The organism is Amycolatopsis sp. NPDC004625, assembly GCF_040609695.1.
GTDB lineage: Bacteria > Actinomycetota > Actinomycetes > Mycobacteriales > Pseudonocardiaceae > Amycolatopsis.
In genome coordinates this window covers 1-55,620 of sequence record NZ_JBEXKX010000040.1, presented here as the reverse complement: position 1 = coordinate 55,620, position 55,620 = coordinate 1, and the positions used below count along the sequence as shown (strand labels likewise).

Annotated in this window: 53 protein-coding genes; 30 read left to right on the top strand and 23 right to left on the bottom strand. The window is 72.0% G+C overall.

Annotated elements, in window-relative coordinates; genetic code table 11:
* Window positions 1–37: 37 nt before the first annotated feature.
* Complete coding sequence (locus ABZW17_RS34765) at window positions 38–655, bottom strand: TetR/AcrR family transcriptional regulator (RefSeq protein ID WP_354823608.1); 618 nt, start codon at window positions 653–655, stop codon at window positions 38–40.
* Window positions 656–749: 94 nt separating this feature from the next.
* On the opposite strand from ABZW17_RS34765, the gene ABZW17_RS34760 reads away from it, so the two are divergent.
* Together ABZW17_RS34760 and ABZW17_RS34755 are read left to right on the top strand one after the other, a co-directional pair.
* Window positions 750–1,901 carry an acyl-CoA dehydrogenase family protein gene (locus ABZW17_RS34760; RefSeq protein ID WP_354823606.1) on the top strand — a complete coding sequence of 384 codons (1,152 nt, stop codon included), beginning with the start codon at window positions 750–752 and terminating at the stop codon, window positions 1,899–1,901.
* A gap of 11 nt (window positions 1,902–1,912) precedes the next feature.
* Entirely contained in the window at window positions 1,913–3,049 is a 1,137-nt protein-coding gene (locus ABZW17_RS34755; RefSeq protein ID WP_354823604.1) for a CaiB/BaiF CoA-transferase family protein, read from the top strand.
* Here ABZW17_RS34755 and ABZW17_RS34750 read toward each other — a convergent pair.
* On the bottom strand, window positions 3,046–3,576 hold the full coding sequence (locus tag ABZW17_RS34750) for a GNAT family protein (RefSeq protein ID WP_354823602.1): 531 nt from the start codon (window positions 3,574–3,576) through the stop codon (window positions 3,046–3,048). The genes ABZW17_RS34755 and ABZW17_RS34750 overlap by 4 nt on opposite strands.
* Window positions 3,577–3,776: 200 nt before the next feature.
* On the opposite strand from ABZW17_RS34750, the gene ABZW17_RS34745 reads away from it, so the two are divergent.
* The 5 genes from ABZW17_RS34745 to ABZW17_RS34725 all read left to right on the top strand — a co-directional run bounded on the left by ABZW17_RS34745 (window position 3,777) and on the right by ABZW17_RS34725 (window position 6,658).
* A complete protein-coding gene (locus ABZW17_RS34745; protein ID WP_004558947.1) occupies window positions 3,777–3,944 on the top strand; it encodes a hypothetical protein in 168 nt (55 codons plus the stop codon).
* Between the two features lie 361 nt (window positions 3,945–4,305).
* A complete protein-coding gene (locus tag ABZW17_RS34740; RefSeq protein ID WP_354823600.1) occupies window positions 4,306–4,788 on the top strand; it encodes a helix-turn-helix transcriptional regulator in 483 nt (160 codons plus the stop codon).
* A 125-nt stretch (window positions 4,789–4,913) separates the two neighbouring features.
* On the top strand, window positions 4,914–5,840 hold the full coding sequence (locus ABZW17_RS34735) for a lytic murein transglycosylase (protein ID WP_354823598.1): 927 nt from the start codon (window positions 4,914–4,916) through the stop codon (window positions 5,838–5,840).
* Window positions 5,841–5,949: 109 nt separating this feature from the next.
* On the top strand, window positions 5,950–6,303 hold the full coding sequence (locus ABZW17_RS34730; protein ID WP_354823677.1) for a hypothetical protein: 354 nt from the start codon (window positions 5,950–5,952) through the stop codon (window positions 6,301–6,303).
* A gap of 13 nt (window positions 6,304–6,316) precedes the next feature.
* Window positions 6,317–6,658, top strand: a complete 342-nt coding sequence (locus tag ABZW17_RS34725; RefSeq protein WP_086857625.1) for a DUF3817 domain-containing protein — start codon at window positions 6,317–6,319, stop codon at window positions 6,656–6,658.
* Here ABZW17_RS34725 and ABZW17_RS34720 read toward each other — a convergent pair.
* The gene (locus ABZW17_RS34720) at window positions 6,636–8,069 is read right to left on the bottom strand and encodes an MFS transporter (protein WP_354823596.1); all 1,434 of its coding nucleotides are present in this window, start codon (window positions 8,067–8,069) and stop codon (window positions 6,636–6,638) included. The two genes, ABZW17_RS34725 and ABZW17_RS34720, sit on opposite strands and share 23 nt — an antisense overlap.
* A gap of 135 nt (window positions 8,070–8,204) precedes the next feature.
* On the opposite strand from ABZW17_RS34720, the gene ABZW17_RS34715 reads away from it, so the two are divergent.
* A complete protein-coding gene (locus ABZW17_RS34715; RefSeq protein ID WP_354823594.1) occupies window positions 8,205–8,759 on the top strand; it encodes a TetR/AcrR family transcriptional regulator in 555 nt (184 codons plus the stop codon).
* A gap of 19 nt (window positions 8,760–8,778) precedes the next feature.
* Here ABZW17_RS34715 and ABZW17_RS34710 read toward each other — a convergent pair whose 3' ends face one another.
* Window positions 8,779–10,371, bottom strand: coding sequence for a cation acetate symporter (locus ABZW17_RS34710; protein ID WP_354823592.1), 1,593 nt, complete (start codon window positions 10,369–10,371; stop codon window positions 8,779–8,781).
* Window positions 10,368–10,805: a DUF485 domain-containing protein gene (locus ABZW17_RS34705; protein WP_354823590.1), complete on the bottom strand. Its 438-nt coding sequence runs from the start codon at window positions 10,803–10,805 to the stop codon at window positions 10,368–10,370. The genes ABZW17_RS34710 and ABZW17_RS34705 overlap by 4 nt, the downstream gene beginning before the upstream one ends.
* 1,017 nt (window positions 10,806–11,822) lie before the next feature.
* Between ABZW17_RS34705 and ABZW17_RS34700 the strand changes: the two genes are divergently transcribed.
* Genes ABZW17_RS34700 through ABZW17_RS34685 form a run of 4 tightly spaced genes read left to right on the top strand, consistent with a single transcriptional unit; the run spans window position 11,823 to window position 17,493 of the window.
* Window positions 11,823–15,728 (top strand): nitrate- and nitrite sensing domain-containing protein, encoded by a 3,906-nt coding sequence (locus tag ABZW17_RS34700; RefSeq protein ID WP_354823675.1) that lies wholly within the window; start codon window positions 11,823–11,825, stop codon window positions 15,726–15,728.
* Window positions 15,725–16,177, top strand: a complete 453-nt coding sequence (locus ABZW17_RS34695; protein ID WP_004561253.1) for a roadblock/LC7 domain-containing protein — start codon at window positions 15,725–15,727, stop codon at window positions 16,175–16,177. Before ABZW17_RS34700 ends, ABZW17_RS34695 begins: the two co-directional genes overlap by 4 nt.
* A gap of 7 nt (window positions 16,178–16,184) precedes the next feature.
* On the top strand, window positions 16,185–16,901 hold the full coding sequence (locus tag ABZW17_RS34690) for a DUF742 domain-containing protein (RefSeq protein ID WP_354823588.1): 717 nt from the start codon (window positions 16,185–16,187) through the stop codon (window positions 16,899–16,901).
* A 28-nt stretch (window positions 16,902–16,929) separates the two neighbouring features.
* Complete coding sequence (locus ABZW17_RS34685) at window positions 16,930–17,493, top strand: ATP/GTP-binding protein (RefSeq protein ID WP_004561255.1); 564 nt, start codon at window positions 16,930–16,932, stop codon at window positions 17,491–17,493.
* 49 nt (window positions 17,494–17,542) lie between these two features.
* Here the strand turns inward: ABZW17_RS34685 and ABZW17_RS34680 are convergent, their stop codons facing one another.
* The 4 genes from ABZW17_RS34680 to ABZW17_RS34665 all read right to left on the bottom strand — a co-directional run bounded on the left by ABZW17_RS34680 (window position 17,543) and on the right by ABZW17_RS34665 (window position 19,590).
* Entirely contained in the window at window positions 17,543–18,103 is a 561-nt protein-coding gene (locus tag ABZW17_RS34680) for a dihydrofolate reductase family protein (protein ID WP_354823586.1), read from the bottom strand.
* A gap of 80 nt (window positions 18,104–18,183) precedes the next feature.
* Window positions 18,184–18,834, bottom strand: coding sequence for a DUF899 domain-containing protein (locus tag ABZW17_RS34675; RefSeq protein ID WP_354823584.1), 651 nt, complete (start codon window positions 18,832–18,834; stop codon window positions 18,184–18,186).
* Window positions 18,831–19,271 (bottom strand): SRPBCC domain-containing protein, encoded by a 441-nt coding sequence (locus ABZW17_RS34670; protein ID WP_354823582.1) that lies wholly within the window; start codon window positions 19,269–19,271, stop codon window positions 18,831–18,833. Before ABZW17_RS34670 ends, ABZW17_RS34675 begins: the two co-directional genes overlap by 4 nt.
* Complete coding sequence (locus ABZW17_RS34665) at window positions 19,264–19,590, bottom strand: metalloregulator ArsR/SmtB family transcription factor (protein WP_354823580.1); 327 nt, start codon at window positions 19,588–19,590, stop codon at window positions 19,264–19,266. The genes ABZW17_RS34670 and ABZW17_RS34665 overlap by 8 nt, the downstream gene beginning before the upstream one ends.
* Before the next feature lie 138 nt (window positions 19,591–19,728).
* On the opposite strand from ABZW17_RS34665, the gene icmF reads away from it, so the two are divergent.
* The gene (icmF, locus tag ABZW17_RS34660; protein WP_354823578.1) at window positions 19,729–22,962 is read left to right on the top strand and encodes a fused isobutyryl-CoA mutase/GTPase IcmF; all 3,234 of its coding nucleotides are present in this window, start codon (window positions 19,729–19,731) and stop codon (window positions 22,960–22,962) included.
* 135 nt (window positions 22,963–23,097) lie between these two features.
* On the opposite strand, the gene ABZW17_RS34655 is transcribed toward icmF, so the two are convergent.
* On the bottom strand, window positions 23,098–23,799 hold the full coding sequence (locus ABZW17_RS34655) for a class I SAM-dependent methyltransferase (protein ID WP_354823576.1): 702 nt from the start codon (window positions 23,797–23,799) through the stop codon (window positions 23,098–23,100).
* A 77-nt stretch (window positions 23,800–23,876) separates the two neighbouring features.
* Between ABZW17_RS34655 and ABZW17_RS34650 the strand changes: the two genes are divergently transcribed.
* On the top strand, window positions 23,877–24,707 hold the full coding sequence (locus tag ABZW17_RS34650; protein WP_354823574.1) for an LLM class F420-dependent oxidoreductase: 831 nt from the start codon (window positions 23,877–23,879) through the stop codon (window positions 24,705–24,707).
* Window positions 24,708–24,787: 80 nt separating this feature from the next.
* Here ABZW17_RS34650 and kstR read toward each other — a convergent pair whose 3' ends face one another.
* Entirely contained in the window at window positions 24,788–25,408 is a 621-nt protein-coding gene (kstR, locus tag ABZW17_RS34645) for a cholesterol catabolism transcriptional regulator KstR (protein ID WP_004561263.1), read from the bottom strand.
* A 146-nt stretch (window positions 25,409–25,554) separates the two neighbouring features.
* Between kstR and ABZW17_RS34640 the strand changes: the two genes are divergently transcribed.
* The 3 genes from ABZW17_RS34640 to ABZW17_RS34630 all read left to right on the top strand — a co-directional run bounded on the left by ABZW17_RS34640 (window position 25,555) and on the right by ABZW17_RS34630 (window position 32,036).
* Window positions 25,555–27,609 carry an acyl-CoA dehydrogenase family protein gene (locus tag ABZW17_RS34640; protein WP_354823571.1) on the top strand — a complete coding sequence of 685 codons (2,055 nt, stop codon included), beginning with the start codon at window positions 25,555–25,557 and terminating at the stop codon, window positions 27,607–27,609.
* A gap of 144 nt (window positions 27,610–27,753) precedes the next feature.
* Window positions 27,754–30,876, top strand: coding sequence for an SNF2-related protein (locus ABZW17_RS34635; RefSeq protein ID WP_354823569.1), 3,123 nt, complete (start codon window positions 27,754–27,756; stop codon window positions 30,874–30,876).
* Complete coding sequence (locus ABZW17_RS34630) at window positions 30,876–32,036, top strand: SWIM zinc finger family protein (RefSeq protein ID WP_354823567.1); 1,161 nt, start codon at window positions 30,876–30,878, stop codon at window positions 32,034–32,036. The genes ABZW17_RS34635 and ABZW17_RS34630 overlap by 1 nt, the downstream gene beginning before the upstream one ends.
* Here ABZW17_RS34630 and ABZW17_RS34625 read toward each other — a convergent pair.
* A complete protein-coding gene (locus tag ABZW17_RS34625; RefSeq protein WP_354823565.1) occupies window positions 32,030–33,268 on the bottom strand; it encodes an alpha/beta hydrolase in 1,239 nt (412 codons plus the stop codon). The genes ABZW17_RS34630 and ABZW17_RS34625 overlap by 7 nt on opposite strands.
* A gap of 64 nt (window positions 33,269–33,332) precedes the next feature.
* On the opposite strand from ABZW17_RS34625, the gene ABZW17_RS34620 reads away from it, so the two are divergent.
* Window positions 33,333–34,718 (top strand): wax ester/triacylglycerol synthase family O-acyltransferase, encoded by a 1,386-nt coding sequence (locus ABZW17_RS34620; protein ID WP_354823563.1) that lies wholly within the window; start codon window positions 33,333–33,335, stop codon window positions 34,716–34,718.
* Here ABZW17_RS34620 and ABZW17_RS34615 read toward each other — a convergent pair.
* A complete protein-coding gene (locus ABZW17_RS34615) occupies window positions 34,702–35,199 on the bottom strand; it encodes a nitroreductase family deazaflavin-dependent oxidoreductase (protein ID WP_354823561.1) in 498 nt (165 codons plus the stop codon). The two genes, ABZW17_RS34620 and ABZW17_RS34615, sit on opposite strands and share 17 nt — an antisense overlap.
* Window positions 35,199–36,035 carry an alpha/beta fold hydrolase gene (locus ABZW17_RS34610; RefSeq protein WP_354823559.1) on the bottom strand — a complete coding sequence of 279 codons (837 nt, stop codon included), beginning with the start codon at window positions 36,033–36,035 and terminating at the stop codon, window positions 35,199–35,201. The genes ABZW17_RS34615 and ABZW17_RS34610 overlap by 1 nt, the downstream gene beginning before the upstream one ends.
* An 86-nt stretch (window positions 36,036–36,121) precedes the next feature.
* Here ABZW17_RS34610 and ABZW17_RS34605 point away from each other — a divergent pair, with 86 nt between their 5' ends.
* The 6 genes from ABZW17_RS34605 (at window position 36,122) to ABZW17_RS34580 (ending at window position 41,429) form a co-directional block, all read left to right on the top strand.
* A complete protein-coding gene (locus ABZW17_RS34605) occupies window positions 36,122–37,192 on the top strand; it encodes an acyl-CoA dehydrogenase family protein (protein WP_354823557.1) in 1,071 nt (356 codons plus the stop codon).
* A complete protein-coding gene (locus tag ABZW17_RS34600) occupies window positions 37,177–38,331 on the top strand; it encodes an acyl-CoA dehydrogenase family protein (RefSeq protein ID WP_354823555.1) in 1,155 nt (384 codons plus the stop codon). Before ABZW17_RS34605 ends, ABZW17_RS34600 begins: the two co-directional genes overlap by 16 nt.
* Entirely contained in the window at window positions 38,328–39,236 is a 909-nt protein-coding gene (locus ABZW17_RS34595) for an OB-fold domain-containing protein (protein ID WP_354823553.1), read from the top strand. Before ABZW17_RS34600 ends, ABZW17_RS34595 begins: the two co-directional genes overlap by 4 nt.
* Window positions 39,233–39,622, top strand: coding sequence for a MaoC family dehydratase (locus tag ABZW17_RS34590; RefSeq protein WP_354823551.1), 390 nt, complete (start codon window positions 39,233–39,235; stop codon window positions 39,620–39,622). Before ABZW17_RS34595 ends, ABZW17_RS34590 begins: the two co-directional genes overlap by 4 nt.
* Window positions 39,619–40,788 carry a lipid-transfer protein gene (locus ABZW17_RS34585; RefSeq protein ID WP_354823549.1) on the top strand — a complete coding sequence of 390 codons (1,170 nt, stop codon included), beginning with the start codon at window positions 39,619–39,621 and terminating at the stop codon, window positions 40,786–40,788. Before ABZW17_RS34590 ends, ABZW17_RS34585 begins: the two co-directional genes overlap by 4 nt.
* Window positions 40,789–40,868: 80 nt before the next feature.
* Window positions 40,869–41,429, top strand: a complete 561-nt coding sequence (locus ABZW17_RS34580) for a DUF5134 domain-containing protein (RefSeq protein WP_354823547.1) — start codon at window positions 40,869–40,871, stop codon at window positions 41,427–41,429.
* A gap of 262 nt (window positions 41,430–41,691) precedes the next feature.
* Here ABZW17_RS34580 and ABZW17_RS34575 read toward each other — a convergent pair whose 3' ends face one another.
* Genes ABZW17_RS34575 through kstD form a run of 6 tightly spaced genes read right to left on the bottom strand, consistent with a single transcriptional unit; the run spans window position 41,692 to window position 47,128 of the window.
* Window positions 41,692–42,144, bottom strand: coding sequence for a riboflavin kinase (locus ABZW17_RS34575; RefSeq protein ID WP_354823545.1), 453 nt, complete (start codon window positions 42,142–42,144; stop codon window positions 41,692–41,694).
* Between the two features lie 49 nt (window positions 42,145–42,193).
* Complete coding sequence (locus ABZW17_RS34570; RefSeq protein ID WP_354823543.1) at window positions 42,194–43,042, bottom strand: MaoC/PaaZ C-terminal domain-containing protein; 849 nt, start codon at window positions 43,040–43,042, stop codon at window positions 42,194–42,196.
* Window positions 43,043–43,052: 10 nt separating this feature from the next.
* Window positions 43,053–44,084: a ferredoxin--NADP reductase gene (locus ABZW17_RS34565; RefSeq protein ID WP_354823541.1), complete on the bottom strand. Its 1,032-nt coding sequence runs from the start codon at window positions 44,082–44,084 to the stop codon at window positions 43,053–43,055.
* Window positions 44,077–44,334, bottom strand: a complete 258-nt coding sequence (locus ABZW17_RS34560) for a hypothetical protein (RefSeq protein ID WP_354823539.1) — start codon at window positions 44,332–44,334, stop codon at window positions 44,077–44,079. Before ABZW17_RS34560 ends, ABZW17_RS34565 begins: the two co-directional genes overlap by 8 nt.
* Window positions 44,331–45,467, bottom strand: coding sequence for a Rieske 2Fe-2S domain-containing protein (locus tag ABZW17_RS34555; protein WP_354823537.1), 1,137 nt, complete (start codon window positions 45,465–45,467; stop codon window positions 44,331–44,333). The genes ABZW17_RS34560 and ABZW17_RS34555 overlap by 4 nt, the downstream gene beginning before the upstream one ends.
* Window positions 45,464–47,128: a 3-oxosteroid 1-dehydrogenase gene (gene kstD, locus ABZW17_RS34550; RefSeq protein WP_354823535.1), complete on the bottom strand. Its 1,665-nt coding sequence runs from the start codon at window positions 47,126–47,128 to the stop codon at window positions 45,464–45,466. The genes ABZW17_RS34555 and kstD overlap by 4 nt, the downstream gene beginning before the upstream one ends.
* A 100-nt stretch (window positions 47,129–47,228) precedes the next feature.
* On the opposite strand from kstD, the gene ABZW17_RS34545 reads away from it, so the two are divergent.
* The 6 genes from ABZW17_RS34545 to ABZW17_RS34520 all read left to right on the top strand — a co-directional run bounded on the left by ABZW17_RS34545 (window position 47,229) and on the right by ABZW17_RS34520 (window position 53,035).
* Window positions 47,229–48,830, top strand: coding sequence for an FAD-binding protein (locus ABZW17_RS34545; RefSeq protein ID WP_354823533.1), 1,602 nt, complete (start codon window positions 47,229–47,231; stop codon window positions 48,828–48,830).
* A gap of 28 nt (window positions 48,831–48,858) precedes the next feature.
* Window positions 48,859–50,022 carry a 3-hydroxy-9,10-secoandrosta-1,3,5(10)-triene-9,17-dione monooxygenase oxygenase subunit gene (gene hsaA, locus ABZW17_RS34540; protein ID WP_354823531.1) on the top strand — a complete coding sequence of 388 codons (1,164 nt, stop codon included), beginning with the start codon at window positions 48,859–48,861 and terminating at the stop codon, window positions 50,020–50,022.
* Entirely contained in the window at window positions 50,022–50,867 is an 846-nt protein-coding gene (hsaD, locus tag ABZW17_RS34535; protein ID WP_354823529.1) for a 4,5:9,10-diseco-3-hydroxy-5,9,17-trioxoandrosta-1(10),2-diene-4-oate hydrolase, read from the top strand. The genes hsaA and hsaD overlap by 1 nt, the downstream gene beginning before the upstream one ends.
* Window positions 50,867–51,778: an iron-dependent extradiol dioxygenase HsaC gene (gene hsaC / locus ABZW17_RS34530; RefSeq protein ID WP_354823527.1), complete on the top strand. Its 912-nt coding sequence runs from the start codon at window positions 50,867–50,869 to the stop codon at window positions 51,776–51,778. Before hsaD ends, hsaC begins: the two co-directional genes overlap by 1 nt.
* A complete protein-coding gene (hsaB, locus tag ABZW17_RS34525; protein ID WP_354823525.1) occupies window positions 51,775–52,314 on the top strand; it encodes a 3-hydroxy-9,10-secoandrosta-1,3,5(10)-triene-9,17-dione monooxygenase reductase subunit in 540 nt (179 codons plus the stop codon). The genes hsaC and hsaB overlap by 4 nt, the downstream gene beginning before the upstream one ends.
* 130 nt (window positions 52,315–52,444) lie before the next feature.
* Entirely contained in the window at window positions 52,445–53,035 is a 591-nt protein-coding gene (locus ABZW17_RS34520; RefSeq protein WP_354823523.1) for a hypothetical protein, read from the top strand.
* A gap of 1 nt (window position 53,036) precedes the next feature.
* Here ABZW17_RS34520 and ABZW17_RS34515 read toward each other — a convergent pair whose 3' ends face one another.
* From ABZW17_RS34515 to ABZW17_RS34505, 3 genes are read right to left on the bottom strand one after another with little or no spacing between them, the layout of a single operon-like run.
* The gene (locus tag ABZW17_RS34515) at window positions 53,037–53,291 is read right to left on the bottom strand and encodes a Smr/MutS family protein (protein WP_354823521.1); all 255 of its coding nucleotides are present in this window, start codon (window positions 53,289–53,291) and stop codon (window positions 53,037–53,039) included.
* Window positions 53,292–53,313: 22 nt separating this feature from the next.
* On the bottom strand, window positions 53,314–54,375 hold the full coding sequence (locus ABZW17_RS34510) for an MBL fold metallo-hydrolase (RefSeq protein WP_354823519.1): 1,062 nt from the start codon (window positions 54,373–54,375) through the stop codon (window positions 53,314–53,316).
* A 10-nt stretch (window positions 54,376–54,385) separates the two neighbouring features.
* Window positions 54,386–55,402, bottom strand: a complete 1,017-nt coding sequence (locus ABZW17_RS34505; RefSeq protein ID WP_354823517.1) for an acyl-CoA desaturase — start codon at window positions 55,400–55,402, stop codon at window positions 54,386–54,388.
* Window positions 55,403–55,620 lie beyond the last annotated feature (218 nt).

Here is a 55,620-nt window from a genome sequence, read left to right as displayed (position 1 = left end):
ATCCGCCTGCGGGATAAGGGGCAAAGCAGCGTTGTGGTCAGCTCGGCGCAGTGGTGGCGTCCTGGTAGAGCAGGACGGCGATCCGCTTCCACTCCTCCAGCAGCTGGCGCCGCCGGGCCGGGTCGCCGCCGAGCTCGGCGTCCAGCGCCAGCCCGCGGGTGAGGTTCACGGTGAGCCAGAACAGCATCTCGGCGCGTTCGGGCGGGAGTTCGCCGGCGACCTGGGTGACGTGCTCGAGCGTGGCCCGGCCGAGCGCGCGATCGACCGGGCGGATGGCCGCGCGCAGCTCCGGGTCGGTGCGGGCGGCGACCCACAGCTCGGTGACGGCGGTCGAAAGCGTGCCGGAGTAGCCGGTCCACAGCAGGTCGATCGCCGCGGCGACGCCGGTACCGCCCCCGGGCAGGTCGTCGAGCGAGGCCGCGAGCTGCTTGCGCAGCTTCGTCGTCAGGTGCTCGACTGCGGCCGCCATCAGCTCGGCCTTCGCGGTGAAGTGGTGCTGCACCGCACCTTTCGACACGCGCGCGCGGGCGCAGATCTCCTGCACCGACGTGCGCGCGTACCCCACCTCGACCAGGCAGTCGATGGTGGCGTCGAGCAGCGCCGTGCGGGTCTGTTCGCGCCGCTGCGCCTGGGTCCGGTGCGCCGTCTCGGTCACCGCGGCCTCCCTGCTTTACCTACCGGACGGAATGGATGTACATTCCGATCAGAACTTACATGCTGATCGTCATGTTTTCCAGCAGGAGGGTCCCGTGCCACTGCAACTGCCGAAGAGCTCGTGGAGCACGACCGAGCTCGATGACCTCCGCGAACTGGCGCGGTCGTTCCTGCAGAAGGAAGCCGTCCCGCACCAGGAGCGCTGGGCGGCGGAGAAGAAGGTCGACCGCGAGCTGTGGACGAAGGCGGGCGACGTCGGCCTGCTCTGCCTGTCCATCCCCGAGGAGTACGGCGGGGGCGGCGGCACGTTCGCCCACGAGGCCGTCCTCTACGAAGAGCAGGCGCGGGCCGGGGACAGCGCGTGGGGTGTCACCGTCCACAACGGAATCGTCGCGCACTACCTGCTCGCCTACGCCTCCGAAGAGAAGAAGCGCCAGTGGCTGCCGAAGCTGGCCAGCGGCGAACTGGTCGGCGCGATCGCGATGACCGAGCCCGGCACCGGCTCCGACCTGCAGGGCATCAAGACGCGGGCGGTCCGCGACGGCGACCACTACGTCATCAACGGCGCCAAGACGTTCATCACCAACGGGCTGCACGCCGGCCTCGTCGTCGTCGCGGTGAAGACCGACCCGGACGCGGGCGCGCAGGGCGTCTCGCTGATCGTGGTCGAGACCGACACGCCGGGCTTCCGCCGCGGCCGCGTGCTCGACAAGGTCGGCCTCAAGGGCCAGGACACCGCCGAGCTGTTCTTCGACGACGTCCGCGTGCCCGCGGCCAACCTGCTGGGCGACGCCGAAGGCCAGGGCTTCTTCCAGCTCATGCTGCAGCTGCCGCAGGAACGGCTGATCATCGCCGTCACCGCGGTGGCCGGCCTGGAGGCGGCGGTCGACCTCACCCTCGAGTACACCAAGGAGCGGACGGCGTTCGGCCGGCCGATCTTCTCCTTCCAGAACACCAAGTTCACCCTCGCCGAGGCGGCGACCGAAGCCGCGGTGGCCCGGGCCTTCCTCGACCAGTGCATCGAACGCCACCTCAAGGGCGAGCTCGACGTCCAGGGCGCGGCGATGGCGAAGCTGTGGACCACCGAGCGCGTCAACAAGGTCATCGACGACTGCGTGCAGCTCTTCGGCGGCTACGGCTACATGACCGAGTACCCGATCGCGCGCGCCTGGGCCGACGTCCGGATTTCCCGGATCTTCGGCGGCACCAGCGAGATCATGAAGGAAATCATCTCCCGCTCGCTCTGAAGGGACCCGACATGAAGGCAGGTCCGCTCAGCGGCCTGAAGGTGGTGGAACTGGCCGGGCTCGCGCCCGGGCCGTTCGCCACGATGATCCTCGCCGACCTCGGCGCCGACGTCGTCCGCGTCGACCGCGCGCAGCCGGGGGAGGACGTGCTCGGCATCCAGGTCGACCCGCTCGCCCGCGGCCGCCGGTCGGCCGGCATCAACACGAAGACGCCCGAAGGCGTCGAGCTGGTGCTGAAGCTGTGCGACACGGCCGACGTCCTCATCGAAGGGTTCCGGCCCGGCGTCGCCGAACGGATCGGCCTCGGCCCCGACGTCGTGCACGCCCGCAACCCGCGGCTGGTCTACGGCCGGATGACCGGCTGGGGCCAGGACGGCCCGCTGGCGAAGGCGGCCGGGCACGACATCAACTACATCGGCATCGCCGGCGCGCTCGAACCGATCGGGCGCGCGGGCGAGCGGCCGGTGCCGCCGCTCAACCTGGTCGGCGACTTCGGCGGCGGCGGCCTGCTGCTCGCGATGGGCATCCTGGCCGCGCTGTACGAACGGTCCACCTCCGGCCGCGGCCAGGTCGTCGACGCCTCGATGGTCGACGGCGCGGCCCTGCTCACCACGAGCCTGCACGGCATCAAGGCGGCCGGTCTGTGGTCGGACGAACGCGGCGAGAACATGCTCGACGGCGGCGCACCGTTCTACGACACCTACGAAACGGCGGACGGCAAGTACGTCGCGGTCGGCGCGATCGAGATGCGGTTCTGGGGCGACCTGGTCAAGGTCCTGGAGCTGGATCCGGCGGAGCTGCCGCTGCACATCGACAAGACGCAGTGGCCCCGCCTGCGCGAGATCGTGGCGGCCGCGATCGCCAAGCACCCCCGAGACGAGCTCGTCGCCCGCGCCGAAGGCACCGACGCGTGCCTGACGCCGGTGCTCTCGCCGGCCGAGGCGGCGTCGCACCCGCACAACGCGGCGCGCGGCACGTTCGTCGAGATCGGCGGCATGGTGCAGCCGGCCCCGGCGCCGCGGTTCGACCGGACACCGCCCGGGACGCCGGAAGCCCCGCGGGCCAAGGGATCCGACACCGAAGCCGTGCTCGCCGAACTGGGTGTCACGGACCTCGGCGCGCTGCGTGCGGCGGGGGCGATCGCCTAGCTTTTGGCCAGGTCGGAGCGCACGACCGAGTAGAGGACGTGGTCACGCCACTCGCCGTCCCGGAAGTCGTAGCCGCGAAGGACGCCTTCGCGGGTGAAGCCGGCTTTCTCGAGCGAGCGTTGTTCGGCGCGGTTGCCGATCTCGGTCGTCGCTTCGACCCGGTTCAGCTGCGTGTGCGCGAAGAGGTAGCCGACGAGCAGCCGCTGGGCCTCGGTGCCGTAGCCGTGGCCGCGGGCCTCCGGGGCCAGCACCAGGCCCATGTTCCAGCAGTAGGACGCCGGCCCGGTGCGGGTCCGGTGCCAGGAGACGAGGCCGAGCACGCGGCCGCCGAGCGTCGGCACGAGCATGCCGGTCTCGGCGGTCAGCATGCCGGTCTCGCGCCAGCGGCGGCGCAGGTAACCGGGATCGTGCCAGCCGAACCACTGGTGTTCGCCGGCGGCGACGGGATCGTTGGTCAGCCGTTCGAGGAGCTCGAGATCGGCTTCGGCCACCGGTCTCAGCTCGACTCCGGAACCGTCGTCGTCCATCGGGCGACCTTATCGGCCGCTTGACTCCGAACCGGCCCGGCGACGCGGCGGATGACTCACTCGAGGCATACCCGGTCACCGAGCGGGGCGAAGCCGGGTGCCCCGTCCGGCGCGGATGAGGTGTCTTCCGGGTCCGCCTTCCCTAGAGTGTTCGGTGTGGCCACTCCCAGGACGGGGACGGCGAGCCGGGGAGGAAACGCATGTCGGGCGGCGTGAAGAAGATCCTCATCGTGGGCGTGGTCGCGCTCGTCCTCTTCTTCCTGATCACCCAGCCGACCCAGTCCGCCGACTTCGTGCACCGCGTGCTCGGCTGGCTCAAGGACGGCGCCGAAGCGATCGTCACCTTCTTCCGGACGCTGTTCTCCTGACCTCGTGCTTCTGCGTACCGGCACCGCCACGGGCGGTGCCGGTGGCTACCGTGCGTGTTAGCGGACGGTAAATCACCGAGTGTCACCAATCTCGGATTTCGGACTCCCACGCTCGACCATCCGGGTGGATTGCGGTCGAAAACGCGCAGGTCGTCGAATTCGTGGCATCGGGGGTCTGGCGAAGGGGACCACCCCGGCCCTACGGTGCTCACATTGCGTGATCGGGTGGTTCACCACCCCCTCGGAGAACCCCGGTACGCAGGCAGTTTCCACTCAGCAAGGTGCAGGTTGGTGCGTGCGGCACCACCGCGTGGGACAGGCGTCAGGCCCTGTCCGTCGGGGACCTACCAAGGAGGCAGGGATGACCGGAGATCCCGGAGTGGACGCGTTGATCCGGCAGTGGGCCGCCGAGCGCGAGCGGACCCCGGAGGAGCAGGAGGTCGACCGGATCGCGTCCGCGTGGCTGGCCGATGCACCCGCGCAGGCGCCGGGCATCCCCGGCCAGCGCGCCCGGACCGGGCAGTCCCGGTTCGTCCCCGTCGAGTCGGCCGACCCCGGCTACCTCGAAGCGATGCGCCGCCGGTTGCCGGAGGTGCCCGAAGAACTCCTCACCGCCGCCGCGGGCTGGTGGCAGATGGTCGGCGGCGTCGCCGAGGCCGAGGAGTGGTGGGACGCCGGCATCAGCCCCCTCGACCAGCGAGCCCTCGACTACCGGGCGGCCGGGCTGGCGCCGTCCGACCTGAGCCGGCGGCTCGGGCCGATGACCGTGTTGCAGCACCTTCGCCGCGGCAGCGCCCCGGCGTGGTGTGTCGCTCGTCTCGCACGGCAGCAGAAGTCCGCCTGACGAGCCGGTTTCCACTCGGCCGGGTGACCCGGTGAGGTGAGACGATCGGGACGACCCGCGTAACGCTAACCTGCGCGGGCTCGTTGACAGTTCGTCGACACCACACTCGGGAGGACCGGAGCTTCGTGCGCACCAGGACCGGAAAGACCGAGGACGACCCGATCGGCGCCGACGCCGAGGAAGCCGCCCCCGCCGCACCGGCACCGGCACCGGCGCCGCGCTCCGGGGGCGTGGCCGTGCTCACCCGGCTGATCGTGGTCCTCGCCGTGCTGGCCGTGGCCGGCGGCGGGATCTGGCTCGTCACCCGCGCGGCGACGCCGGAAGCGAGCCCGACGACCACCGAGATCCCCGCCCTGCAGGTCAAGGCGGCCGACGTCCGCCCGGGCTCGGTCGCCCCGGCCGGCGGCGCGGTGGCGGGCGGGGCCGAGCAGCAGACCTCGCCGCAGCAGGCCCGCCCGAGCCGCACGGGCCCGGCGACGCTCACGCAGTGGGCGGCCCAGGTCGCGGCGGCCACCGGCGTCCCGGCGCGGGCGCTGCAGGCGTACGGCAACGCCGAGCTGGCGATGCGCGCGGACCAGCCGTCCTGCAAGATCTCGTGGGCGACGCTGGCGGGCATCGGCCGCATCGAGTCCAACCACGGCCAGTACGCGGGCGCGGTCCTCGGCGCGGACGGCCGCCCGTCCAAGCCGATCATCGGCGTCCCCCTCGACGGCTCGGCGGGCGTCCAGGCGATCGGCGACACGGACGGCGGCCGCTACGACGGCGACGCGGGCGTGGACCGCGCGGTGGGCCCGATGCAGTTCATCCCGAGCACGTGGCGCAAGTGGGCCTCCGACGGAAACGGCGACGGCCTGGGCGACCCCCAGCAGATCGACGACGCCGCCCTGGCGGCGGCGCGGTACCTGTGCGCGGGCGGGCGCGACATGGCAAGCCCGAGCGGGTGGTGGGCCGGGATCCTGTCGTACAACAACTCGACGGAGTACGCGCAGAAGGTGTTCGGGCTGGCGGACGGGTACGCGAAGGCGGCGCAGTCGGTGCGCAAGCAGGGCTGAGAGCCCCGCCACCGGCGCCGCACTCGGCCGCCGGCTCTCAGCGGCCCAGTGCTAGCGTCGGAGCGTGCCAGCTTCCCCGCCACCGGCTGCCTCCCCGTGGGGACGGCGGATCGCGATCGTCGCGACCTGCCTGGTCAGCCTGCTCGTCTGCTGCGGGCTCGCCTGGTGGCAGTGGGACCGCTTCACCTCCGCGAACGGCACCTTCCAGAACCTCGGCTACGTCCTGCAGTGGCCGCTGTTCGGGCTGTTCCCCGCCTTCATGTTCTGGCGGATCCGCAAGCTCCGCCAGAAGGCCGAAGCCGACGGCACCGCGGACGAGACGCCGAAGCCCGCCGCCGTCGCCGAGGTTCCCGCTCCGCGTCCCCGCCCGGACACGAAGGTCACGGACGAGGACGAAGAGCTGGCCGCGTACAACCGTTACCTGCGCGAGCTCAACGCCCGCGACCAGCAGGCCGCAGAGTGAGGACGACGATCCGATGACCACCAGCACCGAAGGCGCCCGGACCGCGGTGCCGCTCGCCGGCCCCCTCGTCCGGTTCCGGACCGCCGCCTACGTCACCGGTGTCGGCCTGCTCGGCCTCTGCTTCGTGATGGTGCTGCGGTACGGCTTCGACAACCCGACGCCGTCGGCCGTCTACTCGCCGATCCACGGCGTCCTCTACATGATCTACCTGGTGCTGACCATCGACCTGGCGATCAAGGCCCGCTGGTCGATCAAGGGCACCGTGCTCGTCCTGCTCGCCGGGTGCGTCCCGTTCGTCTCGTTCCTCGTCGAGCGCCGGGTGACGCACAAGGTCAAGGCCGGGCAGAAGCTGTAGCCCGGCGGAAGGTCAGCGCCACCAGGACCGTGCCGGCCGCGATCACCGCGGCCGTCGCGAACGCCGACGTCATGCCGTCGACCACCAGCTGCGGCCCGGTGGTGCCGGCCGCGGCCGCCGAGCGGGTCGCCGAACCGAACACCGTCACCAGGACGGCCAGCCCCAGCGTGCTGCCGACCTGCTGCATCGTCTGCAGCACGCCGCCCGCGGCGCCGGCGTCTTCGGCCGGCACGGTGGCCATGATGATCACGTTCAGCGGCGCGAACGCCAGCCCGCCGCCCAGCCCCATCAGCAGCAGCGGCCCGAGCAGCGCCGGGAAGTACGCGCTGTCGGTGGTGAGCAGCGTGAGCCAGGCGACGCCGGCCACCATCAGCAGCGAGCCGGTGAGGGCCAGCGGTTTCGGGCCGTAGCGGGGGAGCAGCCGCGGCATCAGCCGGCTCGTCGTGAAGATCAGCGCCGCCATCGGGAGGAACGCGAACCCGGTGGCCAGCGCGGCGAAGTGCCGGATGTCCTGCATGAACTGGGTCAGGAAGAAGAACATCGACATCATCGCCATCGGCGCCAGGAAGAAGTTGACGTAGGCCGCGCTGCGGTTGCGTTCGGCGAACAGGCGCAGCGGGACCAGCGGCAGCGCGGTGCGGGCTTCGAGGACGACGAACCCGGCGAGCAGCGCCAGCCCGGCGGCCAGCGAACCGAGCGTCACCGGGTTGCCCCAGCCGTCGGACGCCGCGTGGGTGAAGGCGAACACGAGCGCGCCGACGCCCAGGGTGCCGGTGACCGCGCCGGGCAGGTCCAGGTGCGCGCGGCGGCGTTCGGGTTCGGCGACGAACCGCGGGGCGAGCAGCGCGATCGCCAGCCCGAACGGGACGTTGATGAACAGCGCGGCACGCCACGAGAACCACTCGGTGAGCAGGCCGCCGAGGATCAGGCCGATCGCGAAGCCGCCGCTGGACATCGCCGAGAACAGCGCCAGCGCGCGGACGCGGGCCTTGGCCTCGGTGAACGTCGTCGTGATCAGCGCCAGGGTGCTCGGGCCGGCCATCGCGGCGCCGACGCCCTGCAGCGCGCGGGCGGCGATGAGCAGTGCGGCGGAGCCGGCGAGGCCGCCGGCCAGCGAGGCGAGGGTGAACACGACGATGCCCGCGACGAACATCCGCCGCCGGCCGAACAGGTCGCCCGCCCGGCCGCCGAGCAGCAGCAGGCCGCCGAAGACCAGGCTGTAGGCCGTCATCACCCAGGACAGGCCGGTGGCGGAGAACCCGAGGTCGGCCTGGATGCGCGGGAGCGCGACGTTCATCACCGTCGCGTCGAGGACGAGCATGAGCTGGCAGGTCAGGATGATCGCCAGGACGAGCCCGCTGCGCCGCGGAACCGCGGCCACGGGCGTGGGGTGGAGCGTCTGCTGGGACAAGGGATACTCCCCCAAGGAGCACGAAGAGAAGCGGAGAGTTTCTCCACTTGGTACGAACGCGATAATATGGAGAGCGTCTCCGGATGCGCAAGTGAATTCGGAGAATCTCTCCGGTTAAGTGGTGAGGAGGCCGGGATGCCGGATGCGGAGCGTCCGATGCGGGCGGACGCGAGGCGCAACTACGAGCGCATCGTCGCGACGGCGAAGGAGCTCTTCACCGCGCAAGGGGCCGACGTGCCGCTCGACGACATCGCCAAGAAGGCGGGTGTCGGAGCGGGCACGCTCTACCGGCACTTCCCGACGCGGGAGAAGCTGTTCGAAGCGGTCTACCGCGAAGAGATCGCGGTGCTCGCCGACCGCGCGTTCGTCCTCCACGACGAACTGCCGCCGTGGGAGGCGCTGGAAACCTGGCTGGCGGAGCAGGTCACCTGGGTCGTGGAGCGGTACAAGCTGGCGATGCTGCTCAAGGAGTCGATCGACTCGGGCTCGGAGACCTTCCAGTACTGCCAGAAACGGCTGCGCGAGGCGGTCGGGGTGCTCGTCGCGGGCGCCGCGGGGCTGATCCGGCCGGACATCTCGGCGCCGGACGTGCTCCGGCTCGGGCACGGCGCGGGCATGGCCGTGCGCAACTGCAGCCCGGCGGAGGGCAAGCTCGTGCTGACCGTGATCCTGGACGGCCTGCGCGCGTGACGCAGGCCGCCGGAGTGGATCAGCTGCCGATGCCGGTCATCGAGCGGACCTCCATCTCGGCCTGCTTCTCCGGGTCCGCCTTCGGCCGGCCCACCAGCGTTCCGACGAACCCGCACAGGAACGAGAACGGGATCGAGACCAGACCCGGGTTCTTCAGCGGGAACCAGGCGAAGTCGACGCTCTTGAAGATCGCGTCCGGCGCACCCGAGACGACCGGCGAGAACAGCACCAGCAGCAGGCACGCGATCAGGCCGCCGTAGATGCCCCACAGCGTGCCGGTGGTGTTGAACCGCTTCCAGAACAGCGAATACAGCAGCGTCGACAGGTTCGCTGACGCCGCCACCGCGAACGCGAGCGCCACCAGGAACGCGATGTTCTGCCCGTTCGCCAGCACACCGCCGGCGATGGCCAGCACCCCGACCGCGATCGCGGTCAGCCGCGCCACCCGGACCTCGTCGGCCGGCTCCGCCTTGCCCCGCTTGAAGATGTTGGCGTAGACGTCGTGGGCGAACGAGGCCGACGCGGTGATCGTCAGCCCGGCCACCACCGCGAGGATGGTCGCGAACGCCACCGCGGCGATGACGCCGAGCAGCAGCGTCCCGCCCACGTGCAGGGCCAGCAGCGGCGCCGCGGAGTTCTCGCCGCCCGGAGCGCTCTTGATCTCGTCCGCGCCGACCAGGGCGGCCGCGCCGAAGCCGATCACCAGCGTGCACAGGTAGAAGACGAACATGCACGCCGTCGCCCAGACGACGCTTCGCCGCGCTTCGCGGGAGTTGGGCACGGTGTAGAAGCGCATCAGCACGTGCGGCAGCGCCGCCGCGCCGAGCACCAGCGCCAGCGACAGCGACACGAAGTCGAGCTTGGTCGTGTCGTTCTTGCCGTACGAGCCGCCCGGTTCGAGCAGCTTGTCGCCGAGCGGGCTGTTCTGCGCCGCGGAGGAGAGCAGGTTCGAGAAGGAGAAGCCGAACTTGCCGAACAGGAACACCGTGAGCAGCGCGCCGCACAGCAGCAGGATGGCCGCCTTGATGATCTGCACCCACGTGGTGCCCTTCATCCCGCCGACCAGCACGTACAGCACCATGACCAGGCCGACGACGCCGATCACCAGCGCCTGGCCGAGCTTGGAGTGGACGTTCAGCAGCAGCGCGACCAGGCCACCGGCGCCCGCCATCTGCGCCAGCATGTAGAAGAAGGAGACGACCAGCGTCGACGTCGCCGCCGCCGCGCGGACCGGGCGCTGCTTCATCCGGAAGCTCAGCACGTCGCCCATCGTGAACCGGCCGGTGTTGCGCAGGAGCTCGGCGATCAGCAGCAGGTCGACCAGCCAGGCGACGAGGAAGCCGATCGAGTAGAGGAACCCGTCGTACCCGTGGATCGCGATGGCGCCGGCGATGCCGAGGAAGGACGCGGCTGACAGGAAGTCGCCGGAGAGGGCGATGCCGTTCTGGCGGCCGGTGAACGCGCTGCCCGCGGCGTAGTAGTCCGCCGTCGAGGAGTTCCGGGCGCCGGCCCGGTAGACGACGTACAGCGTGATCGCGACGAACAGGGCGAACACGGCCGTGTTGACGATCGGGTCGCTGGCGGGCACCCCGCCCGCGGCGAGGGCGGTCACCGGCGCTTCCCTTCCGCCAGGCCCGCGCGGGCGCGCAGCTCGGCGACGCGCGGGTCGAGCCGGCGGCGCGCGTAGCGCAGGTAGAGCCAGGTGACCAGCGCGGTGCTGGCGAACTGGCCGATGCCGAGCACGATGCCGACGTTGACCTGGCCGAACACCTTGCGGCTCATGAAGTCGTGCGCGTACGCGGCCAGCAGCACGTACGTCATGTACCAGGCGAAGAAGGCGAAGCTCATCGGGAAGACGAAGCCGCGGAACCGGCGGCGCAGCGAAACGAACTCGGGGCTGGCCTGGATCGCGGGGTAGTCGGGGCCCGTGCGGGCGGCGGCCCGGTGGGGCGGGGCGCCGGCCGGCCCGTCCCCGGTGAACAGGACCGGCAGCACGCCGGTCTCCTCGAGGGCGTTGCCCGGCGAGGGCCGCGCTACGTCGTACATGGGTGCCTCCGGCAGAGTGCCTCCGTGGCGGCGGGACCCCGGGCGCCTGTGTGTGTGCGGGCACCGGACCGCCCTTGCGGACTGCGAGGGCACATCGTAACTACGCCGTCCGGCCCATGCCGAAGGTGGCCGGACCGGCCGGTCGGTCGGCGCGGACGGTATTCGTTTTCCTGTCGAAGACGTCGAATGCGCCGGTCGGCGACAAGGCCGCGGCGAACGCTCCGAAAGGCGAAAAGAATTGTGACGCCACGTTGTTGCCTTAGCTATTCACTACGACGAACGGGCTAACGAACGGCAAAGCCTCGGTAAGATGGTTACACAATGTAGCCAAAAGCGCGGCCAGGCGCGCCTCGTCGGTGTTCCCGGACGGGGGCGCGATGAAGAAGATCCACTGGTCAGCGCAGTGTTCTGTCAGAAATCACCGGGTCGTGGCGTGCGGGGACGCAATGCCACAACATCGGGCACACCTTGAGCCTTGACCCACCCGTTGGTGGTACGGAGTGTAGATCGTCCGAGGGATGCTGCTACCCTGTCTGGTCTAATCGGGTGACGCCCGGATGCTCCCGGCCCCCGCGTCCGGTAACCGGAATTCCCTCTTCGGGGGCGGTGAGGGGGAATGGTGTCGCCCGCATCCGGTCGCGAAAGCACTTTTCGCAGGTCAGCGGCCGAGTGGGGAAGAAAATTGACCGGCGGGGCATCGGGGGTACGATTCTTTGGCCCAGCTGACCGCAGCGATCGATTGGCACCGATAAAGTTGATCTCGATCACCGTGCACAACGCAACTTGCGACGTGCACGTGCAGAGTCCCGGGCACGGGGCGGCGGGAAGGTGCCTGCCCGGTGACGGGCGCGCGGACGGCGGGGCTACCGGGGACGAGCGAGGGCGCCGGGGAAGCGGCAGGGCAGCGGCGGCACGGCCGTCCGGCGGCCCGCCGCGAGCCGGGACGCCGCGCCGCCGACGCGGATCCATGACGCCGGACAGGGAGTCACTCACGTGACCGTTGCAGGAGAAGGTCAGGTGCCCGTCGGGGAACTGCTCGGCCGAGCGCCCCGGCGGTCCAAGGGGAAGGCCGTGTGGCAGGCGCTCGTGCGGTGGCGCGACTGGAGCCTGCCCGTCAAGCTTTCGGCCGTCACGGTCGTGCCCATCGTCCTCGCGCTGGTGCTGGGCATCACCACGATCGCCGCGCAGGTCGGCCGCTCGGGCGAGTACCAGCGGCTCGACCGGCTCGTCGCGCTCGGCGGCGGCGTGCGGGAGCTCACCGGCGTGCTGCAGCAGGAGCGCACGGTCACCTCGGCCATGCTGACCGCGGGCACCGTCGGCGGCACCCCCGAGCTGGCCGCGGCGCGCACGGCGACGGACGCCGCGATCGGCCCGTTCACCGCGGAGCAGGCCCGCGCCGCCGAAGCCGAGCCCGGCGTGTCCGGTGCCGCGGGCGCGGCCACGGCCCAGATCGGCAACCTCGCCTTCCTCCGCCGCCAGGTCGACGGCGGCCAGCTCGACCCGGCCCAGGCCATCTCGGCGTACGCCGCCCTCACCGGCTCGCTGATCAGCCTCGACACCGCGGTCACCGCGGGCGCCGGCGACGGCACCCTCGGCGGCACCCCGGCCGGGCTGCACGAGCTGCTGGTCGCCGGCGAACAGGTGTCGCTCAGCCAGGCCCTCGTCTCCTACGGCATCGGGCGCGCCGCGCTGAGCCCGAGCGAGCTGGCCACCCTGCGCGCCGCCGAGCTGCGGCTCGCCGACCGGCTGGTCGACTTCCGCTCCGCGGCCGGCGACACGCTCCAGCGCGACTTCGCGGCGATCGCCGAGGGCACGCAGGCGCAGAGCCGGGCCCGGATGGTCGAGACGGTGCTGAACGCGCCGGCCGGCGGGGTGGACGACGCCCTGCGCGCGCTGTCGGCCCAGGACTGGACCGCCGCCTCCGCGGCGATGCGCACGCAGATCGGCCAGGTCGCCGACCGGCTGGGCACGTCGGCCTCGGCGACGGCGGCGGAGCTGGTCGACGAGTCCAGCAGCGGCGCCGGTCTGCTCGCGGTGCTGCTGTTCGCCGCGATGGTGCTGGCCGTCGCCGTCGTCTTCCTCATCACCCGCCAGCTGCTGCGCTCGCTGAAGGTGCTGCGCCGCAGCGCTCTCGACGTCGCCGAAACCGCGCTGCCGGAGGCGGTCCGCAACATCCAGGAGGGCCGCGCGCAGGGCACCGACGTCCGGCCCGTCCCGGTGCACACCGACGACGAGGTCGGCGAGGTGGCGCGGGCCTTCGACAAGGTGCACCACCAGGCGCTGCGGCTGGCGACCGAGCAGGCCGCGATGCGCACCGGCTACGGCAGCGTCTTCGTCAACCTCTCGCGGCGCAGCCAGAGCCTGGTGCAGCGGCAGCTGCAGCTGATCGAGCAGCTGGAGCGGGACGAGGAGGACGCCGACCAGCTCGCGACGCTGTTCCAGCTCGACCACCTCGCCACCCGGATGCGGCGCAACAACGAGAACCTGATGGTGCTCTCGGGCGCCGAGCCGGGCCGCCGGTCGGGGAAGCCGGTCGGCACCACCGACATGCTCCGCGCCGCGGTGTCGGAGATCGAGCAGTATCAGCGTGTCCAGGTGCAGCCGCCGCCCCCGGCCCGGATCGTCGGCTACGCGGCGAGCGACCTGATGCGCCTGGTCGCCGAGCTGCTGGACAACGCCACGGCGTTCTCCGCGCCGGAGACCTCGGTGACCGTGGCGTCGCGGCTGGGCGAGGACGGCTCGCTCCACATCGACATCCTCGACAAGGGCATCGGCATGAACGAGGCCGAGGTCGCCGAGGCGAACACCCGGCTGACCGAGGCCGGCTCGGTCGACCTGGTGACGTCCCGCCGGATGGGCCTGTTCGTCGTCGGCCGGCTGGCCAGCAGGCACCGGATCGGGGTGTCGCTGCACGGCGGCCGGGACATCGTCGGCGTCCGCGCCACGGTCGTCGTCCCGGCGGAGCTGGTGATGCCGGTGACCGACGGCCCGGTCACCGGCCCGATCGGCGCGCTCCAGCAGCACCCGGCGAGCCCGGCGGCGGGCAACCAGCTGCCGCGCCGCCCGGTCAACGGCACCACCCGCCCGCGCCCGCTGGTGCCGCCGCAGCCGGCGATGGGGGAGGAGCGCTGGCCGTCGGCGAGCGACCTGGCCGGGCTGTCCGGCGTGCGGCCGCCGTCGGACCTGGAGATCTCCGGCACGGCGCTGTTCGCCCCGATCCCGAAGGACGACGACGTCCCGCCGCCGCGCCCGGCCCTGCCGCCGGTGCCCGCGGTGCTGCCGCTGCCGCCGCAGCCGCCCCGCGCGGACGACCTGCCGGCCGGCAAGGACCTGTTCACGGCCAACGAGACGACGCTCAGCGACTGGTGGCAGGAGGCGACGGCGGGTGCGGAGCCACCCCCGCCGGCCCCGGCCCCGGATCGCTCGGAGACGACGCCGATCTTCGACGAGATGCTGTCGGCGTGGTTCCGCGAGGACAAGCCGGCCGTCTCCGAGGAGGAACCGGCCGCGTCGGAGGAGGTGCCCCCGGAGGAGCGCCGCAGCTGGGACTTCGCCAGCGACGAGAACTTCCGCACGGTCCAGGAGCGCACGAAGGCCGAGCCGACGGCGTTCACGGAGGCGGGCCTCCCGCGCCGCCGCCGCGGCGAGCAGCTCCTCCCGGGCAGCGCAACGCCGGCGATCCCGTCGGCCCCCGAGCCGGCCGCACCCCGCCCGGACCTCCCGGTCCGCGACCCGCAGGACGTCCGCAGCCGGTTGAGCAACTTCCAGCAGGGCGTGACGCGGGGCCGCCGCCAGACACGCCAGGCCCGCCAGGCGGCGGCCCAGCGCCCGAAGCCGGTGCAGAGCGGACAGCCGGTGCCGGGGCTGGGCACGGCCCAGTCGGCGGGCGCGGCGGAGCCGGAGAAGCAGGCGGCCGATGCTCCGGTCACGCCGGAACCGGCCCAGCCTGCGGAGGCTCGCGAGCAGCAGTCCGCACCCGCCCCGGAGACCGCGGCGCCGCAGGGCGGCCTCCCGCAGCCCAAGCAGGGGGTCAACGGTCTGCCGCAGCGGGGCGGCCAGCCGGCCGCGGCCGAGGGTGTGCAGGCGAATGGTCTGCCGCAGCGGAGCCAGCCGGCCGCGGCCGAGGGTGTGCAGGCGAATGGTCTGCCGCAGCGGAGCCAGCCCGCCGCGGCCGAAGGCGCGCAGCCGAACGGGCTTCCGCAGCGGAGCCAGCCGGCCGCAGCTGAGGGTGCGCAGCCGAATGGTCTGCCGCAGCGGAGCCAGCCGGCCGCAGCCGAGGGAGCGCAGCCGAACGGTCTCCCGCAGCCCGGGCAGCGCACCAACGGACTCCCGCAGCCGAAACTGCAGGGCGACATCTTCGCCGCCGGCCTGCAGCCGGACCAGCCCGGCCCCCAGGCGCCGGCGGCCGAGCCGGACCAGGCCGCGCAGCCGGGGGCGCTGCCCCAGCCCACCGCGCCGCAGACCAACGGCCTGCCCCAGCCGAGCCGTCGCACCCCCGAGCCGCCCACGGTCTTCCACGAGTCCGGGCAGCTTCCGATTCCCCACGGCCGTCCCGCCGGGCCGCCGTCCGCCCTGCCCTCCCGGAAGGCGGCGGAAACCCCGGCCCCGCGGCAGGAGGAATCCGCGGTCGAGGCCACCGCCGAGTGGGATTTCGGCACCGATGACGGCTGGCGGGCCGTGCAAGCGGTGTCCCAGTCGACGCCCTCCACTTTCACTTCGGCAGGATTGCCCCGGCGCCGTCGCGGGGAGCAGCTGCTTCCGGGCAGCGCCGGACCGTCCACCGGGGCCACGGCCCCCCGACCCCAACGGGACGCACACGACGTGCGCGGCCGCCTGCGGAGCTTCCAGCAGGGCATCGAGCGCGGACGCCACCGCACCGCACAGGCGGCCGAGACCAACCACGAGACCTTGGAGGGTGAATGACCTCGCCGAGTAGCGCGCAGCCGACGCAGAACCAGTTCGGCTGGCTGGTGAACGACTTCGCGGAACGGGTGCCCGGCGTGGCGCACGCCGTGGTCGTCTCGGCGGACGGCCTGCTGCTGACCGCGTCGAACCGGCTCCCGCTCGACCGGGCCGACCAGCTCGCCGCCGTCGCGTCCGGCCTGGTCAGCCTCACCCAGGGCGCCGCCCGCTGCTTCGAAGCCGGCGCGGTCAACGAGACCGTCGTCGAGATGGAGCTCGGGATCATGGTGCTGATGTCGATCAGCGACGGCTCCTGCCTGGCCGTGCTCGCCGCCCCGAACTGCGACATCGGCCAGGTCGCCTACGAGATGACGATGCTCGTCGACCGGGTCGGCCAGATCCTCACGCCGGAGCTGCGCGCCCAGCTCCAGGGCTCCGGTGGGTCGCTGATCGGCGAACCGGTGGGATGATGGCGCGATGAGCACGGGGTCCGGATTCGACGGCGAACCACCCGCGGGGCGCAGCCCCGGCGGGCGTGGGGACGACGGCACGTTCGCCGACGTCCTCAACGGGTTCACGCTGGATTCCGGCCGTGCCCGCCGGAAGCGCAAGAAGAGCAAGGAGTCCCCGCCACCCCCGGCCGCCGGTGCGCACGCGGCCGCGGAACCGCCGGCGCCCGCGCCGTCGGCCGACCCAGGAGATCGCGTGACCTCTTTAGTCTCTCCACCCGGCAGTACCGACGGGGACAGCCCCAGACCAGGCGGTTTGTTCGATCCGGGCCCGCCCAGCGGCGAGTTCGTCATGCCCGCGGTGTTCGAGCAGCCGCCCGCGCCCGAGGAACTGACGGCCATCGTCCGGCCCTACGCGCTGACCGGCGGCCGCACCAAGGCCAATTACGCCCTGGAGCTCGAGACACTGATCTCCGCGAAGGACTACGCTGCCACCGGTGGCTTCCCCGAGGTGGCCGCGGAGCAGATCGAGTGCATCTCGATCATGGAAGAGTGCCGGACCCCCCGTTCGGTCGCCGAGATCGTTTCGGCGCTGCGGGTGCCACTGGGCGTGGCCCGGGTGCTGATCAGCGACGCGGCCGACGCGGGGCTGGTCACGGTGCACAAGACGATTACGGGCAATGACGGCGCCGAGGCACATCTGGTGTTGATGGAAAGGGTTTTGAGTGGACTCCGTCGGCTTTAAGGCACCGCGGGACACCGCGCCCCCGACCATGACCTCCGCCAAGATCGTCGTGGCCGGCGGGTTCGGCGCGGGGAAGACGACGTTCGTCGGGTCGGTGTCGGAGATCGTGCCGCTGACCACCGAGGCGATGATGACCGACGCCAGCGTGGGGGTCGACAACCTCGACCACACGCCGGGCAAGTCGACGACCACGGTGGCGATGGACTTCGGCCGCGTGTCGCTGGACGCGGACCTGATCCTCTACCTGTTCGGCACGCCCGGGCAGCAGCGGTTCTGGTTCATGTGGGACGACCTGGTCCGCGGCGCCATCGGCGCGGTGGTGCTGGCCGACACGCGCCGGCTGGCCGACTCGTTCGCGCCGATCGACTTCTTCGAGGACCGCGGCCTGCCGTACATCGTCGGCATCAACACGTTCGACGGCGTGCTGGAGCACGACATCAACGACGTCCGCGAGGCGCTGTCGATCGACCCGAACATCCCGATCGTCCGCTGTGACGCCCGGGACCGGGAGTCGACGAAGCAGACGCTGATCACGCTGGTCGAGTACGCCATGCGGCAGTGGATCGCGCTCCGGGCGGCCAACGCGCGCTGACCGTGGGGGAGCCGAGGGCCCGGGACACGCCCGGGCCCGGCGGCGCCGCTCACGCACGGCGGTAGCGCAGCAGCACGACCTGGTCGTCGAAGATGCGCGACTGCGCCAGCGTGAGGCCGAGCCGCGCGGTGCCCTCGGCGAACGGCCGCTTGCCGCCGCCGAGGACGACCGGGTGCACGAACACCTGGTACTCGTCGATGAGGCCGCGCGCGGTGAGCTCGGCGGCCAGCTCCGCGCCGCCCATCAGCAGCAGGTCGTCCCCCGGCTCGGCCTTCAGGGACGCCACCGCCTCGCCCAGGTCGCCGCCGACGACCCGGGTGTTCCAGTCCGCCTTCTCCAGCGTCCGCGAGAACACGACCTTGGGCGTCTCGCGCCAGACGGGCGCGAACGCGAGGTCGTGCGGGTCGTCCGAGATCGACTCGGCGTCCGGCCAGTAGGCGGACATCATGTCCCAGACCCGCCGCCCGTACGCGAACTCGCCGCAGCGCGCGCTCAGCTGCCGCGAGTGGGCGGACAGCTCCGGGCCCGGCACCGGCCAGTCGAATTCGCCGTCCGGGCCCTCGACGCAGCCGTCGAGCGACGTGTGGACCATGTGGACGATCTCGCGCATTTCCGCCTCCTCCTGGTGGGTCTGACACCGGGGGGTCGGAGCCGCGGGAGCCGACCGGACACGGCCGCCGGAGAAGCTTTTCAGTACTCGTCGTGACGGCGCCACCACGAGCCGGGGCCGTCGTCGCCGCGGCTCTCCTCTTCCCAGGCCTCCTGGCGGCCCAGCGGCGTGACGTCGAGGTACCGGTGCGACGTGAGGAACATCTCGCCGCCGCGGCCGGAGGTGAAGTACGTCCGGTACACGGCGTCGCCGTCGCGCAGGAACACGCTGACCCCGAAGCCCCGGCCGACGCCGCAGTCCTCGGTGAAGTCGCTGCCGTGCGCGGACACCCACGGCACGTCCCAGCCCATCCTCGCCCGGTACCGCTCGATCTCCGCGCACGTGGCCGGCGCGACGACCTTCAGCGTGACGTCGCGGGCGTGCAGGTGGGCCAGGTGCGGCATGTTGTCCAGGACCAGGGAGCAGCCGGGGCAGCCCGCCTCGTCGCCCGGGTGCAGCATGAAGTGGTAGACGATCAGCTGACGGCGGCCGTCGAACAGGTCGAGCAGGCTCGCCTTGCCGTCGCCCGAATCGAACTCGTACGGCTTGGTGAACGGCACCATCGGCAGCCGGCGGCGCTCGGCGGCGAGGTGGTCGGCCGCCTTCATCAGCTCCTTCTCCTTGGCCAGCAGCGCGTCGCGCGCGGCCTGCCACTGCTCGGGCGAGACGATCTCGGGCAGGGTGGCGGTCATCGGGCGTCCTTTCCTCGGATGAAGCCGGTCAGGTCCTCGAAGCTGGAGGTCCAGCCCTCGTCGTGGCCGTCGCGGTCGGCGACGGTCGGGAAGCCGGTCTGGGCGAAGGTCATCTCGGTCTTGCCGCCCAGGTCGGCGAAGCCGATCGTCACGAGGGTCTCGTCGCGCAGGTCGCCTTCGGTGTCCCAGGCGAAGGTGAAGACGAGCCGTTCGGGCGCGGTGATCTCGCGGTAGACGCCGTGCATCCAGTGCTCGTCACCTTCGGGGGAGCGGATGCACGCCCGCCAGGCGCCGCCGGGCCGGGTGGCGAGGGTGACGGCGGAGCCGGTGTAGCCGTGCGGTCCCAGCCAGCTCGCCAGCTGGTCGGGGTCGGTCCACGCGGCGAAGACGAGCTCGCGCGGGGCGTCGAACACGCGCGTGATGGTGAGGTCAGGCATCGCCGGTCAGGCTCCTCAGGTGCTCCTCGAGGCGGTCGAACCCGTCGTCCCAGAACCGGCGGTAGGTCGCCACCCAGCCGGCCACGTCCTCCAGGGGTTTCGCCTCCAGCCGGCAGGGCCGCCACTGGCGGGTGCGGCCGCGGGTGATCAGCCCGGCCTCTTCCAGCACCTTCAGGTGCCGGGACACCGCGGGCAGGCTCATCGGGAACGGCTCGGCGAGCTCGTTGACCGTCGCTTCGCCGTTCGACAGGCGCGCGAGGATGGCGCGCCGGGTCGGGTCGGCCAGCGCCGAGAACGTCCGGCTCAACGTGTCTGTCATTTCACCACCTTGTTAATTAACTTACCCGTTAAATATAGGCCCGACCTGGCGGATGTCAAGGTTCTCCGCGGTTGCCCTGAGAGCTGCGTCACCGGCTCTCGGGTTTCCAATAGTAGGAAGCCAAAGTATTTTGGAAGGATGACCAGCGAGCTGTACCGACCCGTGCACCCCGTCCGGTTCGTCACCGCGTCGAGCCTCTTCGACGGGCACGACGCGTCGATCAACATCATGCGGCGGATCCTGCAGTCGCAGGGCGCGGAGGTCGTGCACCTGGGCCACAACCGGTCGGTCGACGAGGTTGCCACCGCAGCCATCGCCGAGGACGTCCAGGGTGTCGCCATCTCTGCTTACCAGGGCGGGCACGTCGAGTACTTCTCCTACCTGGTCGAGCTGCTGCGCGAGCGCGGCGCCGGCCACGTCAAGGTCTTCGGCGGCGGGGGCGGGGTGATCGTGCGCGAGGAGATCGACCTGCTGCACTCGCGCGGCGTCGCCCGCATCTTCTCGCCCGAAGACGGCTACGAGATGGGCCTGCCGGGCATGATCAACTCGATGATCAAGGCCTGCGACGTCGACCTCGCGGCCAAGCCTCCCGCGCTGGACAAGGTGCTCTCCGGCGACGTCGCCTCGCTCTCGCGCGTCATCACGCAGCTGCAGGCCTCGAACCTGCCCGGTGACCTGCTGAGCGGCATCACCGAGGCCGCGGGCAAGCGCGAGGTGCCGGTGCTCGGCATCACCGGCACCGGCGGTTCGGGCAAGTCGTCGCTCACCGACGAGCTGATCCGCCGTTTCCGCCTCGACCAGGAGGACAAGCTGCGGATCGCGGTGCTCGCCGTCGACCCGTCGCGGCGCAAGGGCGGCGGCGCGCTGCTGGGCGACCGCATCCGGATGAACTGCCTGGACGGCTCGCCGGTGTACTTCCGCTCCCTGGCGACGCGCACGACTTCGGGCGAGATCCCCGCCGGGTTGAGCGAGTCGATCCTGGCCTGCAAGGCCGCCGGGTACGACCTGGTGATCGTCGAGACGCCGGGCATCGGCCAGGGCGACGCCGGCATCGTCGACTTCGTGGACGAGTCGCTGTACGTGATGACGCCGGAGTTCGGCGCCGCGTCGCAGCTGGAGAAGATCGACATGCTCGACTTCGCCGACGTCGTCGCGATCAACAAGTTCGAGCGCCGCGGCGCCGAGGACGCCCGCCGGGACGTCGCCCGCCAGCTGGTCCGCAACCGTGAAGCCTTCTCGCAGGGCCCGGAGGACATGCCGGTGTACGGCACGAGCGCGGCGAAGTTCAACGACGACGGCGTCACCGCGCTGTACCAGCACCTGCGCGGCATGCTCGCCGAGCGCGGGCTCGGCGTGTCCGCCGGGACGCTGCCGCAGGTCGAAGGCAAGGTCTCGACCGACGCCTCGACGATCATCCCCGGCAACCGGGCCCGGTACCTGGCCGAGATTTCCGAGACCGTGCGGGGCTACCACACCAGGACCGAGCGGCAGGTCGCCGCGATCCGCAAGCGTGACGCCCTCGCTGTCGCGCGCGAAGAGCTGGCCAAGGTGGACGCCTCGACCGACGCGCTGGACGGGCTGCTCGCCGCGGCCGCGTCCGATGTGGACGGTGAAGCCACCGAACTGCTGACGCGGTTCCGGGCTCTGGCCGAGGAGTACCGCCAGGACGAGCTCGTCGTGAAGATCCGCGACAAGGAACTGCGCACGCAGCTGTGGCGCGACACGCTGTCCGGCAACCGGATCCCGCGCGTCGCCCTGCCGCGGTACACCGAGGCCGGCGAGCTGCTGTCGTTCCTGCGCCGCGAAAACCTGCCGGGCTACTTCCCCTACACCGCGGGCGTTTTCCCGTTCAAGCGCGAGGGGGAGGACCCGGCTCGGATGTTCGCCGGCGAGGGCGACGCGTTCCGCACCAACCGCCGCTTCAAGCTGCTGTCCGCCGACTCGGAGGCCAAGCGGCTTTCGACGGCGTTCGACTCGGTGACCCTCTACGGCCACGACCCCGACACGCGTCCCGACATCTACGGCAAGGTCGGCACGTCGGGCGTGTCCATCGCGACGCTCGACGACATGAAGGCCCTCTACGACGGTTTCGACCTGACCGCGCCGAACACGTCGGTGTCGATGACGATCAACGGCCCGGCGCCGACGATCCTCGCGTTCTTCCTCAACACCGCGATCGACCAGAAGGTCGAGGCGTTCCGCGCCGAGCACGGCCGCGAGCCGTCCGAGGCCGAGGCCGCCGAGGTGCGCGAATGGGTGCTGCGCAACGTCCGAGGCACGGTGCAGGCCGACATCCTCAAGGAGGACCAGGGCCAGAACACCTGCATCTTCTCCACCGAGTTCAGCCTCCGGATGATGGCCGACATCCAGGAGTGGTTCATCTCCCGTGGTGTCCGCAACTTCTACTCGGTGTCCATCTCGGGCTACCACATCGCCGAGGCCGGGGCGAACCCGATCTCGCAGCTGGCGTTCACGCTGTCCAACGGCTTCACCTACGTCGAGTCCTACCTCGCGCGCGGGATGGACATCGACGACTTCGCGCCGAACCTGTCGTTCTTCTTCTCCAACGGCATGGACGCGGAGTATTCGGTGCTCGGCCGGGTGGCGCGGCGGATCTGGGCGGTGGCCATGCGCGAGCGCTACGGCGCGAACGAGCGGTCGCAGAAGCTGAAGTACCACGTGCAGACCTCCGGCCGGTCGCTGCACGCGCAGGAGATGAGCTTCAACGACATCCGCACCACGCTGCAGGCGCTGTGCGCGCTGTACGACAACGCGAACTCCTTGCACACCAACGCGTTCGACGAGGCGATCACGACGCCGTCGGAGTCGTCGGTGCGCCGCGCGATGGCCATCCAGATGATCATCAACAAGGAGTGGGGCCTGTCGAAGAACGAGAACCCGCTGCAGGGTTCGTTCGTGATCGACGAGCTGACCGACCTGGTCGAGGAGGCCGTGCTGGCCGAGTTCGACCGCATTTCCGAGCGCGGCGGCGTGCTGGGCGCGATGGAGACCGGTTACCAGCGCGGCAAGATCCAGGACGAGTCGATCCTGTACGAGCGCAAGAAGCACGACGGCTCGTTGCCGATCATCGGCGTCAACACGTTCCGCAACCCGCGCTCGGGGGAGGACGAGATCGAGGTCGAGCTGGCCCGCGCGACGGAGGACGAGAAGAAGTCCCAGCTGGACCGCCTGGCGGACTTCCAGCACCGCCACCACGAGGAGGCCCAGCAGGCCCTGAAGGCCCTACGCGAGGCGGCCACCCGCGGCGGCAACCTGTTCGGGGTACTGGTGGACGCCGCGCGGGTGTGCTCGCTCGGTCAGATCACGGAGGCGTTCTTCGAGGTCGGGGGCCAGTACCGCCGCAACGTCTAGCGGCAGCGCCGTCCGGTCCGCGGTCCCAGGGCTTGCCGGTCGCGCCGTCGGCGACCCCCAGCACGTGCTCGCCGACGATCAGCCGGTCGGCGCCGGGTTCCGCGGATGTCCGCGGAACCACGGCCGACTCGGTGATCACGTGGCCGAACGTACCGCTTCCAACTGCCAAACCGGGACCAGCACGCGGCCGTCGGCGTCCGTGGTGAGTCCGGACAGGTCGGCGCCGTCCTCGTTCAGCACCGCCTGGACGCTCTGCCGCAGCTCCTCCGGCGTCATCGACGTCGTGTAGAGGGTCGGTTCGAGCTTCTCGATCGTCCAGTCGCGGCCGACGGTCTCCCGCAGGTTTGCTTCGCTGATCAGGTACGGCGCCGGGAACCCGGCCGGCACCGCCGGGGAGAAGGCGAAGAGGTGCAGCCGCGCGCCCGGCCGCGTCGCCCGGGTCAGCGCGGCGAGGTAGTCGCGGCGCTGGTCCTCGCTCAGGCAGTGGTAGAGCGCGCTGTCGAGGACGGTGTCGAAGCGGCCTTCGTGGCCTTCGAGCTTCGTCGCGTCGGCGACGGCGAATTCGATGTCGAGGCCCTTCTCCGCGGCGCGGGCGCGGGCCTGCTCGATCGCCGACGGCGCGCCGTCCAGGCCGGTGACGGACAGGCCGCGGGAGGCGAGGAACGCGCTGTTGTCCCCGAGGCCGCAGCCGATGTCGAGGACGTCGCCGGCGAACCCGCCTGCGTCGGCCAGCGCGACGACCGCGGGCTGTGGTGCGCCGAGGTCCCAGGGCATCTTCCGGCCCATCGGGGTGCTGCCCCGGTAGAGCTCTTCGAAGTCGACGTCCTGCACGTCCATGACTACCCCCTTATTCAACGTATGATGAGATGACTCCATCCTGCACCCGCTGTCAACCCGGTGGTAGTCCTTGACGTATGGAATTCGGGATTTCGACGTTCGTGACCGACGAGGGCATCCGGCCGGACGTGCTGGGTGCGGCGCTGGAGGAACGCGGGTTCGGCTCGCTGTGGCTGGCCGAGCACTCGCACATCCCGGTGAGCCGGGAGACGCCGTACCCGGGCGGCGGTGAGCTGCCGCGGGTGTACTACCGCACGCTCGACCCGTTCGTGGCCCTGACCGCCGCGGCCACGGCGACGTCGGAGCTGCTGCTCGGCACCGGGATCGCGCTGCTGATCCAGCGCGACCTGATCCACACGGCCAAGGAGGTCGCGTCCCTGGACCTGATTTCCGACGGCCGCGCGCTGTTCGGCGTCGGCGTCGGCTGGAACCGCGAGGAGATGCGCAACCACGGCACCGACCCGAAGACCCGTGGCGCGCTGATGGACGAGCAGCTGGCCGCGCTCAAGGAGATCTGGACCCACGACGAGGCGGAGTTCCACGGCTCGCACGTCGATCTCGACCCGATCTTCAGCTGGCCGAAGCCGGTGCAGCAGCCGCACGTCCCGATCTACATCGGCGGCGAGAGCGAGGCGGCCCTGAACCGCCTGCTCAAGTACGGCGACGGCTGGCTGCTGCGGGGGTACACGAAGTACCAGGAGGCCCAGCGGGTGCGCCGCTGGCTGGCCGAGCAGGGCCGCGAAGACGTCCAGTTCGCGGTCTTCGGCGGCCCGACGACCCCGAAGGTGATCGACGGCTTCCGCGAGGCCGGCGTCGAGCGGTACACGTTCCTGCTGGACACGCTGCCGGAAGCGGAGACGCTCAAGGCGCTGGACGAGCTGGCGAAGGTGGCCGACGGCCACCGCTGAGGGTGACGTCCACGGCGCTCGGCACCGGAAACTGTCGGTGCCGAGCGATAGAGTGGAACCGGGGGGCGCCCCCGCGGCGGCTACTTGTCCAGGAGCAGGTGCACCGAGAGTTCGAGGCGGTTCGCGACGTCGGCGGCCGAGGCGCGGCGGGTCACCCAGGCCACCAGGTTCGCCATCCACACGTCCGCGACGACGTGGAAGATGTCGCGGTCCGCCTCGGCCGGCTCGGCGATGCCCATCGCCTTGGCGAACATGTTCTCCATCAGCCGTCCGACCTGCTCGACCTCGGCGGCCGCGGAGGTGTCGGCGAACATGAACGCGCGCACCATCGCCTCGGTGAGGTGCGGGTCGCGCTGCATCATGCGGGTGTTGCGGCCGAGCACGAACATGAGCCGCTCGGCGGGCGTCTCGCCCGGGATGGCCTGGCGCTCCAGCTTTTCCTGCGCGCGCTCGAACTCCCGGGCCAGCCCGGAGACCAGCAGGTGGATCTTCGACGGGAAGTACCGGTACAGGGTGCCGAGGGCGACGTCGGCCTTCTCGGCGACGGCACGCATCTGCACCGCGTCGTAGCCGCCCTTCGAGGCCAGCGCGAGGGTGGCGTCGATGATCCGGCGGCGGCGGTCGCGCTGGGCGGCCGAGCCGAGCTCGTCGGCCCCGATCGCGCTCAGGCCGTTGCCGCGGGCCTTGGTCTTGCCTGGCATCGGCGTTCCCCCGTCCTTCGGAACTTGTTCCAGTTCACGACGTAGATTACCTGTCCTGGCGAACCTCGCGACAGCTGACCCACTGGCCGAAAAACTGTAACACGTTCTACACTCGCGAGTAGTGTCGTACACCGCGAGGAGGCCCGATGCCGGTCGCGCTCACCGAGGAACAGGCCGCGCTGGCCGAGGCGATCCACGCCTGGTCCGCGGCGCACCACCCGCGAGAGGCGGTGCGCGCGGCGGAAACCGGGGCCGGCGCGGAAGTCCCGGCGGGGTTCGCCGCTCTCGGCCTGTTCGGCGTCGCGGTGCCCGCGGCGGCCGGCGGGGCCGACGGCAGTGTCGCCGATCTCGCCGCCGGGCTCGCCGCGGCGGCGGAAGAACTCGTTCCCGGCCCGGTGCTGGGGACCGCCCTCGCCGGCCTCCTGCTGGCCGAGGTCCCCGAGGCGAAGGAGCTGCTGTCCGCCGTCGCCGAGGGCGAGGCCACGGTCGCGGTCCTGCTGGACGAGCTTTCGCTCGAGGACGGCGTCAGCGGGCTCGTGCCCGGCGCGGACGCCGGGACGTGGCTGCTGGTGCCGGTCGACGGGGGCCACGTGCTGCTCGCGCCCGGCACGCCCGGGGTGACCGTCGAGCCCCTGACGGCGTTCGACTTCTCGCGCCCGCTGGCCCGGATCCGGTGCTCGGGCGTCCGTGCCGACGTGCTCGCCCTGCCGCCGGTCCGGCCGCCGGCGGCGATCCTGGCCGCGGCCGAAGCGGCGGGCGTGGCGCGGCGGTGTCTCACCATCGCCGTCGAACACGCCAAGGTCCGGGAGCAGTTCGGGCAGCCGATCGGGGCGTTCCAGGCGGTCAAGCACCTGTGCGCCGAGATGCTTTGCCGCGCCGAAGCCGCCGAAGCGCTGGCCTGGGACGCGGCTTCCGGGCAGCACCCGCTGTCGGTGGCCGGTGCGGCCGTCGTCGCCCTCGACGCGGCCGTCGCCAACGCCAAGGACTGCGTCCAGGTGCTCGGCGGGATCGGGTTCACCTGGGAGCACGACGCGCACCTGTACCTGCGCCGGGCGGTGGCCCTGCGGCAGTGGCTCGGCGGGTCGTGGCGGCGGCAGGCGGCTTCGCTGGCGCTCTCCGGAAGCGAGCGGACGCTGGGTGTAGACGTCGGCGACGATCCCGCGCTGCGGGACGAGGTGGCGCGGATCGCGGCACTGCCCGCCGCTTCCCGGCGCGTCGCGCTCGCCGATGCGGGGTTACTGGCGCCGCACTGGCCGGTGCCCTACGGCCGGGGTGCCGACGCCGCGGAGCAGCTGCGGATCGACGCCGCGCTGGCCGCCGCCGGCGTCCGCCGTCCCGACCTGGTGATCGGCGCGTGGGCGGTGCCGACGATCCTCGAGCACGGCAGCGACGAGCAGCGCGCGCGGTTCGCCCGGCCGACCCTGCGCGGCGAGCTCACGTGGTGCCAGCTCTTCAGCGAGCCCGGTGCGGGGTCGGACCTGGCGGCGCTGCGGACGGCCGCCCGGCGCGTCGACGGTGGCTGGCTGCTGTCCGGCCAGAAGGTGTGGACGTCGCTGGCCCGCGAAGCCGACTGGGGCATCTGCCTGGCCCGCACCGACCCGGACGCGCCGAAGCACAAGGGCATCACGTACTTCCTGGTCGACATGCGCGCTTCGGGCATCACGACGCGCCCGCTGCGCGAGATCACCGGGGAGGCGGTGTTCAACGAGGTGTTCCTGGACGAGGTGTTCGTCCCGGACGCCGACGTCGTCGGCGTCCCGGGCGGCGGCTGGCGCCTGGCGCGCACGACCCTGGCCAACGAGCGGGTGGCCATCGGCAGCGGTTCGGCGGTCGGCGAAAGCGTGCAGACCTTGGTGTCCACAGTGGACGCCTCAGCGTTGGACGACGTCGCTTTGGACCGGCTCGGTTCGCTGGTCGCCGACGGGGTGGCGGGCTCGGTCCTGGACCTGCGGGCGGCCCTGCGCCGGCTGGAGGGCCAGGACCCGGGCGCGGAGTCGAGCGTCCGCAAGCTGCTCGGCGTTTCCCACCGGCAGGACGTGGCGGAGTTCGCGCTGGAGCTGGCGGGCACGGGCGCCCTGCTCGCGGACGGTCCGGCCCAGCAGGAATTCCTCCTGACCCGCTGCCTCTCGATCGCGGGCGGCACGACCCAGGTCCTGCGGTCCCTGACGGCGGAACGCCTCCTCGGCCTGCCCCGCGGCTGATGCCCCGCCAATCACGCGTGATGCCTCCTGGGTCACGCGTGATGCCCCTCGGCGCACGAGTGGGTTGCGTCGGGCAACGGTGCGAAAGGACCGTTCGTGCCGCCGAGGGCAAAACTGTCGGTCCCGTGTTCTAGCGTTGCGGTCGTGGAGTTCAGCGCAGACACCCAGGCCACCTACCTCCCCGCGGATCCCCCGCGGGAGGGCGTGCTGGCCCTGTGGGGCGAGGACGTGGCCGGTGGGACCACGATCGAGCTCGTGCTGCCCCGCGGCGCCAAGTTCGCGCGGACGAAGGTCGACGCCGAGCTGGTCCCGCTGGAGCGGGCGCTGCCCCGGCTGCTGTCGGTGGGGGAGGAGGCGAGCCCGGCGGTCGCGGCGTGGTCGGCCGCCGTCAACGCGGGGGTGAACCTCGTCGCCCGGGGGCGGCTGCGGCCCGCCGTCTCCCCGGCCGGCGCGGCGGCCTGGCGCATCGGCCCGTTGGACGCCGCCGACGAGGAACTGCTGCGCGGGCTCGCCGGTGCGTTGCCGCCGGAGGCGTACGCGCTGCCGCTGACCGGGCTGAAGCGCATCCGCCTGCACTCGCCGGACTCGCTGGTCCGCGCGCTCTGGGACGCCACGGCCGACCTGCTGGTCCGCAGCCCGGCCGCGCCCGTCGGGGCCGGCGACCCCGCGTTCGCGGCCCGTGAACCGGCGTTGCTCGGCCCGGACGGCGCCGCGTGGCTCGCGGAGCTGGAGGCTCGCGAACCGCGTGGCGTGCAGGTGCTCCTGCGGGTCGAGGGCCGGGACGACGACACGTTCGCCGGCGTGCTGGCGGTGCGCAGCATGGCCGAGCCGAGCCTGGTGGTGGAGGCGGCCACGCTGTGGGACGCCCCGGACGCGGTGCTGAACCGCCTCGGCGACCAGGTCGAGACGCAGCTGCTGCTGGGCCTGCGCCGCGGCGCGCGAGCCTGGGCCCCGCTGGGCCGGGTACTGGCCGAGCCGACGCCCGCGGGGCTGGCGCTGTCCGACGACGAGGTCGTCGACCTCCTCACCGAAGGCGCCCGCGAGCTGGGCGGCGCGGGGATCGAGGTGCTGTGGTCGAAGGGCCTGTTCGCGGGCGAGGTGAAGGCGAAGGCGAGCGCAACGCAGGCGCCGGCGAGCGTGGCGGGGCCGGAGTTCGCGCTGCGGAGCCTGCTGGAGTTCCGCTGGCAGCTCAGCCTGGGCGGCGAGCAGCTGACCGAGGCCGAGGTGACGGCGCTCGCCGAGGCCAAGCGGCCGCTGGTCCGCCTGCGCGGCCAGTGGGTGCGCGTGGATCCCCAGCTGCTCGCCCGCGTCCGCGGCCGGACCCGCAGGCTCGACGCGGGTGAGGCCCTGGCGGCGGCGTTGACGGGCGAGCTGGACCTGGACGGCGAGCGCGTGGAGTTCGCGGCGCCCCCGGCCCTGGACGGCTTGGTGTCGCGCATCCGCGACCGGGCGGAGGGTGCGGTGGCCCCACCGCCGGGGTTGCAGGCGACGCTGCGCCCGTACCAGCGGGCGGGACTGGCCTGGCTGGCGACGATGACGGGACTGGGGCTGGGCGCGTGCCTGGCCGACGACATGGGGTTGGGCAAGACGATCCAGCTGATCGCCCTCCACCTGCACCGGCGCGACCTGGCAGCCCAGGCTCTGCCCGCCGCGGCGCTCGCCGGCGACGGAACGCAGGCAGGCGACGGAACGCAGGCAGGCGTGGGGGTACCGCCGCAACCCGGCGAGGTGGCTCGCCCAGCGGCCGACCCGGCGCCGGAGTCCGGTGCGCTGTCCGGCGAGGTGACCCAATCGGCAGCCGGGCCGGTGCTGGATTCCGGCGTGCAGCCCAGCGACGTGGCCCAACTGGCGGCCGGCTCGGTGCCGATCGGCGAAACTCCCGCGGCTGGCGGCCTGCCGGTGGCCGGAGCCGAGGGACCGGCGGCCGACCCGGCGCCGGATTCCGGCGTGCAGCCCGGTGAGGACACCCGGCCGGCATCCGGCCCGCTGCCGGTCGCCGAAGGGCCGTCGGCCGTCGGTGGGCCCACCCTCGTCCTCTGTCCCACCTCCCTCCTCGGCAACTGGGAGCGCGAGTTCGCCCGCTTCGCCCCGGACATCCCCGTCCGCCGGTTCCACGGTGGCGGCCGTCACCTCGGCGACCTCGCTCCCGACGAGGTCGTCCTGGCCACCTACGGCGTCCTCCGCCGCGACCGCGAAACGCTGTCCGAAGTGGACTGGGGGCTGGTCGCCGCCGATGAGGCGCAGCACGTCAAGAATCCGCTGTCCGCCACCGCCAAGGAACTGCGCAAGGTTCCCGCCCGGGCCAAGGTCGCGCTCACCGGTACGCCCGTCGAGAACCGCCTCACCGAGCTGTGGTCCATTGTGGACTGGACCACCCCCGGCCTGCTCGGCCCGCTCGACCGCTTCCGCCGCACCGTCGCGCGGCCGATCGAACGCGACCGCGACAAGGCCGTCACCGAACGGCTGGCCGCCACCGTCCGGCCGTTCCTGCTGCGGCGGCGCAAAAGCGACCCCGACATCGCCCCGGAACTGCCGCGCAAGACCGAGACCGACCGGTTCGTCCCGCTCACCGCCGAGCAGACCACCCTCTACGAAGCCGTCGTGCGCGAAAACCTGGCCGAAATCCGCGAGACGCAGGGCATCAAGCGGCGCGGCCAGGTCCTGCAGCTGCTCACCGAACTCAAACAGATCTGCAACCACCCCGCCCAGTTCCTCAAGGAGCCGCACGGCACCCTCACCGGCCGCTCCGGCAAGCTCGCCGCGTTCGAAGAACTGCTGGACGTCATCCTCGACGAGGGCGAGAGCGTGCTCGTCTTCAGCCAGTACGTCCAGCTCTGCCGCCTGCTCGAGCGGCGCCTCACCGAGCGTGGCCTGCCCACCGAACTGCTCTCCGGGGACAGCTCGCCGGCCAAGCGGCAGGACATGGTCGACCGGTTCCAGGCCGGCGAGATCCCCGTTTTCCTGCTCTCGCTCAAGGCGGGCGGCGTCGGGCTCAACCTGACCCGGGCCACCCACGTGATCCACTACGACCGCTGGTGGAACCCGGCGGTCGAGGACCAGGCCACCGACCGCGCGTACCGGATCGGGCAGGACAGGCCGGTCCAGGTGCACCGGCTGATCGCCGAGGGCACCCTGGAAGAACGGATCGCGCAGGTCCTCGAAAAGAAGCGCGGGCTCGCCGAGTCGATCGTCGGCGCGGGCGAAGACTGGATCACCGAACTGTCCGACGACCAGCTCGCCGACCTCGTCCGGCTCGGGAGCGGGTGATGCCGCCACGGCGGAACTTCGGCACCACCTGGTGGGGCCGCGCCTGGGTCGACGCCCTGGAACAACGCGCGAAGCTCGACCCGAACCGGCTGCCGCGCGGGCGGACGTACGCGCGAAAGGGCACGGTCGGCGAGCTGCACTTCGGCGCCGGTGAGATGACGGCGCGGGTGCGGGGCAGCCGGCCGCAGCCGTACAAGGTGACGATCACCATGCGCACCTTCACCGACGGCGAGTGGGACACGCTGCTCGGCGTGGTCGGCACGCAGCTCGGGCACGCGGCCGCCCTGCTCGACGGCGAGCTGCCCGGCGCGCTGGCCGAGCAGGCCCGCGAGGCGGGCGCCGACCTGCTGCCGGGCCCGGGCGACCTGCGGCCGCGGTGCTCGTGCCCGGACTCGGCGAACCCGTGCAAGCACGTCGCCGCGGTGTACTACCTGGTCGCCGACGAGGTGGACCGCGACCCGTTCACGCTGTTCCTGCTGCGTGGCCGCCCGCGGGTGGACGTGCTGGCCGAGTTGCGCGCCCGCCGGTCGCCGGCCCGCGGCGAGAAACCGCAGCTCCCGAAGCGCGTGGACGAGGGCCTGACACCGAAGGCCGCCTACGCCCGCCGGCCGGGTGCGATCCCTGCCCTGCCGCCACCACCGCGGGTCCCCGGGCCACCGGCGGTCCTGGACCTCGACCCGCCCCCGGTCACGGGCTGGACGGCGGCGGCCCTGACCACCCTGGCCGCGGATGCGGCCGCCCTCGCCCGCGACCTCCTGACCACCGGCGCGGCGGCGGCCGAGCTGACGTTCGAGGAGGACCTCGCCCGCCGCGCGGCGGCCCGGACGGCCCCGGAGATCACCGCCCTGGCCACGGCGGCGCAGGTGCCGCCCCGCGACCTGACCCGCTGGGCCGAGGCCTGGCGCGAAGCCGGCCGCGGCGGCCTGGCGGCCCACCGGGAGACATGGCAGCCAGGCCCGGGTCCCCTGGCCGAAGCCCAGGAAGTCCTGGCAGACGCGGGCCTGCCGGGAAAGCCGAAGGTGTGGCGAAACCGCCTCACACAGGGAGAACTCCAACTGCGCTACGGCCGCGATGCGCGTTGGTACCGCTTCGTCCGCGAAGGACCGGAGTGGCGCCTCGACGGCCCGCCTTCGGCGAGCCCGCTGGACCTCGTCTACTGAGCCCGCTCGGCTTTCCAGGCGTTGTACGTGTAGTCCAGGAACCGCGCCACCCCGCGCACCACGTGCGCCGACCGCACCGACGTGAACACGTCGAACGCGTGCTGCGCCCCCGCCAGCTCCGCGTACGCCACCGGCTGCCGGGACTTCTCGCGCAGGCGCGAAACGAACTCGCGCGCTTCCCGCACCGGGACCAGCGAATCGTCCCGTCCGTGGATCACGAAGAACGGCGGGGCGTCCGACGTGATCCGATCCAGCGGCGACGCCGCGATGTAGTCGTCCAAGTGGGCCACCGGATCCCGGTCCGGCGCGAACACGCGCCGCGCGATCAGGCTCTCCAGGCGGTACTGGCTCGCCGGTGCGCCGGACGTCGCTGCGAAGTCGTACACGCCGTAGTGCGGGACGCACGCCTGGACGCTCGTGTCGACGTCCTCGAACGACGGCTGCAGGGCCGGGTCGTTCTGGGACAACGCCAGCAGCGCCGACAGGTGGCCGCCCGCCGAGCCGCCCGTCACCGCCACGAACCGCGGGTCGCCGCCGTAGGAGGCGATCGACGTGCGAATCCACGCCAGGGCCTGCTTCGCCGCGACGATGTGCGCCGGCCAGCGGTGGGCCGGGGACAGCGGGTAGTTGATCGCGACGCACACCCAGCCGCGCCGCGCCAGGTAGCGCATCAGCGGCCGGCCCTGCTCCTCCTTGTTGCCGATCACCCACGCCCCGCCGTGGACCTGCAGCAGCACCGGAGCACCCGAGACCGGCGAAGCAGGGCGGTAGACGTCCAGCAGGAACCGCTTGCCGCCCGGGGCGTAGGCGATGTTGCGGTCGACGCGGACGTCCGGGGCGCCCATCCGGAACGGCAGCGCCAGCTCGCCCCACGGCAACCCCAGATCGGACCGGCCCAGTTCCGAGGCGTAGTCCGGACCCAGCGCCGACGTCAGCGCCTTCTCGATCTCCTCGCGGGCGCCGTGCCCGGTGCGGACCAGGGTGGCCAGCCCGGCCGCGGACGCCGCCGCCATCGCCAGGCCCGCCTTCGTCGACCGGTCGCCGACGCCGTGGCGGGCCACGTGGAGCAGCGAATCCGCGGCCGTCAGGGCCAGGAACTGGGGCGCCAGCTCGCCGGTCAGCCAGCCGGCGAAGAACACCGGGATCGTCGTGGACCGGGCCCGCAGCGGGCGGAGGGCGTTGGCGGTGAGACCGAGCTGGACCGCGCGACGGATCAGGAAATTCGGCTGCACCACCGCGATGATACCGGCGAGTAGGGTGACGCGCCGCTCACCGGATGTGGCCTACCCTGGCGCCATGCAGAGATTGAGCGGCCTCGACGCGAGTTTCCTCTACCTCGAGACGTCGTCGCAGGTCCTGCACGTCTGCGGGCTGCTCGTCCTCGACGGCTCGACCGTCCCCGGCGGCTACTCGTTCGCGAAGCTCCACGAAAAGCTCGACGGGCGCGTCCGTGAGATCCCGGCGTTCCGCCGCAAACTGCACAATCCGCTCTGGAACCTCAGCCACCCGGTCTGGATCGAGGACGAGGACTTCGACCTCGACCACCACGTGCACCGCATCGGCGTGCCCGCCCCCGGCGACCGCGCCGAACTGGCCGACCTCTGCGCGCACATCGCCGGGCAGCAGCTGGACCGCGCGCACCCGCTGTGGCAGCTCTACGTCATCGAGGGCCTGGCCGACGGCCAGTTCGCGGTGCTGCTCAAGATGCACCACGCGAGCGTCGACGGCGTCAGCGGCGCCAGCCTGATCACCCACCTGGCCGGCCTGGCACCGGACGCGCCGATGCCGGAGGTCGACGAGCGCCGCAACGCCGGGACGCCGTCGCCGCTGGACCTGCTGCGCTCCGGCGTCGAGAACGTCGCGAGACGGCCCGCCGAGGTCGCTCGGCTGCTGCCGGACCTGCTGGGCCTGGTGCCGCGGTGGCTCGGCCGGGCGTTGCGCGGCCAGGGGATGCCGGTCCCGTTCACCGCGCCGAGGACGTCGCTGAACGGCACGATCACCGGGCACCGCAGCGTCGCGTTCGCCCAGCTGGACCTCGCCGAGATCAAGGAGGTCAAGAACGCCTTCGGGGTCACGGTCAACGACGTCGTGCTCGCCCTCGTCGCCGGCGCCCTGCGCGAGTTCCTCGACGCCCGCGGCGAGCTGCCGGCGGACCCGCTGGTGGCGACCGTCCCGGTCTCGGTGCACGACCGCACCGAACGGGAGCACGGCAGCAACAAGGTTTCGGCGTTCTTCGCCTCCCTGCCGACGCACCTGGCCGACCCGGCCGCGCGGGTGTTCTTCCTCGCCGAGGCCAACCGGCGGTCGAAGGACCACCACCACGACATCGACGCCGACATGCTGCAGGACTGGGCGCAGTTCTCGGCCGCGACGATGTTCGGCCTCGCCGTGCGCGCGTATTCGGCGCTGCGGCTGGCCGAGAAGCATCCGGTGGTGCACAACCTGGTCGTCTCGAACGTGCCCGGCCCGCCGATGCCGCTGTACTTCCTCGGCGCGCGGATCACCGGCTTCTACCCGCTCGGCCCGGTCTTCCACGGCGCCGGGCTGAACGTCACCGTGCTGTCCAACGCCGGCCAGGTGCACGTCGGCCTGCTCGGCGCGCGCGAGCTGGTCAAGGACCTGTGGCCGCTGGCCGACGCGCTGCCGGACGCGCTCGCCGAGCTGCTCAAGGCCGCGGGCTGAGCACCACCACCGGGATCTCCCGCTCGGTCCAGGCCTGGTACTTCGCGAAGTCCGCGTACAGCTCGACCAACCGCGGCCAGAGCGCGTCGCGTTCGGCGCCCGCCGCGACCCGCGCCCGGACCGGCACGCCGCGGCGGCCCTTGACGTGGATGCGGGTTTCCGGGCGTGCGACCAGGTTGTGGTACCACTGCGGGTGCTTCGGCAGGCCGCCCTGGGACGCGACGATGACGACGTCTTCGCCGTCGCGCAGGTACAGCAGCGGCGTGGTGAACAGCCGGCCCGACCTGCGGCCGCGGTGCTCCAGCAGCAGCGTCGGCACCGGCTTGCGGAAGCCGGCCCCGACCCGCCAGGTGCTGCCGACCCGGCCGCCGGTCAGCCGGAAGACCGCCACCTGCGCCTTGGCCGCGTACTTGATGACCTTGACCGTGACGGGCGAGTCGAGCCCCTCGGGTTTCTGGTCGGGCAAGCTGAAGCGTCCCATCAGAACTTCCTTCCTCGGAGCGAGCGGACGGCGGTGAGCAGGGCGGGCACCCACCGGTCGGCGGCGAGGACGCAGGCGGCGTGCCCGGCCGCGACCTCGTAGCTCACCGCGCCCGGGATGCGGCGGGCGAGGGACCGCTGGTGGTCCGGGGCGATGAACCGGTCCCGGGCGGTCACGACGACCGCGGCCGGCAGGCGCAGCGTGGGCAGCCACGGCGTCGAGTCGAACCGGCCGATCTCGTCGACGGCGACCGCGATCTCCCACGGCTTGGTCGACCGGAACTCCCGCAGGCCCCACCGGTGGTCCTCGACGCGCCGCGACGGTGCCACCGGGAGCCGGGCACGCGCACGCAGCCGCGGCAGCGCCCGGCCGAAGACGTCGAGGGCGGCGCGTTGCCGCAGCCCGCGGCGGAAGGAGCTCGCGGTGGAACAGAGCACCAGACCGGTAACACGTTCTGGTTCGGCGCGCGCCACGAGCTGGGCGACCAGCCCGCCCATCGAGTACCCGGCGAGCGCGAACCGCGCCAGGCCGAGCGCGTCCGCGACCGCCACGACGTCCTCGGCGCAGTCGGCGAGCCGGAACTCCGGCGACCGGATGCCCCGGCCGTGCCACCGCTGGTCGAACACGACGACGCGGTGGTCCCGCGCCAGCTTCGCCAGCGCCGGGTACCAGGTCAGCAGGCCCGTGCAGGCCACGGAGTGCAGCAGCACCAGCGCGGGCGCGTCCCGCGGCCCGACGTCGGTGACGACGGTCCGGCCGCGCCCGGGCAGGTCGAGCGGAACCGGGTCGGGCACGCCGGCGGTCGGCGGCACGGTGAGCAGCCGCCTCCGCGCCATTGCGCCACCCCCGGGGGTTGCCGTGTCCGCCCTTTCCGGTTAAGACTAGAACATGTTTCAGTATTGCGTCGATCCGGAGGGCGGGCGTGGACTTCACCCTTGACGAAGCGCAGACCGAGATCGCCGCGCTCGCCGCGAAGGTGCTCGGGTCGGAAGACAACCCGTGGCGTGCCCTCGCGTCGTCCGGTCTGCTCGCGCTCGCGCTGCCGCCGGACCTGGAGGGCGACGGCCTCGGCGTCGCGGAGGTCGCCCAGGTGCTCACCGAGGCCGGCCGGGTCGCCGCGCCGGTTCCCGCCTTTGCCGCGTTGGCGCTGGGTGTCCTGCCCGTCGAGACGCTCGGCACGCCCGCGCAGCGCGCGGCCCTCCTGCCGCCGGTCGCGACCGGGGAAACCCTGCTGACCGCGGCGCTGCACGAGCCCTCCGCGCCGCTGGTCGCCGAGCCCGCGACGACCGCCCGCGCGGACGGCGGCCGCTGGGTCCTCGACGGCGTCAAGACCGCGGTCCCGTACGCCGCGGAGGCGCACCGGATCCTCACGCCGGTGTCCACCCCGCACGGCACCGCCGTGTACCTGGTCGATCCGCGCGCCGACGGCGTCACGCTCGTCCCCGCGCGGAACTCGGCCGGCACCCCCGAACGCACCGTGCGCCTGGACGCCGTGGCCGTCGAGGAGGCCGACCTGCTGGCCGACGGGGACGCCGTCGCCGTCCTGCACCGGTTCGCGCTGGCCGGGGCCCTCGCCCAGGGCGACGGCCTGCTCGCCGGCGCCCTCGCGCTGACCGTCAAGCATGTCGGCGAGCGCGCTCAGTTCGGCCGTCCGCTGGCGACGTTCCAGGCGGTGGCCGGGCAGATCGCCGACGTCTACGTGGCCGCCCGGACCGTGCACCTCGCCGTGACGTCGGCGGTGTGGCGGCTGGCATCCGGGCTCGACGCCGACGCCGAACTCGACGTCGCCGCCCACTGGTTCACGTCCCAGGCCCCGCAAGCGCTGGCCACCTGCCACCACCTGCACGGCGGGGTCGGCGTCGACGAAACCTATCCGCTGCACCGGTATTCGTCGGCGGTCAAGGATCTCGGCCGGGCGCTCGGCGGCGCCGCGCACCGGCTCGGCAGGCTCGGCGAACGAGTGGCGGGGGTGCGCGGATGCACGTCGAACTGACCGCGGCGCAGCGGGAACTGCGCGCCGAGCTGCGCGCGTACTTCGCCGGGCTGATCAGTCCCGAAGAACGCCAGGCCATGCGGCGCGAGCGGCACGGGCCGGTGTTCCGGGAAATCGTCCGCCGGATGGGCCGCGACGGCCGGCTCGGCGTCGGCTGGCCGGTCGAGTACGGCGGCCAGGGGTTCGGCGGGATCGAACAGCACCTGTTCGTCGACGAAGCCGCACGCGCCGACGTCCAGCTGCCGTCGGTGACGCTGCAGACGGTCGGGCCGACGCTGCAGGAGTTCGGCACGGACGAACAGAAGTCCTTCTTCCTGCCCAAGATCCTGGCGGGGGAGATCCACTTCGCGATCGGGTACACCGAACCGGAAGCGGGAACCGACCTGGCGGCGCTGCGGACGACGGCGGTGCGCGACGGCGACGAATACGTCGTCAACGGCCAGAAGATCTTCACCACCGGCGGGCACGACGCCGACTACATCTGGCTCGCGGTGCGGACCGAGCCCGGCGCGCCGAAGCACCGGGGCATCTCGATCCTCATCGTCGACACGAGCGATCCCGGCTACTCGTGGACGCCGATCATCACCTGCGACGGCGCGCACCACGTCAACGCGACGTACTATTCGGACGTTCGCGTGCCGGCAAACCGGTTGGTGGGCACCGAAAACGCAGGCTGGCGGCTGATCACGACCCAGCTCAACCACGAGCGCGTGATGCTCGGCCCGGCCGGGCGCATCGGCGGCCTGTACGACCGGGTGCACGCCTGGGCGGCCGCGCACGGCCTGCTGGACCTCGCCGACGTCCGGGCCGTGCTGGCCGACGCGCTCGCCGTCACGCGGGTGAACGAACTGCTGAACTGGCAGGTCGCGGTGTCCTCGGCGAGCGCGCCGGTGGGCGTGGCCGACGCGTCGGCGACCAAGGTGTTCAGCTCCGAAGCCATCCAGCGGATCGGCCGGGGTCTCGAAGAAGTCGTCGGGCGCCACGGCGATCTGTCCGATCCGGACACCGCGGAGCTGGCGGACTGGCTCGACCTCACCGCGAAGCGCAACATCGTGCTGACGTTCGGTGGTGGCGTCAGCGAAATCCAACGGGAGCTGATCGCGTCGATCGGCCTGGGCCTGCCGAGGGTGCCACGATGAACGTCGAAGAGGCCGCAGCGGAAATCGCCGCGCGCGGGGAGTCCGCGCCGCGCCTCGCCCGGGATCCGGTCAACCAGGCCATGGTCAACAACTGGGTCGAGGCGATCGGGGACGCCAACCCGGTCTACACCGATCCGGGGTTCGCCGCCGCAAGCGTCCACAAGGGACTCGTGGCGCCACCCGCGATGGCCCAGGTGTGGACGATGAACGGCCTGCACGGCACCCGGCCCGCCGACGACCCCCTCGGCGCGATGATGGCCGTGCTCGACGAGGCCGGGTTCACCTCCGTGGTGGCCACGAACTCCGAGCAGACCTACCACCGGTACCTGCGGCCGGGGGAGCACGTGGCGGGCACGACCCGGCTGGAACAGGTCGTCGGCCCGAAGCGGACGGCGCTGGGGGAGGGCTGGTTCGTCACCACCCGGACGACCTGGTCGGTCGGGGACGAAGCCGTCGCCGAGATGGTGTTCCGGGTGCTCAAGTTCCGGCCGCCCGCGCCGAAGCCGCCGCCCGCGCCGGTGCTGCGGCCGGTGATCAGCCGCGACACCGAGTTCTTCTGGGACGGCCTGCGCGAGGGTGAACTGCGGATCCAGCGCTGGGGCGAAACCCTGCGGCACCCGCCGGGGCCGATGCCGCCCGACGGCGCACTGGACACCAAGCCCGACTACGTCGTCGCGAGCGGCCGGGGGACTGTGTTCTCCTACGTCGTGCACCACCACCCGCCGGTGCCGGGCAAGGAACTGCCGTTCGTGGTGGCCCTGGTGGAACTGGAAGAAGGGGTCCGCGTCATGGCCGAACTCCTGGACGCGGCCCCGGACGAGGTCCACATCGGACTGCCGGTGGTGGCGGCGTTCGTCCGCGTCGACGACGACCTGACCCTGCCCGCGTGGAAGGTGGCCCGATGACCGCCGTCGCCGAAGGGACCGAGCTGCCGCCGCTGACGATCGAGGCGTCGCCGACGTTCGTCGTCAGCACCGCGCTGGCCACGCGTGACTTCCAGGACGTCCACCACGACCGCGATGCGGCCGTCGAGCGGGGTTCGAAGGACATCTTCCTGAACATCCTGACCGACACGGGTCTGGTGCAGCGGTTCGTATCGGAGTGGGCCGGGCCCGAGGCGCTGATCCGGTCGATCAAGATCCGGCTCGGGGTCCCGTGCTACGCCTACGACACGCTGACGTTCACCGGCCGGGTGGTTTCGGCCGACGGGCGTGACGTCGTCGTCTCGGTGTCCGGTGTGGACAGTCTCGGCGAGCACGTCGCCGGGACCGTGGAGGTGACGCTGCCGTGACGCTCTCGGGCAAGGCGGCCATCGCCGGGATCGGCGCGACGGAGTTCTCCAAGGACTCCGGGCGCAGCGAACTGCGGCTGGCGGCCGAATGCATCTCGCACGCACTCGCCGACGCGGGGCTGCGGCCGTCCGATGTGGACGGACTGGTGTCGTTCACCATGGACGGCAACGCCGAGATCGCGGTGGCGCGCGAACTGGGGATCCCGGAACTGAAGTTCTTCAGCCGCATCCACTACGGCGGCGGCGCCGCGGCGGCGACCGTGCAGCAGGCCGCGATGGCGGTGGCGACCGGGGTCGCGGACGTCGTCGTCGCCTACCGGGCGTTCAACGAGCGGTCCGGGCACCGCTTCGGCCAGGTGTCCCCGGCCGCGGCCGGGCAGGTCAACTCGTCCGGCGTGGACAACGCCTTCCACTACCCGATGGGCATCGCGACGCCGGCGGCGACGGTGGCCATGGTCGCGCAGCGGTACCTGCACGACTACGGCGCGACGAGCGAGGACTTCGGGCGCGTCGCGGTGATCGACCGCAAGCACGCGGCGACCAACCCGGACGCGTGGTTCCACGGCCGGCCGATCACGCTGGAGGAGCACCAGGCGTCGCGCTGGGTGGCCGAGCCGCTGCACCTGCTCGACTGCTGCCAGGAGAGCGACGGCGGGGTCGCGCTGGTCGTGACGAGCGTGGAGCGGGCGCGCGAGCTGGCGCGGCCGCCGGCGGTGATCGCCGCGGCGGCGCAGGGGAGCGGGCCGGACCAGTACGTGATGACCAGCTACTACCGCGACGACCTGGCCGCGCTGCCGGAGATGGGTGTCGTCGGGCGGCAGCTGTGGGGACAGGCCGGGCTCGGACCGTCCGATGTGGACGTTGCCGTGCTGTACGACCACTTCACGCCGTACGTGCTGATGCAGCTGGAGGAGCTGGGGTTCTGCGGCCGGGGCGAGGCGAAGGACTTCATCGCCGACGGCGCGCTGGAGCTCGACGGCGCGTTGCCGCTCAACCCGCACGGCGGCCAGCTGGGCGAGGCGTACATCCACGGCATGAACGGCATCGCGGAGGGGGTCCGCCAGATCCGCGGCACGGCGGTCAACCAGGTGGCGGGCGCGGCGCGGGTCCTGGTCACGGCCGGTACCGGGGTGCCCACGAGCGGGCTCATCCTGGCGGGTGACTGAGCGTCACCTCATTGACGGCTGGTGCGCGGCCGTCGTGGGTGTCACGGTGGAAACACCACCCACGACGGAGAGTGAGGCCGATGGCGGTCGACTGGGCGCTCACGGCGGTGTTCGCGGCGCTGGCGCTGCCGTGCGTGCTGCGGCTGGTCCGCCTCGACTACGCACGCCTGGGCCACGGCGTCCGCCACGGCGATTTGGCGGAGCTGCTGCTGGTGGTGGCGATGGTGGCGATGGTCTCCCCGGTGGGCGGCCCGATCCCGGCGGCGGGCTGGCAGGCGGTGCTGGCCCTGACGGCGGGCTGGTTCGCGGTGGCGTGGTGGCGGGGACAGGCGTGCCTCCACCACGCGTTGTCGGCGGCGGCGATGGTGTACATGGTGACGGCGATGCCCCACGCGGCGATGGACCACGGCCCGTGGCTGACGATGGCCACGATGGACGCCCGGCTGGCCCTACCCCTGGTGGCCGTGGCGGCGGCGGGCTACTTCGTGCTGGACGCGGCGTGGTCGGGGGTGCTGGCGGTGCGGGGAGCGCCGGGCGCGGACTCCGGCTCGGCTCCCGGCTCCGGGCAGGCGTCGCGCGCGGTGTGCCGGACGGCGATGGGCGCCGGGATGGGCTACCTGCTGCTGGCCTCGGCTTTGTGAGCGCGGCGCGGAGAGGTCCCCGGCCTGGGGGTCCCCCGGATTCAACGTTACCGGAGACCCCCGACAGTTTTCGGGCTCGCGACCGGCTCACGACCGGCTCGCGTCGGGCTGGTGACCGGCTCGCGTCGGGCTCACGACGGGCTCGCGACCGGCTTGCGTCGGGCCCGCGACCGACCCACGACCGACCCACGACCGACTCACGACCGCTCACGACGGGCTCGCGTCGGGCTGGTGACCGGCTCACGAAAGGCCGTGGCAGACCTCAGCCCGTGACCCGGCGAACCTCCCCCAGCGCGCTCTCCCCGGCCGCCGGGAGCGAAGCTGCCGGGTGCGACGCCGTCCACTGACCTGCCGCGGCGATGTCACCCTTCAAAGCCGTGATCAAGTCCTCCGCCGAGGCGTACTTCTCCTGGTCCCGCAGGTGCGTGCCCAGCCACACCACCAGCGTCTCGCCGTACAGGTCGCCGCTGAAGTCCAGGACGTGGGCCTCCAGCAGCCGGTACCCGTCCGCGCCGTAGTACGTCGGGCGGCGGCCGACCGAGATCGCCGCCGGGAGGCGGGTGCCGTCCGGGCGGCCGATCCAGCCCGCCCACACCCCGTCGCCCAGTGAGCCGGACTGGTCGCTCAAGGCGATGTTGGCCGTCGGAAAGCCCAGCTCACGGCCGCGCTTGTCGCCCGGCTCGACCGTTCCGCGCACCACGAAGTATTCCGGCATCCGTCCTCCCGAAGTCTCCCCACCACGGTAGCCGCCCCCGCGGCGCCGCTCAGGAAGTGGACACCAGCACCGTGTCCGCCAGCACCGGCGCGTCGTCGCGCTCGGCCGCCGACGTCGTCACCAGCAGCCGGTCGTCCGCGCGCCACACCCGGATGCGCAGCGTCTCGCCCGGGAACACCACGCCGGCGAACTTCGTCGCGAACGACGCCACCCGCGCCGGGTCGCCGTCCAGGAACTCGTTCACCAGCACCCGCGCCACGATCCCGTACGTGCACAGCCCGTGCAGGATCGGCCGGTCGAAGCCCGCCGCCCGGGCGAACGCCGGGTCCGCGTGCAGCGGGTTCCGGTCACCGCACAGCCGGTACAGCAGCGCCTGCTGGGGCAGCGTCGGGACCTCCAGGACGACGTCCGGCGCCCCCGAGGGCCAGGGGATCCGGTCCGAAGGGCCCCGCGAGCCGCCGAAGCCGCCCTCGCCGCGGGCGAAGATGCTCGACCGGGCTGTCCACAGTGGATCACCCGCCGACGAGGTGACCGAAACCTCCTGGACCACCACGGCGGCCTTGCCCTTGTCGTACACGTCGGCGACCCGCGACCGCGCCACCGCCTTCCCCGACGTGGGGATCGGCTGGTGCAGTGTGATCTCCTGCTTCCCGTGCAGCACCTTCGCCAGGTCGATCTCCACCCCGGGGAACGACACCGCCGGCGGGTCGAACACGCGCAGGTTCGCCGCCACCGTCGCGAACGTCGGCAGCACCACCAGGTCCTGCTCGTAGGTGAACCGCAGCTCGTCCGGGCCCGCGCCCAGCGCCAGGTGGTAGAGCAGCACGTCCGACGACGTCCAGGCGAAGCTCACCTCGCCGATCTCGGCACCGATGGCGACCGCGGGATCGATGGGCACGCGCGAACTCCTATTCGTAGCTGATCGAGACCTCGTCGGTGACCGGCAGCGACTGGCAGGCCAGCACGATGCCGTCCGCCATGTCCTCGGCGTCGAGCACCTCGTTGTGCAGCATCTTCACCTCACCGGACACGACCCGGCAAGCGCACGCGCTGCACTGTCCCTCACGACACGAGAAAGGCGCGTCCAAGCCGTCTTCGAGCAGCCGGTCGAGCAGCTTCCGCTGCCGCGGCCAGGTCAGCGTCCGCGTGTCGCCGTCGAGCGACACGGTCAGCGACGCCGGGGCATCGTCGGACTCCACCTCGGGTTCCGGCGCGGCAGCCTCGAACGGGTTCCCGGTCAGCGACGTGAACTTCTCGACGTGCACCCGGTCCCGCGGCACCCCGAGCTGTCCCAGGGCCTCTCGTACGGCCGCCATGAACGGCGCCGGCCCGCACAGGAAAGCTTCGTGGGCCGTGTACGCCGAAGCCAGCCCGCGCAGCTGCGAGACGTCCGGCAGGCCCTGGACGCTCTCCAGCCAGTGGACGACGACCAGCCGGTCGCCGTGGCGCTTGGCCAGCGACGCCAGCTCGCCCGCGAAGATCACCGAGCGCTCGTCGCGGTTCGCGTACACCAGCACGACCCGCCCGGAACCGGTCTCCAGCGCCGTCTTCAGGATGGCCATCACCGGGGTGATGCCGCTGCCGGCGGCGAACAGCAGGAAGTCCTCGTCCACCGACCCCGGGCAGAACACCCCGGCCGGCGCCAGCACGTCGACCCGCATCCCCGGCCGCAACGACGAGCAGATCCAGCCGGACCCGTACCCGCCGTCGGTCCGCTTGACCGTCACCTGCACGCGGTTCTCGTGCGGCGCGCTCGAGAGCGAGTAGCACCGGGCGACCGAACCCGTCCGGTCGCTCGGGATCCGCAGAGTCAGGAACTGTCCTGCCGAATAGGCAAAAGCAGCAGCGTGCTCCGGAGGGATCTCGAAGACCACCGACCGCGCGTCCGGGGTTTCGACGACGACGTCGGCGACGGTCAGCGTGTAGACCCGCTCAGCCATCGGCCACCGCCAGCGTGCCTTCGCGCACCGCGTCGCCGATGCTGTCGGCCAGCTTCGGGCACGTGTCGAGCAACGCCGACGGGCCGTCCGCGCCGGCGAACACCGGGCAGGTGTCGGCGGGCCGGGACGTCCACTGGATGCTCGTGTGCTGGATGCTGTTCTTCTTCACCAGCACGCACGTCCCGCAGCTGCGGCACTCGTGCGGCCGCAGCCCGCCCGACAGGAACTCGGTCCGCTCGGCCGTGGTCACACTTCCGCCTCGGTCTTCTGCCGCGCCAGGTTCTCCGCGACCTCCGCCGCCCACGCCTCGTTCGCCTTCGTCGTGTCCACTTCGAACTCGAACCGCTGCGTCATGTCCTCGGTGACGTCGGCGGCGTCGACGTAGAACTGCTGGTACCACCGGCGAAGCTGGTAGACCGGACCGTCCTCTTCGCACAGCAGCGGGTTGTCGATCTGCGTCTTGTGCTTCCAGATCTCGACGTCCTGCAGGAACCCGGCGCCGATCCCGCGGGCCAGCTTCGCGGCGATCTTGTCCGCGTGCTCGTCGGAGATCCCCGGCAGCTTCTTGACCTTCATGCCGTACTGCAGCACGAACGACGTCGGCGTCACCGGGTAGTGGCAGTTGATGAGCACGCTCTCGATTTCGTAGCCCTGGAACGAGTTCACCAGCTTGTTGATCATGTACGACGGCCCGAAGTACGACGCCTCCGACCGCAGCAGGTTGTCCTCGCCGCCGTAGTTCGACGCCATGCCCATGTCCGGGCGGCCCTTGGTGTTCAGGTACTGCGTCGCGATGTGACCTTCGAAGACGTTCTTGAAGTACGTCGGGTAGGCATAATGAATATAGAAAAAATGCGCCATGTCGACGACGTTGTCGATGATCTCCCGGCAGTTGGAGCCGTCGATGAAGATCTCGTCCCAGGTCCAGTTGCTCCACTCGGCGCTGTCGGCCGCCTCGATCAGCGGGATCGCCAGCTCCTCGGCCGGTGGGTTGCCCTCCGGGTCGTGCCAGACGAGCAGCTGCCCGTTGCGCACCTCCGACGTCCACGACCGCGTCCGCGCGCGCAGCGGAACCCGCTTGGCGTAGGGGATCGAGACGCACTTGCCCTTGCCGCTCCAGCGCCAGTCGTGGAACGGGCAGGCCACCTCGTCGCCCTTGACGCTGCCCTGGGTGAGGTCGCCGCCCATGTGCCGGCAGTAGCCGTCGAGCACGTGCAGCTCGCCCGCCGAGTCTGCCCACACCACGAGCTTCGTGCCGAACGCGGTGACCGCGTGCGGTTCCCCGTCGCGGAAGTTCGCCGCCAGGCCCAGGCAGTGCCAGCCGCGGGCGAACCGGGTCGGCGGCTCACCGGCGTAGATGGTGCGTACCGAATCCTGCGTCATCGCTGCCCTCCCGTGGTCCCCTGATCTTCGTTCGCCAGCCGCGTCGCCGCAAGGTAGCCGAACACCATGGCGGGCCCGATGGTCGCGCCCGGCCCGGCGTACGTCCGGCCCATCACGGCGGCGCTGGCGTTGCCCGCGGCGAACAGGCCCGGCACGGCCGAGCCGTCCTCGCGCAGCACCTGCGCGTGCTCGTCGGTGCGCAGCCCGCCCTTGGTGCCCAGGTCGCCCGGCACGATCTTGACCGCGTAGAACGGCGCCTTGTCGAGCGGGCCGAGGCTGGGGTTGGGTTTGTTGCGCGGGTCGCCGTAGTAGTGGTCGTACTTGCTGACACCACGCTGGAAATCCTCGTCGACGCCGTTGCGCGCGAAGCCGTTGAAGCGCTCGACGGTGGCCTCCAACGCGGACGCCGGGACGTCGATCTTCGCCGCCAGCCCGGCCAGCGTCGACGACTTCGCCGCGATCCCGGCCTTGAACCAGCGGCCGGGCAGCGGCTGGCGCGGCCCGATCCCGGTGAACATGTACCGGTCCTTGTAGCGCTGGTCGAACAGCAGCCAGGTCGGGATGTGCTCGCCGGGGCCGTCGCCCTTGCCGTACATCGCGTGGACGGCCTCGACGTACGGCGCCGACTCGTTGGCGAACCGCTGCCCGCGCGCGTCGACCATGATGCTGCGCGGCCGCGACCGTTCGGCCAGCGCGAACCACGGCCCGCCGGTGAGCGGCAGCGACGGCCCCCACCAGGCGTCGTCCATCAGGTCGAGCGCGGCGCCCAGCTTGAGGCCGGCGGTGATGCCGTCGCCGGTGTTGGCGGCCGCGCCGACGGTCCAGTCGACGCCGATTGGAGCGCGCTGGTACTTCTCGCGCATCTCGAGGTTCCGCTCGAACCCGCCGCTGGCCAGGATGACTCCTCGCCGGGCCGCGATGACCCCCTGCGCGGTGACCACGCCGGTGACGCGGTCGTCGTCCACCTGCAGGTCGGTCAGCGGCGTGTTCAGCCGGACCTCGACCCCGGCCTGGGCGAGCCCGACGCGGAGGCCGGCCGCAAGCGCTTGCCCCATGCTCAGCAGCCGCTGCCCGCGGAGTTTCCCGACGAGCCACTGGCGGCCCAGCGACAGCATCCGGACGGCCCCGCGCGGGTGCCGGGCCAGCAGGCTCAGCCAGCGGTAGTCCGCCTGGGTGATCGGCACGCCGAGCGGGGGAGCGCTGTACGGCGGTTCGAGGTGGGCCAGTTCGGCGCCGAGGAGCTTGCCGTCGAAGGCCATCGGCTCGACCGAGCGGCCGCCGGGCCGTCCGCCGGGAGCCTCGGGGTGGTAGTCGCTGTAGTCGCGGACCCACCGGAACTTCAGCGGCGTGTGGTCGCAGACGAACCGCAGCACCTCGGGCCCGTGCGCGAGGAACGTGTCGCGCCGGACGGCCGGGACGACGTCGCCGACGATGGAGGCCAGGTACTCGCGCGCCCGTTCGGGTGGTTCCTCGATCCCGGCGGCGCGCAGCGCGTGGTTTCCGGGCAGCCAGACGCCGCCGCCGGAGCGCGCGGTCGAGCCGCCGAAGCAGGGCGCCTTCTCCAGGACCACTACGCTCAGGCCCTGGTGAACCGCGGCCAGCGCGGCCGTCATCCCGGCGGCGCCGCTGCCGACGACCACGACGTCGAACTGCTCCGTCATGCCACCTCACCTGTAACGTGTTCCACCGACTGAGTATCCAGTTGAGAGCCCCTTTCGGCCACCATAGACGAGAACGTGTTTCAGTTCTAGGGTAGCGACCATGGACGCACTCGTCGCGGACGTGGTCATCGTGGGGTTCGGGGCGGCCGGCGCCTGTGCCGCCCTCGAAGCGGCCGACGCGGGCGCCGACGTCGTCATCGTCGAGCGCTTCGCCGGGGGAGGAGCCAGCGCGGTCAGCGGGGGCGTGGTCTACGCCGGCGGCGGGACCGGGCAGCAGCTCGACGCGGGCGTCGACGACTCCGTCGACGCGATGTACGCCTACCTGCGCCGGGAAACCGGGGACGTCGTCTCCGAACGGACGCTGCGGCGGTTCTGCGAGGGCAGCCGCGAGATGATCACCTGGCTGGAGGGCAACGGCGTGCCGTTCGAAGGCAGCCTGTGCCCGTACAAGACGTCCTACCCCAGCGACGCCCACTACCTCTACTACTCCGGCAGCGAGGCGGCCGGCGGGTTCCGGGACGCGGCGAAGCCCGCCCCGCGCGGCCACCGCGTCAAGGGACCCGGGACCTCGGGGAAGATGCTGATGGCGCGGCTCAAGGCGGCCGTGCGCGCCCGCGGCATCCGGGTCCTGACGCAGACGACCGTCCGGAGGCTGCTCCGCGACGGCGCGGGCCGCGTCACCGGGGTCGTCGCCGAGACGCTGGGCGAGGCGCCCGGGTCGGTGCGGGCGCGGCACCAGCGCTTCGCGCAGTACGCGGCCAAGCCCGGGATCTACGTGCCGTCGCTGCGCAGGTCGCTGCACCGGCGGGTCGAGCGGTTCGAACGCGCGCACGGCCGTGAGCTGCGGATTTCCGCCCGGCGCGGGGTCGTGCTCGCCGCGGGCGGGTTCATCGCGAACCGCGAGATGGTCCGCGAGCACGCGCCCGCCTACCGCGGCGGGCTCCCGCTCGGCACGTCGGCCGACGACGGTTCGGGGATCCGCCTGGGCGTCGAGGCGGGCGGCGCGACCGGCGAACTCGGCCGGATCTCCGCGTGGCGGTTCATCACGCCGCCGAGCGCGTTCCTCGGCGGGATCATCGTCGACGCCGCGGGCCGGCGGGTCATCGACGAGTCGCGGTACGGCGCCGCCGTCGGCGAGCGGCTGATCGAGGGGCACGGGAGCAGGGGCTGGCTGCTCGTCGACGCGCCGATCGTCGCCGAGGCGCGGCGGGACACGAAGGCCCAGAGCCAGTGGTTCCAGGGGCTGCAGCTGCGGTACCTGCTGCGGCGCGGCCGTGTGACCGGGACGACGGTCGAGGAGGTGGCGCGCAAGGCCGGCGTCGACCCCCAAGGACTGCGCGCGAGCGTCGAGGCCTACCACGGCGACCGGGACCCGGTGGGCAAGCCCGCCGAGTTCGCGCGGCGGCTGGACAACCCGCCGTACTCGCTCATCGACATTTCGGTGCGGCCGAACCTCGGGTACCCGACGCCGATGCTGACCCTCGGCGGCCTGGTCGTCGACGAGGACACCGGCGCGGTGCGGAGCACGGCGGGGGCGCCGATTCCCGGGCTGTACGCCGCCGGGCGCACCGCCGTGGGAATCTGTTCCAGGTCCTACGTGAGCGGCCTGTCGCTGGCCGACTGCGTGTTTTCCGGCCGTAGAGCGGGGATCAACAGTGCCCTGGCGCAGGGTGTTCTCGACAAAAACGAGAACGTGTTCTAGTCTTGCGGCAGCGAGCAAAGGAGTGCGCATGAGCGAGCAGGTGATCGCCGGGGTCCGGGACCTCCTGCCGGTCCTGCGGGAACGGGCCCAGGACACCGAGGACGCGCGCTGCGTCCCCGAGGAGTCGGTCAAGGCCCTGCAGGAGACCGGGTTCTTCAAGCTGCTGCAGCCGAAGCTCCACGGGGGCCTCGAAGCCGACCCGGTGAGCTTCTACACCGCGGTCAAGCTGATCGCGAGCGCGTGCGGGTCCACCGGCTGGGTCGCCTCCATCCTCGGCGTCCACCCGTGGCACGTGGCGCTGTTCGACGCCCAGGCGCAGCAGGAGGTCTGGGGCGAGGACCAGGACGTGCGGATCTCCTCGTCGTACGCGCCGATGGGCAAGGCCGAGGTCGTCGAGGGCGGCTACCGGCTTTCCGGCCGGTGGAGCTTCTCCTCCGGGTCCGGCCACTGCACGTGGGTGCTGCTCGGGGGACCCGCGTTCAAGGACGGCAAGCCGGTCGACTTCTGCACCTATCTGCTGCCGATCGCCGACTACTCCATTGTGGACGTCTGGGACACGATCGGCCTGCGCGGCACCGGCTCGAACGACATCGTCGTCGAGGACGTCTTCGTGCCGCAGCACCGGGCGCTGAGCTTCATCGCGACGTCGAAGTGCCGGGTGCCGGGCCAGGCCGTCAACCCCGGGCCGCTGTACCGCCTCCCGTACGGTTCGGTGCACCCGACCACGATCACCGCGCCGATCGTCGGCATGGCCCAAGGTGCTTACGACGCGCACGTCGAGCACCAGCGCAAGCGCGTGCGGGCCGCGTACGCCGGTGAGCAGTCCAAAGAGGACCCGTTCGCCAAGGTGCGGATCGCCGAAGCGGCCAGCGAAATCGACGCCGCCTGGCTGCAGCTGACCCGCAACATCGAGGAGCTGTACGAGCTCGCCAAGCGCGAAGAGCGGCTGCCTTCGGACTTGCGGCTGCGCGTCCGGCGCGACCAGGTGCGCGGCACCGAACGCGCGATCGCCGCGATCGACCGGCTCTTCGAGAACTCCGGCGGCCGCGCGATCCAGCGGGGCACGCCGATCCAGCGCTTCTGGCGCGACGCGCACGCGGGCCGCGTCCACGCGGCGAACGACGCCGAGCGCGCGTACGTCATGTTCGGCACCGGTGTCTTCGGGCTCCCCGTCGAGAACGCGATGTACTGATGGCCGCACCCGAAGGCAAGTACGTCCAGGCCGGTTCGCTCAAGCTGCACTACCACGAAGCCGGCGCGGAACACGCCGAAACCGTGATCCTGCTGCACGGCGGCGGGCCCGGCGCGTCGGCGTGGAGCAACTTCGGGCGCAACCTGCCGGAGTTCGCCAAGCACTACCGGACGATCGCGGTCGACCAGCCGGGGTTCGGGCGCTCGGACAAACCGACCGAGCACCCGCAGTACTTCCGGCACAGCGCGGACGCCGTCGTGGGCCTGATGGACGCGCTGGAGATCGAAACCGCCCACTTCGTCGGCAACTCCCTCGGCGGGGGAGCGGCGGTCCGGCTGGCCCTGAACCACGGCAATCGGGCCGGGCGGCTGGTGCTGATGGGGCCGGGCGGGCTGAGCGTCAACCTGTTCGCGCCCGACCCGACCGAAGGGGTCAAGAACCTCGGGCGGTTCGCCGGAAAGCCTTCGCGCGAGCGCATGGAGGCGTTCCTGCGGATCATGGTCCACGACCAGAACCTGATCACCGACGAGCTGGTCGACGAACGCTTCGCCGCCGCGAACACCCCCGAATCCCTGGCCGCGATGCGCGCGATGGGGATGTCGTTCGCGCAGCCGGACACCTACGAAGAGGGCATGCTCTGGCGCGAGGCCCACCGCCTGCGCCAGCGCGTGCTCCTGGTCTGGGGGCGCGAGGACCGGGTCAACCCGCTGGACGGCGCTCTGGTGGCACTCAAGACGATTCCGCGCGCGCAGCTGCACGTGTTCGGCGGCTGCGGGCACTGGGCCCAGCTGGAGAAGTTCGACGAGTTCAACCGGCTGGCCCTCGACTTCCTCGGGAGTTCCTGATGGGCATCCGGTCACTGGGCTACCTTCGCATCGAGGCCACCGACATGGCGGCCTGGCGCGAGTACGGCCTCAAGGTGCTCGGCATGGTCGAAGGCGGCGGCACCGACCCCGACGCGCTCTACCTGCGCATGGACGACTTCCCGGCGCGGCTGGTCGTCTCACCCGGGTCCGCGGACCGCCTGGCCGTCACCGGCTGGGAGGTCGCGCACGCGGGGGAGCTCGCCGAGCTGCGGTCGCGGTTGGACAGTGCGTCGGTGCCGTACAAGGAGGGCACGCCGGACGAGCTGGCCGACCGCCGCGTCGACGAGCTGATCAGCTTCGACGACCCGTCCGGCAACACCCAGGAGGTGTTCCACGGCGTCGCGCTGCAGCACCGGCGGGTGGTCAGCCCGTACGGCCACAAGTTCGTCACCGGCGAGCAGGGCCTCGGCCACGTCGTTTTGTCTACAAAGGACGACGAGGCGTCGCTGCGGTTCTACCGCGACGTCCTCGGCTTCCGGCTGCGCGACTCGATGCGCCTGCCGCCGCAGCTGGTCGGCCGGCCCGCCGACGGGCCGCCCGCGTGGCTGCGGTTCTTCGGCTGCAACCCGCGCCACCACAGCCTGGCGTTCCTGCCGATGCCGACGCCGTCCGGGATCGTGCACCTGATGGTCGAGGTGGAGAACACCGACGACGTCGGCCTGTGCCTCGACCGCGCGATCCGGCGGAAGGTGCCGATGTCGGCCACCCTCGGCCGGCACGTCAACGACCTGATGCTGTCGTTCTACATGAAGACCCCGGGCGGCTTCGACGTCGAGTTCGGCTGCGAAGGCCGCCAGGTCGACGACGACAACTGGATCGCCCGCGAAAGCACGGCGGTGTCGCTGTGGGGCCACGACTTCTCGGTCGGCGCGCGGCCGCCGGGGTCATGACCTCGGTGGCGGTCGACCAGACCGAGTTCCGCAGCGTGCTCGGGCACTTCTGCACGGGCGTCACGGTCGTCACCGGCCGTGACGGCGACACCCTGGCCGGGTTCGCCTGCCAGTCGTTCGCCGCGCTGTCGCTGGACCCGCCGCTGGTGCTGTTCTGCCCGGCCCGCACGTCACGGACCTGGCCGGTGCTCGCCGCGGCCGGCCGGTTCGCGGTCAACGTGCTGGCCGAGGACCAGCAGGAGATCAGCGCGGTGTTCGGCGCCCGCGGCGAGGACAAGTTCGCCCGCGTCGGCTGGACGCCCGCGCCGTCCGGCGCGCCCCTGCTCGACGGCGCGCTGACCTGGATCGACTGCGTCCTGGAGGCGGTGCACGAGGCGGGCGACCACTACGTCGTGATCGGCCGGGTCACCGCGCTGGGCTCGGCGTCGGACGCCCGTCCGCTGCTGTTCCACCGCGGCCGGTACGCCGTCACCGAACCGGCCCGGGACGCGCTCGCGGCCCTGATGCCCTGGCCCCGCCCCGACGACTGGCTGTAACCGGAATGGCTCCACCGGGTGGTTGTGGAGGGTTTCACAGGTGGGCCGCATCCCATTCGCGAGAGAAAGTCGAGCCCCGGCGCGCACACTGTTACCGAGAAGACACCTTCCCGGGAGGAGTGAGTCGCGCATGCGCGGACGGATCGCCCGGTTCCGGCGCCGGTTGCTGCCGGGCCGCAACCCGCTCGCCCGCGCGGGTGACCGCGTCGAGGCGCTGCTCCTGCTGATGGTGATCGCGGGCGCGTTCCTGGTCGTGCCGTTCGCGGCGGCGTTCGGCTCGGAGACGTACGCGGCGCAGACGGCCCGCGCCACGCAGGAGCGCGCCACCCGCCACCCGGCCACGGCCGTCTCCCTCGCGGCGGCGTCCAGTCAGACGTACGGCACCGACGGCGCGGGCGCCCCGGCCGACCAGACCACGGTCCCGGCGGCCTGGTTCGACGCCCGCGGAGCCCGCCACACGGGCGACGTGCTCACCGACGCGGGCAGCCCGGCGGGCACCCGGGTATCGGTGTGGCTGGACCAGCGCGGCGAGCTGACGAACGAACCCCTGTCCCCATCGACCTCGGCGGCCGACGGCGTGTTCGCGGCCATCCTGCTGTGGACGGCGATCACGGGAACATTGGCCGCACTGTACGGTTTCGGCCGGTTCGTCCTCTCCCGCCTTCACTCGGCGGCGTGGGACCGGGCGTGGTCGCAAGCCCGCCACGACAGCCGGTTCTGAGTCATTTCCAGCGGAAGTGCACGAAGACCCGGCCGAAGTTGTCCTTGTCCTTTTCGACCCGGTGGTAGAGCGCCTTGATGTCCTTGCGCTCGAGGAACCGCAGGACGTGCTTCTTCAGCTGACCCGAACCCTTGCCGGGAATGATCTCGACGAGCGGCGCCTTCTTGGCGACGGCCTCGTCGATGATCGCCTTGAGCGCGCGGTCGATCTCCCCGCCGCGGTTGTAGATGTCGTGCAGGTCCAGCTTGAGCTTCACACGCCCTCCCGGGCTCGGCGGGTCACAGCGCCTGCCACCAGCCGTCCACGGCCGGGGGCTCGGCCACGTCGATGCGCTCGCCCGGGCGGGGGATGGCCAGCGGGAGGTCCGCCGCCTTCGCCTCGCGCCACACCCGGTCCGCCGGCTCGCCCCACGGGTGCATCGCCAGCTGGAACGTCGCCCAGTGCACCGGGACCAGCAGCTTCGCCCGGACGTCGAGGCCCGCCGCGACGCCCTCCTCCGGTGTCATGTGGATGTCCGGCCACTGCGGGGCGTACGCGCCGATCTGGATCAGGGCCGCGTCGAACGGGCCGTGCGCTTCCCCGATGGCGGCGAATCCGGCGAAATAGCCCGTGTCGCCGCTGTAGAACACCCGGTGTTCCGGGCCCAGCAGCGCCCACGACGTCCACAGCGTGTCGTCGTTCGTGATGCCGCGGCCGGAGAAGTGCTGGGCCGGCGTCGCCACGAACCGGACGCCCGCCACCGTCGCCTCTTCGTGCCAGTCCAGCTCGATGATCCGTGAAGCCGGGACGTGCCAGCGCTCCAGGTGCGCGCCCACCCCGAGCGGCACCAGGAACGGCGCCTCCGACGACGTCACCAGCGCGCGGACCGTGGCCAGGTCCAGGTGGTCGTAGTGGTCGTGCGAGATCACCACCGCGTCGATCCGGCCGAGCCCGGCCAGCGGCACCGGCGGCTCGTGCAGCCGCCGCGGGCCCGCGAACGCCGCCGGCGAGACGCGGTCGCTCCACACCGGGTCGAGCAGCACGCGGGCGCCGTCGAGCTCCACCAGTGTCGACGCGTGGCCGTACCAGGTCAGGTGGACGCCGTCGGCCGACAGGACCGGCTCCGCCGTCACGAGCGGTACCGCGCTGCCCGGTTTGCGCAGCTCACGGTGCTCGCCGAAGAACATCTCGCGGAAGATGGTCCGCATCGACGCCGCGGTCATCGGGTGCCGCGGCGCCGCGTTGCGGAACACCTTGCCGTCGAACTGCGGCGAGGAGCGCACCCGCTCGGCCCGCGCGCCGGTGGCCTTCGCGCCGAACGCCGCCGGCAGGTCCCGCAGGGCTGCGATCGTCTTCCTCATGACCCCGAGTCTACGAACGGTTCCTGAGAGGCGCCCCAGCTTCATGCAGGTGGGTGAGGGCCTGCCGGTAGGACTCGACGAGGCTCGTCTGCAGGTAGGGAACGCCCAGCTCGGCGCAGTAGGCCTGGACGATCGGCTGCGCCCGCCGCAGGTGCGGCGACGGCATGCTCGGGAACAGGTGGTGCTCGATCTGGTAGTTGAGCCCGCCGAGGGCCACGTCGGTGACGACGCCGCCGCGGACGTTGCGCGAGGTCAGCACCTGCTTGCGGAGGAAGTCGAGCTCGGGGCGCCCGGTCAGCGTCGGCATGCCCTTGTGGTTCGGCGCGAAGATCGATCCCATGTAGACACCCCACAGTCCCTGGTGGACGGCGAAGAACAGCAACGCCATGCCGGGGGAGAGAACGGTGAACAGCGCGCCGAAGTAGAGGACGAAGTGCGCGGCGAGCAGCGCGGCTTCGGTCTTCCGGTGGCGCAGCCCCGGCTTGCCGACCGCGCGGATGCCGGACCAGTGCAGGTTCAGGCCTTCGAGGGTGAGCAGCGGGAAGAACAGGAACGCCTGGTACCGCCCGATGAACCGGGGCACGCCGCGGCTGGCGCGGGCCTGGTCCTTCGACCACACGAGGATGTCCGGATCGACGTCCGGGTCGAGCTCCTCGTGGTTCGGGTTGGCGTGGTGGCGGGTGTGCTTGTCCATCCACCAGCCGTAGCTCATCCCGATCCCGAGGTTGCCCGCGAGCATCCCGGCGACCTCGGTGGGCCGCCGCCGCCGGAACACCTGCTTGTGCGCGAGATCGTGGGAGAGCAGGGCGACCTGCCCGAACACGACGGCCATGAAGGCGGCGACGGCCACCTGCCACCACGAGTTCCCGAGCAGCACGAAGGCCACCCACCCGGCGGCGGACAACCCGGCGACGACGGCGATCCGGGCGGCGTAGTAGCCGGGCCGCCGTGCCATCAGGCCGGCGGCGGAGATGCGGTGGCTCAGCCGGGCGAAGTCGCTGCCGACGAGGTTCTCGGTGGTGGTCACCCACCCGAGTCTCCGCGGCGGGACCCCACCCCGGAATGCGGTGCGCTCGAAGGACTTTCCGGGGGCCAGCCCTACCAGCCACCCTGGTATACGCCCTCTGCCGCAGCCGGTCGTGAGTGGTAAGGCGGGTTCTATCAGGTGGTCACCGACCAGACCGGCTCACCCGTCGGCATCCCGCTGCTCCTCGCGGTCGCCGTGCTGGTCGCCGGGGCGCTGGC

Coding starts and splice junctions, on each gene's coding strand:
- ABZW17_RS34740 (WP_354823600.1), top strand. CDS start 4,306: ATGACCGGAGATCCCGGAGTGGACGCGTTGATCCGGCAGTGGGCCGCC.
- ABZW17_RS34640 (WP_354823571.1), top strand. CDS start 25,555: ATGCCGGTCGCGCTCACCGAGGAACAGGCCGCGCTGGCCGAGGCGATC.
- icmF (WP_354823578.1), top strand. CDS start 19,729: ATGACCAGCGAGCTGTACCGACCCGTGCACCCCGTCCGGTTCGTCACC.
- ABZW17_RS34650 (WP_354823574.1), top strand. CDS start 23,877: ATGGAATTCGGGATTTCGACGTTCGTGACCGACGAGGGCATCCGGCCG.
- ABZW17_RS34595 (WP_354823553.1), top strand. CDS start 38,328: ATGAACGTCGAAGAGGCCGCAGCGGAAATCGCCGCGCGCGGGGAGTCC.
- ABZW17_RS34755 (WP_354823604.1), top strand. CDS start 1,913: ATGAAGGCAGGTCCGCTCAGCGGCCTGAAGGTGGTGGAACTGGCCGGG.
- ABZW17_RS34630 (WP_354823567.1), top strand. CDS start 30,876: ATGCCGCCACGGCGGAACTTCGGCACCACCTGGTGGGGCCGCGCCTGG.
- ABZW17_RS34670 (WP_354823582.1), bottom strand. CDS start 19,271: ATGCCTGACCTCACCATCACGCGCGTGTTCGACGCCCCGCGCGAGCTC.
- ABZW17_RS34655 (WP_354823576.1), bottom strand. CDS start 23,799: ATGGACGTGCAGGACGTCGACTTCGAAGAGCTCTACCGGGGCAGCACC.
- ABZW17_RS34705 (WP_354823590.1), bottom strand. CDS start 10,805: ATGTACGACGTAGCGCGGCCCTCGCCGGGCAACGCCCTCGAGGAGACC.
- ABZW17_RS34690 (WP_354823588.1), top strand. CDS start 16,185: ATGAGCACGGGGTCCGGATTCGACGGCGAACCACCCGCGGGGCGCAGC.
- hsaC (WP_354823527.1), top strand. CDS start 50,867: ATGGGCATCCGGTCACTGGGCTACCTTCGCATCGAGGCCACCGACATG.
- ABZW17_RS34665 (WP_354823580.1), bottom strand. CDS start 19,590: ATGACAGACACGTTGAGCCGGACGTTCTCGGCGCTGGCCGACCCGACC.
- kstD (WP_354823535.1), bottom strand. CDS start 47,128: ATGACGGAGCAGTTCGACGTCGTGGTCGTCGGCAGCGGCGCCGCCGGG.
- hsaD (WP_354823529.1), top strand. CDS start 50,022: ATGGCCGCACCCGAAGGCAAGTACGTCCAGGCCGGTTCGCTCAAGCTG.
- ABZW17_RS34620 (WP_354823563.1), top strand. CDS start 33,333: ATGCAGAGATTGAGCGGCCTCGACGCGAGTTTCCTCTACCTCGAGACG.
- ABZW17_RS34610 (WP_354823559.1), bottom strand. CDS start 36,035: ATGGCGCGGAGGCGGCTGCTCACCGTGCCGCCGACCGCCGGCGTGCCC.
- ABZW17_RS34520 (WP_354823523.1), top strand. CDS start 52,445: ATGCGCGGACGGATCGCCCGGTTCCGGCGCCGGTTGCTGCCGGGCCGC.
- hsaA (WP_354823531.1), top strand. CDS start 48,859: ATGAGCGAGCAGGTGATCGCCGGGGTCCGGGACCTCCTGCCGGTCCTG.
- ABZW17_RS34510 (WP_354823519.1), bottom strand. CDS start 54,375: ATGAGGAAGACGATCGCAGCCCTGCGGGACCTGCCGGCGGCGTTCGGC.
- kstR (WP_004561263.1), bottom strand. CDS start 25,408: ATGCCAGGCAAGACCAAGGCCCGCGGCAACGGCCTGAGCGCGATCGGG.
- ABZW17_RS34745 (WP_004558947.1), top strand. CDS start 3,777: ATGTCGGGCGGCGTGAAGAAGATCCTCATCGTGGGCGTGGTCGCGCTC.
- ABZW17_RS34580 (WP_354823547.1), top strand. CDS start 40,869: ATGGCGGTCGACTGGGCGCTCACGGCGGTGTTCGCGGCGCTGGCGCTG.
- ABZW17_RS34565 (WP_354823541.1), bottom strand. CDS start 44,084: ATGGCTGAGCGGGTCTACACGCTGACCGTCGCCGACGTCGTCGTCGAA.
- hsaB (WP_354823525.1), top strand. CDS start 51,775: ATGACCTCGGTGGCGGTCGACCAGACCGAGTTCCGCAGCGTGCTCGGG.
- ABZW17_RS34575 (WP_354823545.1), bottom strand. CDS start 42,144: ATGCCGGAATACTTCGTGGTGCGCGGAACGGTCGAGCCGGGCGACAAG.
- ABZW17_RS34715 (WP_354823594.1), top strand. CDS start 8,205: ATGCCGGATGCGGAGCGTCCGATGCGGGCGGACGCGAGGCGCAACTAC.
- ABZW17_RS34590 (WP_354823551.1), top strand. CDS start 39,233: ATGACCGCCGTCGCCGAAGGGACCGAGCTGCCGCCGCTGACGATCGAG.
- ABZW17_RS34555 (WP_354823537.1), bottom strand. CDS start 45,467: ATGACGCAGGATTCGGTACGCACCATCTACGCCGGTGAGCCGCCGACC.
- ABZW17_RS34545 (WP_354823533.1), top strand. CDS start 47,229: ATGGACGCACTCGTCGCGGACGTGGTCATCGTGGGGTTCGGGGCGGCC.
- ABZW17_RS34725 (WP_086857625.1), top strand. CDS start 6,317: ATGACCACCAGCACCGAAGGCGCCCGGACCGCGGTGCCGCTCGCCGGC.
- ABZW17_RS34680 (WP_354823586.1), bottom strand. CDS start 18,103: ATGCGCGAGATCGTCCACATGGTCCACACGTCGCTCGACGGCTGCGTC.
- ABZW17_RS34600 (WP_354823555.1), top strand. CDS start 37,177: ATGCACGTCGAACTGACCGCGGCGCAGCGGGAACTGCGCGCCGAGCTG.
- ABZW17_RS34750 (WP_354823602.1), bottom strand. CDS start 3,576: ATGGACGACGACGGTTCCGGAGTCGAGCTGAGACCGGTGGCCGAAGCC.
- ABZW17_RS34675 (WP_354823584.1), bottom strand. CDS start 18,834: ATGACCGCCACCCTGCCCGAGATCGTCTCGCCCGAGCAGTGGCAGGCC.
- ABZW17_RS34685 (WP_004561255.1), top strand. CDS start 16,930: ATGACCTCCGCCAAGATCGTCGTGGCCGGCGGGTTCGGCGCGGGGAAG.
- ABZW17_RS34615 (WP_354823561.1), bottom strand. CDS start 35,199: ATGGGACGCTTCAGCTTGCCCGACCAGAAACCCGAGGGGCTCGACTCG.
- ABZW17_RS34695 (WP_004561253.1), top strand. CDS start 15,725: ATGACCTCGCCGAGTAGCGCGCAGCCGACGCAGAACCAGTTCGGCTGG.